Annotated in this window: 52 protein-coding genes (2 of these 52 running past the window's edge); 30 read left to right on the plus strand and 22 right to left on the minus strand. The window is 65.7% G+C overall.

Annotation, left to right across the window (positions count from 1 at the left end; genetic code table 11):
* The 7 genes from BLQ85_RS15170 to BLQ85_RS15200 form a co-directional block, all read left to right on the plus strand.
* Positions 1-139: the final stretch of a hypothetical protein gene (locus BLQ85_RS15170; RefSeq protein ID WP_074578059.1), read on the plus strand. 251 nt of this gene lie to the left of the window's left edge; 139 of the gene's 390 nt are visible here — the last part of the coding sequence; its start codon lies off the left edge, out of view; its stop codon occupies positions 137-139.
* Positions 136-519 carry a hypothetical protein gene (locus tag BLQ85_RS15175; RefSeq protein ID WP_074578060.1) on the plus strand — a complete coding sequence of 128 codons (384 nt, stop codon included), beginning with the start codon at positions 136-138 and terminating at the stop codon, positions 517-519. Before BLQ85_RS15170 ends, BLQ85_RS15175 begins: the two co-directional genes overlap by 4 nt.
* An 8-nt stretch (positions 520-527) precedes the next feature.
* Positions 528-839 (plus strand): hypothetical protein, encoded by a 312-nt coding sequence (locus tag BLQ85_RS15180; RefSeq protein WP_074578061.1) that lies wholly within the window; start codon positions 528-530, stop codon positions 837-839.
* Positions 836-1,345: a lysozyme gene (locus BLQ85_RS15185; protein ID WP_074578062.1), complete on the plus strand. Its 510-nt coding sequence runs from the start codon at positions 836-838 to the stop codon at positions 1,343-1,345. Before BLQ85_RS15180 ends, BLQ85_RS15185 begins: the two co-directional genes overlap by 4 nt.
* On the plus strand, positions 1,342-1,686 hold the full coding sequence (locus tag BLQ85_RS15190) for a hypothetical protein (protein WP_074578063.1): 345 nt from the start codon (positions 1,342-1,344) through the stop codon (positions 1,684-1,686). Before BLQ85_RS15185 ends, BLQ85_RS15190 begins: the two co-directional genes overlap by 4 nt.
* Positions 1,687-3,179: 1,493 nt before the next feature.
* Positions 3,180-3,530 carry a hypothetical protein gene (locus tag BLQ85_RS15195; protein ID WP_139201003.1) on the plus strand — a complete coding sequence of 117 codons (351 nt, stop codon included), beginning with the start codon at positions 3,180-3,182 and terminating at the stop codon, positions 3,528-3,530.
* Positions 3,531-3,736: 206 nt separating this feature from the next.
* Entirely contained in the window at positions 3,737-3,955 is a 219-nt protein-coding gene (locus tag BLQ85_RS15200) for a hypothetical protein (RefSeq protein ID WP_074578065.1), read from the plus strand.
* Between the two features lie 27 nt (positions 3,956-3,982).
* Here the strand turns inward: BLQ85_RS15200 and BLQ85_RS24610 are convergent, their stop codons facing one another.
* Both BLQ85_RS24610 and BLQ85_RS15205 read right to left on the minus strand, forming a co-directional pair.
* Positions 3,983-4,156: a hypothetical protein gene (locus tag BLQ85_RS24610; protein WP_175456127.1), complete on the minus strand. Its 174-nt coding sequence runs from the start codon at positions 4,154-4,156 to the stop codon at positions 3,983-3,985.
* Between the two features lie 16 nt (positions 4,157-4,172).
* Positions 4,173-4,484, minus strand: coding sequence for a helix-turn-helix domain-containing protein (locus tag BLQ85_RS15205; RefSeq protein WP_254806450.1), 312 nt, complete (start codon positions 4,482-4,484; stop codon positions 4,173-4,175).
* 180 nt (positions 4,485-4,664) lie between these two features.
* On the opposite strand from BLQ85_RS15205, the gene BLQ85_RS15210 reads away from it, so the two are divergent.
* The 14 genes from BLQ85_RS15210 (at position 4,665) to BLQ85_RS15275 (ending at position 23,229) form a co-directional block, all read left to right on the plus strand.
* Positions 4,665-5,546: an XRE family transcriptional regulator gene (locus BLQ85_RS15210; RefSeq protein WP_074578067.1), complete on the plus strand. Its 882-nt coding sequence runs from the start codon at positions 4,665-4,667 to the stop codon at positions 5,544-5,546.
* A 379-nt stretch (positions 5,547-5,925) separates the two neighbouring features.
* Positions 5,926-6,420 (plus strand): type VI secretion system contractile sheath small subunit, encoded by a 495-nt coding sequence (gene tssB / locus BLQ85_RS15215; RefSeq protein WP_074578068.1) that lies wholly within the window; start codon positions 5,926-5,928, stop codon positions 6,418-6,420.
* 24 nt (positions 6,421-6,444) lie between these two features.
* A complete protein-coding gene (gene tssC / locus BLQ85_RS15220; protein ID WP_007873559.1) occupies positions 6,445-7,932 on the plus strand; it encodes a type VI secretion system contractile sheath large subunit in 1,488 nt (495 codons plus the stop codon).
* Positions 7,933-8,191: 259 nt separating this feature from the next.
* Positions 8,192-8,677, plus strand: coding sequence for an Hcp family type VI secretion system effector (locus tag BLQ85_RS15225; RefSeq protein WP_074578069.1), 486 nt, complete (start codon positions 8,192-8,194; stop codon positions 8,675-8,677).
* A gap of 48 nt (positions 8,678-8,725) precedes the next feature.
* Positions 8,726-9,139, plus strand: a complete 414-nt coding sequence (gene tssE, locus BLQ85_RS15230) for a type VI secretion system baseplate subunit TssE (RefSeq protein WP_007873556.1) — start codon at positions 8,726-8,728, stop codon at positions 9,137-9,139.
* Between the two features lie 45 nt (positions 9,140-9,184).
* Complete coding sequence (gene tssF, locus BLQ85_RS15235) at positions 9,185-10,912, plus strand: type VI secretion system baseplate subunit TssF (protein WP_074578070.1); 1,728 nt, start codon at positions 9,185-9,187, stop codon at positions 10,910-10,912.
* Entirely contained in the window at positions 10,876-11,886 is a 1,011-nt protein-coding gene (gene tssG / locus BLQ85_RS15240; protein ID WP_074578071.1) for a type VI secretion system baseplate subunit TssG, read from the plus strand. The genes tssF and tssG overlap by 37 nt, the downstream gene beginning before the upstream one ends.
* A gap of 45 nt (positions 11,887-11,931) precedes the next feature.
* Positions 11,932-14,589 (plus strand): type VI secretion system ATPase TssH, encoded by a 2,658-nt coding sequence (gene tssH / locus BLQ85_RS15245; RefSeq protein WP_074578072.1) that lies wholly within the window; start codon positions 11,932-11,934, stop codon positions 14,587-14,589.
* A gap of 34 nt (positions 14,590-14,623) precedes the next feature.
* Positions 14,624-17,530: a type VI secretion system Vgr family protein gene (locus tag BLQ85_RS24920; protein WP_074578073.1), complete on the plus strand. Its 2,907-nt coding sequence runs from the start codon at positions 14,624-14,626 to the stop codon at positions 17,528-17,530.
* A gap of 10 nt (positions 17,531-17,540) precedes the next feature.
* Positions 17,541-20,228 carry a DUF2169 family type VI secretion system accessory protein gene (locus tag BLQ85_RS15255; protein ID WP_074578074.1) on the plus strand — a complete coding sequence of 896 codons (2,688 nt, stop codon included), beginning with the start codon at positions 17,541-17,543 and terminating at the stop codon, positions 20,226-20,228.
* Positions 20,229-20,251: 23 nt separating this feature from the next.
* A complete protein-coding gene (locus tag BLQ85_RS15260) occupies positions 20,252-21,304 on the plus strand; it encodes a pentapeptide repeat-containing protein (RefSeq protein ID WP_074578075.1) in 1,053 nt (350 codons plus the stop codon).
* 23 nt (positions 21,305-21,327) lie between these two features.
* A complete protein-coding gene (locus tag BLQ85_RS15265) occupies positions 21,328-22,008 on the plus strand; it encodes a DUF3540 domain-containing protein (protein WP_074578076.1) in 681 nt (226 codons plus the stop codon).
* Positions 22,009-22,031: 23 nt separating this feature from the next.
* Complete coding sequence (locus BLQ85_RS15270) at positions 22,032-22,427, plus strand: DUF4150 domain-containing protein (protein ID WP_074578077.1); 396 nt, start codon at positions 22,032-22,034, stop codon at positions 22,425-22,427.
* 25 nt (positions 22,428-22,452) lie between these two features.
* Positions 22,453-23,229: a hypothetical protein gene (locus tag BLQ85_RS15275; protein ID WP_074578078.1), complete on the plus strand. Its 777-nt coding sequence runs from the start codon at positions 22,453-22,455 to the stop codon at positions 23,227-23,229.
* Positions 23,230-23,258: 29 nt separating this feature from the next.
* Here the strand turns inward: BLQ85_RS15275 and BLQ85_RS15280 are convergent, their stop codons facing one another.
* Complete coding sequence (locus tag BLQ85_RS15280) at positions 23,259-24,035, minus strand: hypothetical protein (RefSeq protein WP_074578079.1); 777 nt, start codon at positions 24,033-24,035, stop codon at positions 23,259-23,261.
* Between the two features lie 64 nt (positions 24,036-24,099).
* Here BLQ85_RS15280 and tssJ point away from each other — a divergent pair, with 64 nt between their 5' ends.
* The 4 genes from tssJ to BLQ85_RS15300 are packed head-to-tail and all read left to right on the plus strand — an operon-like array spanning position 24,100 to position 30,750.
* Positions 24,100-24,831, plus strand: coding sequence for a type VI secretion system lipoprotein TssJ (gene tssJ / locus BLQ85_RS15285; RefSeq protein ID WP_175456128.1), 732 nt, complete (start codon positions 24,100-24,102; stop codon positions 24,829-24,831).
* A 16-nt stretch (positions 24,832-24,847) separates the two neighbouring features.
* The gene (gene tssK, locus BLQ85_RS15290) at positions 24,848-26,236 is read left to right on the plus strand and encodes a type VI secretion system baseplate subunit TssK (RefSeq protein ID WP_074578081.1); all 1,389 of its coding nucleotides are present in this window, start codon (positions 24,848-24,850) and stop codon (positions 26,234-26,236) included.
* A 3-nt stretch (positions 26,237-26,239) separates the two neighbouring features.
* Positions 26,240-26,917, plus strand: coding sequence for a DotU family type IV/VI secretion system protein (locus BLQ85_RS15295; RefSeq protein WP_074578082.1), 678 nt, complete (start codon positions 26,240-26,242; stop codon positions 26,915-26,917).
* A complete protein-coding gene (locus tag BLQ85_RS15300; RefSeq protein WP_074578083.1) occupies positions 26,914-30,750 on the plus strand; it encodes a type VI secretion protein IcmF/TssM N-terminal domain-containing protein in 3,837 nt (1,278 codons plus the stop codon). Before BLQ85_RS15295 ends, BLQ85_RS15300 begins: the two co-directional genes overlap by 4 nt.
* Before the next feature lie 13 nt (positions 30,751-30,763).
* Here the strand turns inward: BLQ85_RS15300 and tssA are convergent, their stop codons facing one another.
* The 3 genes from tssA to BLQ85_RS15315 form a co-directional block, all read right to left on the minus strand.
* Positions 30,764-32,317 (minus strand): type VI secretion system protein TssA, encoded by a 1,554-nt coding sequence (tssA, locus tag BLQ85_RS15305; protein ID WP_074578084.1) that lies wholly within the window; start codon positions 32,315-32,317, stop codon positions 30,764-30,766.
* A gap of 62 nt (positions 32,318-32,379) precedes the next feature.
* Complete coding sequence (locus tag BLQ85_RS15310) at positions 32,380-33,162, minus strand: response regulator (protein WP_074578085.1); 783 nt, start codon at positions 33,160-33,162, stop codon at positions 32,380-32,382.
* Positions 33,159-35,426 (minus strand): MASE1 domain-containing protein, encoded by a 2,268-nt coding sequence (locus tag BLQ85_RS15315; RefSeq protein ID WP_074578086.1) that lies wholly within the window; start codon positions 35,424-35,426, stop codon positions 33,159-33,161. Before BLQ85_RS15315 ends, BLQ85_RS15310 begins: the two co-directional genes overlap by 4 nt.
* A gap of 184 nt (positions 35,427-35,610) precedes the next feature.
* Between BLQ85_RS15315 and BLQ85_RS15320 the strand changes: the two genes are divergently transcribed.
* Positions 35,611-36,972: a sensor histidine kinase gene (locus BLQ85_RS15320; RefSeq protein ID WP_074578087.1), complete on the plus strand. Its 1,362-nt coding sequence runs from the start codon at positions 35,611-35,613 to the stop codon at positions 36,970-36,972.
* Between the two features lie 364 nt (positions 36,973-37,336).
* On the opposite strand, the gene BLQ85_RS15325 is transcribed toward BLQ85_RS15320, so the two are convergent.
* The 12 genes from BLQ85_RS15325 to BLQ85_RS15380 form a co-directional block, all read right to left on the minus strand.
* Positions 37,337-37,921: a response regulator transcription factor gene (locus BLQ85_RS15325; RefSeq protein ID WP_074578088.1), complete on the minus strand. Its 585-nt coding sequence runs from the start codon at positions 37,919-37,921 to the stop codon at positions 37,337-37,339.
* Between the two features lie 126 nt (positions 37,922-38,047).
* Positions 38,048-39,355 carry a tryptophan--tRNA ligase gene (locus BLQ85_RS15330; RefSeq protein WP_074578089.1) on the minus strand — a complete coding sequence of 436 codons (1,308 nt, stop codon included), beginning with the start codon at positions 39,353-39,355 and terminating at the stop codon, positions 38,048-38,050.
* Positions 39,355-40,023 carry a site-2 protease family protein gene (locus BLQ85_RS15335; RefSeq protein ID WP_074578090.1) on the minus strand — a complete coding sequence of 223 codons (669 nt, stop codon included), beginning with the start codon at positions 40,021-40,023 and terminating at the stop codon, positions 39,355-39,357. Before BLQ85_RS15335 ends, BLQ85_RS15330 begins: the two co-directional genes overlap by 1 nt.
* Positions 40,024-40,070: 47 nt before the next feature.
* Entirely contained in the window at positions 40,071-40,706 is a 636-nt protein-coding gene (locus BLQ85_RS15340) for an L-threonylcarbamoyladenylate synthase (protein ID WP_074578091.1), read from the minus strand.
* 25 nt (positions 40,707-40,731) lie between these two features.
* Positions 40,732-41,634 carry a DMT family transporter gene (locus BLQ85_RS15345; RefSeq protein ID WP_074578092.1) on the minus strand — a complete coding sequence of 301 codons (903 nt, stop codon included), beginning with the start codon at positions 41,632-41,634 and terminating at the stop codon, positions 40,732-40,734.
* Positions 41,634-42,494 (minus strand): 3',5'-nucleoside bisphosphate phosphatase, encoded by an 861-nt coding sequence (locus BLQ85_RS15350; RefSeq protein ID WP_074578093.1) that lies wholly within the window; start codon positions 42,492-42,494, stop codon positions 41,634-41,636. The genes BLQ85_RS15345 and BLQ85_RS15350 overlap by 1 nt, the downstream gene beginning before the upstream one ends.
* Positions 42,495-42,831: 337 nt before the next feature.
* Positions 42,832-43,566, minus strand: a complete 735-nt coding sequence (locus tag BLQ85_RS15355; protein WP_074578094.1) for an aspartate/glutamate racemase family protein — start codon at positions 43,564-43,566, stop codon at positions 42,832-42,834.
* A 16-nt stretch (positions 43,567-43,582) separates the two neighbouring features.
* Positions 43,583-44,308, minus strand: coding sequence for a GntR family transcriptional regulator (locus tag BLQ85_RS15360; protein ID WP_074578095.1), 726 nt, complete (start codon positions 44,306-44,308; stop codon positions 43,583-43,585).
* Positions 44,305-45,189, minus strand: coding sequence for an ABC transporter permease (locus tag BLQ85_RS15365; protein WP_074578096.1), 885 nt, complete (start codon positions 45,187-45,189; stop codon positions 44,305-44,307). The genes BLQ85_RS15360 and BLQ85_RS15365 overlap by 4 nt, the downstream gene beginning before the upstream one ends.
* On the minus strand, positions 45,190-46,104 hold the full coding sequence (locus tag BLQ85_RS15370) for an ABC transporter permease (protein WP_074578097.1): 915 nt from the start codon (positions 46,102-46,104) through the stop codon (positions 45,190-45,192).
* A 142-nt stretch (positions 46,105-46,246) separates the two neighbouring features.
* Positions 46,247-47,551, minus strand: a complete 1,305-nt coding sequence (locus BLQ85_RS15375; RefSeq protein ID WP_074578098.1) for an ABC transporter substrate-binding protein — start codon at positions 47,549-47,551, stop codon at positions 46,247-46,249.
* A 76-nt stretch (positions 47,552-47,627) separates the two neighbouring features.
* Complete coding sequence (locus tag BLQ85_RS15380) at positions 47,628-48,683, minus strand: ABC transporter ATP-binding protein (protein WP_074578099.1); 1,056 nt, start codon at positions 48,681-48,683, stop codon at positions 47,628-47,630.
* 211 nt (positions 48,684-48,894) lie between these two features.
* Between BLQ85_RS15380 and BLQ85_RS15385 the strand changes: the two genes are divergently transcribed.
* Positions 48,895-49,563, plus strand: coding sequence for a glutathione S-transferase (locus BLQ85_RS15385; RefSeq protein WP_074578100.1), 669 nt, complete (start codon positions 48,895-48,897; stop codon positions 49,561-49,563).
* A 51-nt stretch (positions 49,564-49,614) separates the two neighbouring features.
* Here BLQ85_RS15385 and recJ read toward each other — a convergent pair whose 3' ends face one another.
* Together recJ and BLQ85_RS15395 are read right to left on the minus strand one after the other, a co-directional pair.
* Positions 49,615-51,339: a single-stranded-DNA-specific exonuclease RecJ gene (gene recJ, locus BLQ85_RS15390; protein WP_074578101.1), complete on the minus strand. Its 1,725-nt coding sequence runs from the start codon at positions 51,337-51,339 to the stop codon at positions 49,615-49,617.
* Between the two features lie 45 nt (positions 51,340-51,384).
* Positions 51,385-52,416 (minus strand): hypothetical protein, encoded by a 1,032-nt coding sequence (locus BLQ85_RS15395; protein WP_074578102.1) that lies wholly within the window; start codon positions 52,414-52,416, stop codon positions 51,385-51,387.
* Positions 52,417-52,448: 32 nt separating this feature from the next.
* Here BLQ85_RS15395 and BLQ85_RS15400 point away from each other — a divergent pair, with 32 nt between their 5' ends.
* Genes BLQ85_RS15400 through BLQ85_RS15410 form a run of 3 tightly spaced genes read left to right on the plus strand, consistent with a single transcriptional unit; the run spans position 52,449 to position 55,001 of the window.
* Positions 52,449-53,702: a lipoprotein-releasing ABC transporter permease subunit gene (locus tag BLQ85_RS15400; protein WP_074578103.1), complete on the plus strand. Its 1,254-nt coding sequence runs from the start codon at positions 52,449-52,451 to the stop codon at positions 53,700-53,702.
* The gene (lolD, locus tag BLQ85_RS15405; protein ID WP_371327293.1) at positions 53,695-54,477 is read left to right on the plus strand and encodes a lipoprotein-releasing ABC transporter ATP-binding protein LolD; all 783 of its coding nucleotides are present in this window, start codon (positions 53,695-53,697) and stop codon (positions 54,475-54,477) included. The genes BLQ85_RS15400 and lolD overlap by 8 nt, the downstream gene beginning before the upstream one ends.
* A gap of 17 nt (positions 54,478-54,494) precedes the next feature.
* Positions 54,495-55,001, plus strand: coding sequence for a hypothetical protein (locus BLQ85_RS15410; protein ID WP_074578105.1), 507 nt, complete (start codon positions 54,495-54,497; stop codon positions 54,999-55,001).
* A gap of 79 nt (positions 55,002-55,080) precedes the next feature.
* Here BLQ85_RS15410 and BLQ85_RS15415 read toward each other — a convergent pair whose 3' ends face one another.
* Both BLQ85_RS15415 and BLQ85_RS24320 read right to left on the minus strand, forming a co-directional pair.
* Complete coding sequence (locus BLQ85_RS15415; protein WP_074578106.1) at positions 55,081-55,311, minus strand: hypothetical protein; 231 nt, start codon at positions 55,309-55,311, stop codon at positions 55,081-55,083.
* A gap of 106 nt (positions 55,312-55,417) precedes the next feature.
* Positions 55,418-55,629: the 3' portion of a hypothetical protein gene (locus BLQ85_RS24320; protein ID WP_139201004.1), read on the minus strand. It continues 85 nt past the right edge of the window; only the last 212 of its 297 coding nucleotides appear in the window; its start codon lies beyond the right edge, outside the window; it ends in the stop codon at positions 55,418-55,420.

Raw genomic sequence — 55,629 nt, forward strand, 5'->3', positions numbered from 1 at the left:
CCTGATTCGCGTTGCCGCGTCGAAGGGCCAGAGCGTCACGCGGCAACAAGCCCACGATTGGGCAATGCTGAACGACAGCAACTACAAAAAACTGTATGACGCGGAACAAGTCATCAAGCCACTGAGGGCACTTGTATGAACGTTTTTGAAATCACCCTGTGGACCGAGTTCCTCCTATTCGCGCTGCTGATCATCAGTTCGCCGTTGGAGCTATTGCTGCACTTCTGGGGGCTCATGAACTACGCACGGGCGCGTGATCTACCGGGTGCCGGCGTAACGAAAGCCTCAACTCTCTGCGCGATGTATTTCCTGATTCGAGGCTATCTGCTCGACTTCATCGTGAACGTTGTATGGATGACTGTCTACCTCGGGGAATTTCCCAAAGAGCTGACCGTCACAGCGCGACTGAATAGGCACGCAGCGACCGGCAGCGGTAAGCGCTTCGACCGGTGCCAGCGGATCCAAGATCTGTTTTTGAAATTCTTTGACACCAAGTACGCCGATGGCGTTCACCGATAAGGAGCAGTATGGACCACAACGACATCAGCCGCCCATTTTTGAAGGCGTCCACCGCAGGCGCCGGGGCCGTTGCTGCCAGCACCGATGTAGCCGGCCAAGTCGCACGCGCAGCGACGACGACGGCCAGCTATGACGCATGGATGTTTATCAACTCCTTTCCATGGGATCTGATCGCCAAAATCGCCGCTGCAATTTACGGCGTGTTAGTGCTGTCGGAGTGGATCTGGAAAAAGGCCATTCGCCCTTTCTGCGAGTCACGCGGCTGGTGGAAGCGCCGCAGCAGGCGCGAGGCCGAAGAATCGGACAAGGTGCCGCTGTGAAGAACATTCGCATCTTGGTTGCCGGCTTGTCGCTCAGTGCGGCCGGGCTGGTTGCCATCGTCAACGATGAGTCCTATACCGACAAAGCCGTTATTCCGACCAAGGGAGATGTGCCGACTGTGGGGTTTGGCAGCACTTTTCACGAAGACGGCCGACGCGTCAAGATGGGCGACACCACGACGCCGCCGCGCGCGCTGGTCAAAGCGCTGGCCCATATCAGCAAGGAAGAAGCGATCTTCCGTGCCTCGCTCGATGGCGCCAGCCTGAGCCAGGCCGAATTCGACATCTACATGGATTGGGTTTACCAGTACGGCACCGGCGCCTGGGTCAAGTCCAGCATGCGCCGGCAGATCCTGGCCGGCAACTATCCCGCCGCGTGCGATGCCCTGCTGGCCTATAAGTTTTCAGCTAGCTACGACTGCAGCGCTCCAGGCAACAGGGTCTGCGCTGGCGTGTGGACTCGACAGCTCAAGCGGCATGCTCAGTGCATGGGGGCTGTTCAATGAATCCGTGGCTCATTCTGGTTGCGGTCCTGGCGTGTGCAGGCAGCTTCTGGTACGGAACCGAGGTAGGCGCTGACGGCGAAATCGCCAAGCAAAAGAAGCTGGACGACGTGGTCATCTCGGTGAAGGAGGCCGCTCAGCAGGGCGCAGCCCAGGCAATTGCCGCCAACCAGCCGATCAACAAAACTATCGTCCAGAAGGTGCAGCATGAAATTCAGACAAACACTGTGTACCGCGATTGCCGCAATACTGTTGACGGGGTGCTCCGCATCAATGAAGCCCTCACCGGGCGGCCCCAGTACCCTGGTGACGGCAAGTTGCCCGGAGCTGGCGCCGCTAAATGATGACAGCTTCGGGGCGACAGTTCTCAAGCTGGTAGAAGTTGCTAATCAGTACCGTGACTGCCGTGAAGCTGCATTGGCGAGGTAGAAAAAGAGGGGTGGCAAGCCACCCCTCCTTTTACAAGGTAACGACGATCAGGAGAAGATATGCCAACGCGCGGATGCACGCTGCCATATCTACCTTAACCTTCACGTCCACCGTGAGCTTCTTCGTCATGGTTTTATCCACTTAGAAAGCCCGAGGCCTCGGACTGTTAATCCGATGTATTTGTAAAGCGCCCCTTCGCCGGCGCCGCCCTTCACCTACCCAGGATGGATTCAGGCGTCGGCTTCGCTCTCATTCAGGGTGATGGGTCTCCACGCTATTCAGGGGCTCCCCCTGGCAGTATGGTCCCGCCCTTGTGATTACTCACCTTAAGCCGTTTCTTAGTCGGCCCCGGACCTTTAGATTCAGTCCTGGAAGCGGTACTGATGTATTTGCCCGCCTCGTGAGGTGGGATATTGGTATGCAGATCCACGACTTCAAGGCCGGATGGAAAATATGCCAAATCATTGCCGCCGTGGAGTGGGGGAACAGAAGGGGGAATAGGTTGGCGCTCATGTTGATGATCGCTAATATTCATGCGGCCTGTAGCCAGAAATGGGACTGACACCCTCCCGCCAAAACCGGTTTAAGGACGTCCACCGGAGGTCCAAAAACCCCTGAAAGCCCCGCTAGCCGGGGCTTTTTTGTTTTCCGCGGTCCGAGACGGGGGCGTCTCCAAAAGGCCGCTATGGCTTTGGAAGAGGATGGCCTCTTCGGGCGAGCGAGAAGCCTACGAGCCTGCCGACGCGGCCGGAGTTGCCGGTCGAAACCCTTGGGATATCATCGCCGGTCCAGGGCAAAACATGGGGGGCGGAAGATGAAACCTGTCCATATAAAAATACTGACGGTTTGCGTACTCGCGTTCGCAGTGCCTGGCATCTACGCCAAAGGCCCATCCAAGATTCACTGCACTGTTCAGACCTCCTCAGAGGAGGCTGAACGCCAGTTGCTAAAAGTCAGGGAGCTTGCTGCAGACGCAATCGTTGCTGCCGCCTACTCGAGAGGATTTTGTGCGAGGTTGGCAAAAGACTACCAGGACAGAGGCCGCACTGCAGAGGCGGTGCTGCGGAACCACCAGCTTTTGGGGAAACCGGTGGACCCGGCAATGCTCCACAGTCTCTGCTCAACGCATGCGGATATTTATAACAACTTGCGTCATCATCACTGCCTTCCGGGTCAAGTCGGGTATTAGCCATTTCCGTTCGCTCGGCAGATGCCCGCGGCATCGGCCCTGAGCTGGGCCACGGACGCGGGCACCAAGTTCAGCGCGGCAGGCATGTGCCCAAAAAAAAGCCCGGGACAAACCGGGCGTGGAAGCTGGCAAGGCCAGCGAGGGAGGGAGCGGCTCATGACAAGCCGCGAATTGAATATAGCTGCTCATTTCCTGGGGCCTTGTAGGAGAATGCCCAAAATGCATCCCCTGATGGTTTCCAATCCCGATTCCGTCGTGGCCGAGCTGATAGGCCGTATCGCGGCCATCGTGATGCGGACCTATGAGGTGGAGCAGTTGCTGCCGCGGGGCAGCGAACACCGGCTCTCGCTCGCGGGCCACGAACTGGTCAGCGCGATCTCGACGGATGCCGGGCGCATCGATTTTTCCTGCGAGCTGATGCTGGAGGCCCGGGAGCGCGGCAGCTCCTTTCTGGTCAAGGTGCAGGGCCAGGCCGCCTATGAAAGCCCGGTCTGGCGCATCAATGAAATCTACGAGGTGGTGGTGGATCCGCTGGACCGGGGGGCCACCGGGCATGGGGACTTGCAATAAGGACCCGGGGGCGGCGGCCGGCTTATGGCGCTGAATAAGTCCTAAGTACCAGCTTTTCCCGTGATGATGGCTCCGGTTAGGCCAAAGAAGGGTGTTTTCCTACAGAGCTTCCCCTGCCTTGGGGTCTAAAGTGGGCACTGAGCAATCTGGTGCCTCCCCGCCGCAGTGGGGGCGGACGCCATGGACATTCAAGGAGGACAACAAAGATGCTCGCACTGCTCAAGGTGAAGCTTCAGCCATCGGGGGAATACATCCTCAAGGAAGCGGGTCAGGACATGACCTTCAATCAAACCATAGGCCCCTTGGCGGATGCGGGCGAGTTCTACAGGCGTGTCGCCTCGCGCATCGCCGAGCTGGCCAGGGCTGGCATGCAGATCAAGTACATAGACCACGGCGAGTACGACTCGCATCCGGGCGCGCTCTGAGGCCCGGGGAGGGGCGCCCGCGCACCCTCAGGCCAGCTCGAAATGCAGCAGCCGGATGGGGTGAAGCTGCTCTTCGGCGAACTGGGTTTTGCCGATGGCGGCTTTTTCAAGGTCTTCCCGCTCCAGTTCAACCAGCACCAGTTCGTCTTCACGGGTTCGCAGGTAGATGCGCAGCTTGATGTCCTTGCTGGAAAGCAGCATAGGGCTTCCTTTGATGTCAGGGCTTGCGGATGCGGCCGGGGCGGGTGCCGGCCGCTCCCGGCGCCGCCGCTTTGTCGCGGGAGCCGGGCATGGTTACCGCGATCTTGCGGGTTTGCCGGAAGGCCAGTGCCCTTGTCGCGGGGTCGCGGTAGCGGGATGGCCACAAGGCCTGGGGCGTGGTGTCCAGGGCCTTGGCCACCAGTTGTTCGGCCGCCAGCCAGGGGCTGGTGAGCACGCGCTGGATGTGGCTGTAGCCGTTGTCGTGGGCGATCTTGCGAAGGCTGGTGCCGCGCTTGCGCAAGGCGGCAATGACATCGGCGGGGTGCATATCTTCCTGTGAGGTTGTTGTTTTATTTATGCTCATATCCACTATTTTGAGCTTGAAAGGTGTGAAGTCAAGCACGCCTGGGCCCATAGTTATGAGTATTGCTTATATTTTTATGCGTATCTGGTAAATCGAAGGGCTTGAGGTTTGCATGTCTGTGTTCATTGACACAAAATAGTGTTCATGAGCACAAAAGACGCGGCGCCTTCCGACCAGGCGCCTACGGAAAAAGCGCCTGGCGCGCAGAACGCCAACCAGCCCTACCCCTTGGCCTCGGTGTCGCCGGTCAAGGCGGATGAGCCGGTGGCCTGGTACCGTTACCACGCCGCGGCGGCCGCCAGCAAGGAGGAGGTCAAAACCGTCAGGACCGAGGCGCGCAACGTTTTTATGCAGCAGTTCGGCCAGCGCTGCCGCGCCGCGCGCGGCGCCCGCGAGATCAACGACGTGGCGGCCGCGGTGGGCGTTCACCGCAACACCATCTGGAACGTCGAGCGCGGCGACAGCCTGCCCGATGCCTTCGAGCTTGAAGTGCTGGCCCGCGAATACAACACCACGCCGACACAGCTGCTGGGTGGCCAGGCGCAGGACGCGGGCCGGTCCGCGGGTGTGCCCCACGGCGTGCGCGCGGTGCAGGCCGATGAGCTGATTTACGTCCCGCTGTTCGACCTGCGCGAGCAGGCGGAAGGGGCTGCCTTCACCGATGCCGACTCGGTGCTGGCCATGCGGCCTTTCGATGCGCAGTTCATACGTTACGACTTGGGCATCGCGCATGACGACCTGGCGATGTTCGGCGTGGTGGGCGCATCCATGGAGCCGTGGCTGCATGCCAGGGATGCGGTGCTGGCGGACCTGCGTGACCGCGATGCGCTGACCGAGGGTGTGCACCTGATACGCCTGGACGGCGCGCTGCTGATGAAAAGGCTGCAGCGCCTGCCCGGGAAAATCCTGCGGGTCAGCAGCTACAACCCGGCCTACGAGCCCTTCGACATCCAGGGCCACGAGTCGGCCGACCGCGACTTCGCGGTACTGGGCCGGGTGCGCTGGGCCGGCGTCACCTTCAACTGAAGGGTTGCGCCGCATCGCGCGGTGTTGCGGTTTTGCCGCGCTGCGCGCCGGCAAATATTTCCATCGCGGCCTTGCCGCGCCACAGCCTAGGGTTGTTCCTATGCCCCACCGGCAGGCAAGGCGGGACACTGTGGCGCCTCGCATCGCTATGCCGTGGTGCCGATGATTTTTGTCGCACAAACGTGCTACAGGTATATGGCTCGGCCCGGCTCATTTTGCTGCATGTTTTCGCGGCCTCCGTCCCCTGCTTTTTCCTCCGTATTACGGCTGAAACATGGCTGTTTAAATCAAAGGATATCGAGTACTATCGTTTTCGACTTGTTACACGTGTGAAACGTGTGGCCTCCCCTCAACTCTCACCGTATCGAAGGAAACCACCATGGCAACCGATGGGTCAGTAGCACCAAAAGAGCGTGTCAACATTGTTTATCGTCCCGCCACGGGGGACGCCAAGGCCGAGGTTGAGCTGCCGCTCAAGCTGCTGGTCATGGGCGACTACACCCTGCGTGAAGACGAGACGCCGCTGGAGGAAATGAAGCCGATCAACATCGACAAGGACAACTTCAACGAAGTCCTGAAGGCGCAGAAACTTTCGCTGAGCATGTCGGTGCCCAACAAGCTGGACCCCAAGGCCGACAAGGACGCGGTGCTGGCCATGAACGTCGACTTCAGCTCGATCAACGACTTCTCGCCCGACGCCATCGTCGACAAGGTGCCCGAGCTCAAGCAGATGATCGAGTTGCGCGATGCCCTGAAGGCGCTCAAGGGGCCGCTGGGCAACATTCCGGACTTCCGCAAGAAGGTCCAGGAACTGGTGCAGGACGAAGGCGTGCGCGCGCGGCTGATGTCCGAACTCGGCGTCAAAGACCAATAAAAGAACCGCACCGAAGGAACCATCATGGCTGAAACCAACAAGCAAACAGAAGCGGCGCCAGGCGCGGCGGAAGACGCGGGCGGCTCGCTGCTCGACCAGCTGGTCAACTCCGCGCGCATCAAGCAAGGCGACGACGCCTATTCCATCACCCGCCACGGCATCCAGGCCTTTGTCTCGCAGCTGCTGGAGCCCCAGCGCTCGGTCGAGCGCGTCACGCAGGCCACGGTCGACGACATGATCGCCGACCTGGACAAAAAGCTCTGCGCGCAGGTCGACTCCATCCTGCACCACCCCGACTACCAGAAGCTGGAATCGGCCTGGCGCTCGCTGAAATTCCTGGTCGACCGCACCAACTTCCGCGAAAACGTCAAGATCCAGATGCTCAGCGTGAGCAAGAGCAAGCTGCTCGACGACTTCCAGGACGCGGCCGACATCACCAAGTCCGGCCTCTACAAAAACCTCTACACGGCCGAATACGGCCAGTTCGGCGGCCAGCCCTTCGGCGCCATGATCGGCAACTACGAGTTCGGCCCGGGCGGGCAGGACATCAAGCTGCTGCAGTACATGGCCAGCGTCGCGGCCATGGGCCACGCGCCCTTCATCGCCGCCACCGCGCCCGAGTTCTTCGGCGTCGAGTCCTATGAACAGCTGCCCAACCTCAAGGACCTGGCCTCGGTCTTCGAGGGCCCGCAGTTCGTCAAGTGGAACGCCTTCCGCGAGACCGAGGATGCGCGCTACGTGGGCCTGACGCTGCCGCACTTCCTGCTGCGCGTGCCCTACAGCGCCGACACCGTGCCGACCAAGAAGTTCAACTACAAGGAAGACGTCTCCGGCGGCAACAACAGCTTCCTGTGGGGCAACGCGGCCTTCGCCTTTGCCTCGCGCCTGACCGGCAGCTTCGCCGACTACCGCTGGTGCGCCAACGTCATCGGCCCGCAGGGCGGCGGCGCGGTGGAAGACCTGCCGGTCTACACCTACGAGTCCATGGGCGAGCTGCAAAACAAGATCCCCGCCGAGGTGCTGATCTCCGAGCGCCGCGAGTTCGAGCTCGCGGAGCAGGGCTTCATCGCGCTGACCATGCGCAAGAACAGCGACAACGCGGCCTTCTTTTCGGCCAACTCGGCGCAAAAGCCCAAGTTCTTCGGCAACAGCAAGGAAGGCAAGGAAGCCGAGCTCAACTACAAGCTCAGCACCCAGCTGCCCTATATGTTCGTGGTGAGCCGCCTGGCCCACTACATCAAGGTGATCCAGCGCGAGAACATCGGCACCTGGAAAGAGCGTGCCGACCTCGAAAGCGAGTTGAACATGTGGATACGCCAGTACGTGGCCGACATGGACAACCCGGGCGAGGGCGTGCGCAGCCGCAGGCCCCTGCGCCAGGCGGAGATCACCGTGGCTGACGTCGAAGGCGATCCAGGCTGGTACCGCGTCGACCTCAAGGTCCGCCCGCACTTCAAGTACATGGGCGCGTCCTTCAGCCTGTCACTCGTTGGGAAGCTCGAGAAAAAGTGACGGCCGGCGGGCGGTTTCCCGCGGGGAAATCGCCTGTATGTCGGTTGTAACTTTGCCGCCTGGCTTCTGACATGGACCCGAAACAGGGGCCTTCCAGAATACAGGTCATGCACAGAGCAGATGTTTAAGAGATGTGCAGATCACCCGGGTGGCCAAGGGGCGGGGTGGTAAAGAGGTTCAAGCCCCGCTGAGTGTTGCGGGGGCCTTGAGCGGATCTGAAACAGTTTTACGACAGTACCAACTTAAAGGAAAAATCATCATGCCAATGCCATGCTACCTCATCCTCGAAGGCGAAAAACAAGGGAAGATCGAAGGCTCCGTCAAGGTCAAGGGCCACGAAGGCAAGATCCTCGTGCAAGCCGTGGACCACGTCATCGAGATCCCCAAGAGCCCGCAGACCGGCCTGCCCACCGGCAAGCGCGTGCACCAGCCCATGACGGTCACCAAGGAAATCGACAAGGCTTCGCCCAAGCTGTTCCAGGCCCTGACCTCGGGCGAGCAGCTCAAGAGCGTGAGCCTGGAGTTCTACCGCATCTCCCCCAAGGGCACGGAAGAAAAGTACTACACGGTCAAGCTGTCCTCGGCCATCCTGACCAACGCCCGGTCCTGGACGCCCAACTGCCTGAACCCCGACAACAAGCAGATGGGCCACATGGAAGACATCTCGTTCACTTACGAGAAGATCACCTGGACTTTCGAGCCGGACGGCATCGAGGCAGAAGATTCCTGGCTCGCTCCGAAGTAATGACGGGCAAGCGGCACGCCGGCCCGGCTGAGTAGAGAGACCACAACGGTGAAGGAGCGGCGACTGCTGGAAAGAATAGCGGCCTGGGAAGATGGTGGACAACGCACCAACCAGACGCAGGTCGATATTCTTGTCCGGTCGGTCACCAACCACCTTCTTCGCCTGCTCAATACCCGGCAAGGCAGCGTGCAGCTCGATCCCCTCTTCGGCGTGCCCGACTTCACCAATATCGCCGGCGGGCTCACCGCGGGCTCCACCGGCGATATTGAAGAAGAGATCCGCCGCATGGTGCTGAAGTATGAACCCCGCATCAAGTCGCCCCGCGTGGTGATGAGCCGGGAGTCTACCGACGTGCTGTCCATCCGGTTCGCGCTGGAAGGCCGGCTTGAAGTGGATGACCGCGAGATTCCGCTTCAGCTCTCCACCACGGTTGGCGCAAACGGCAAGGTCAACATCAACTGATTTCAACGGCCCTTTAACAGTCCCCCGAGCGAGTGAAAGAACCCCATGTTCAATCGGTACTATGAAGATGAATTGAACAAGCTCAAGGGACTGGCCGTCGAGTTCTCGCAGGCCAACCCCGCGCTGGCGCCCATGCTGGCCGGTTCCTCGGCCGACCCCGACGTGGAGCGCCTGCTCGAAGGCGTGGCTTTCCTCACGGGCCTGACGCGCCAGAAGCTGGACGACGAATTCCCCGAGTTTGTGCAGGAACTGGCCAACCTGCTGTTCCCCCACTACCTGCGCCCGATTCCCGCCAGCACCCTGGTGAGCTTCGAGCCCAAGGGCATGCTGGCCGAAAGCGTGCGCGTCGCCGCCGGCACCAAGATCGATTCCGTGCCGGTGGACGGCACGCCCTGCCGCTTTCGCACCTGCACCGAGCTGCAGGTCCATCCGGTCGCGCTCGAAAGCGCGCACCTGGCCAGCGGTGCCGGCCAGGCGCCGCGGCTGGTCCTGAAGTTCGCGCTGCAGGGCGGGTTGGACGTGGCGCAATGGACCACGCCCTCGCTGCGCCTTTTCCTGGGCGGCGGCTACACCGAGGCCTCCAAGCTGCTGCTGCTGCTGGCCAAGCACGTCAAGGCGGTGAGCCTGACGCGCGGTGACGGCACGGTGGCCGAACTCGGCCCCAAGGCCCTGCGCCAGGCCGGCTTTGACAGCGAGCTGCTGCCTTACCCCAGCCATGCCTTCCAGGGTTACCGCAGCCTGCAGGAATTTTTTGTCCTGCCCGAGAAATTCCTTTTTGTGGACATCGCCGGCCTGGACAAGGCGCTGGCCGGCGGCAGCGGCCCCCTGTTCGAGGTTTCCGTGCTGCTGGACCAGATCCCCGACTGGATGCCGGAGATACGCGGCGACAGCTTCATGCTCAACATCGTGCCCGTGGTCAACCTGTTCGAGCACGCGGCCGACCCGGTCAACCACGAGCACCGCGCCAGCGAATACCGCCTCATGCCCGAGGCCGCCAACCGCCAGCACTACCAGATTTATTCGGTGGACCAGGTCGTCGGCTACCAGCAAGGGGCTTCGCGCGAGCGCAGCTACGTGCCCTTCGGCATGCTGCGCCACGACGGCAGCAACACCCTGAGTTACCGCACCACGCTGCGCCAGGCCACGGTGGGGCGGGGCAGCGAGGTTTTCCTGTCGGTGGCCTACCCGCCCGGCGACCTGCCCCTGCCCGAGACCCTGTCGGTGCGCATCACCTGCACCAACCGCCAGCTGCCGGAAAGCCTCAAGCTCGGCGATCTGAGCCGGCCCACCAGCAGCTCGCCCGACCGCATGAGTTTTCGCAACATCAGGCCCATGACCGCGCCACTGAACCCGCCCTCGGGCGAGGCCCTGCTCTGGCGCCTGATTTCGCACGTCTCGCTGAACTTCCTGTCCATCGCCAGCGCCGAGAACCTGCGCGAGCTGCTGAACCTCTATGTGTTTTCCGAACGCCAGGAGCAGGGCCCGGAAACCGCCAACCGCCGGCGCATCGACGGCATCCAGGAAGTCACCGCCACGCCCGAGACGCGGCTGGTCGGGCGCGGCAGCCTGCTGCGCGGCCAGCAGATACGCATCAAGTGCCGGCTCGATTTTTTCGCCGGCATCGGCGACATGTATTTGTTCGGTTGCGTCCTGGACCGTTTCATCGGGGACTACGCCGGCATCAATTCCTACACCCGCGTCGAGCTTGAAGACGCTTTCACAGGAGCAGTCTTCAAATGGCCGCCGAGATTGGGTCAACAGCCGCTGCTGTAGAGGAGCAACTCCTCGCCCAGGGCGAGAGGTTCTCCTACTTCCAGGCCATACGCCTGCTGCGCCTGTTCGGCAAGGCGCGCGGCATGCCCAACGACAGCCTGCGCATACGCCCGAGGCTGAGCCTGGGCTTTCCCGAAAACGACATCGATCGCATAGAGCCGCGGGACGGCGGCGGCTACCGCATCACGGCCAACTTCTTCGGCCTCTACGGCGTGGCCTCGCCGCTGCCCACTTATTACACCGAAGACCTGTTCGAGGAAGAGCGCGAGGGCCGACACGCCACGCGCGACTTCCTGGACGTCATCCACCATGCGATGTACCCGCTGCTGTTCGACGCCTGGCGCAAGCATCGGCTGCAGGACCGCGTGGTGGAGGACGGCGATGCCGGCGTGCTGGACCAGCTCTATGCCTTCATCGGCCTGCGCGACGGCGACCTGCGCGCGGGCCTGCCCGCCGCCGACGGGCTGCTGCGCTATGCCGGCCTCTTCAACATGCACCCGCGCTCGGCCTCGGGCCTGCACACCCTGCTGGCCGACGCCTTCAGGCCGGCCAGGGTCTGGGTCGAGTGCTGCACGCTGCAGCACGTGCCCATCCCGGCCGACCAGCGCCTGCGCCTGGGCCAGCAGGCCCATGAGCTCGGCGAGACGACTTACCTGGGCAGCCAGATCGACGACTACAGCGGCAGCATCACCATCACGCTCAGCGACCTGCCCGAAGATTCCTTCCACCAGTTGCTGCCCGGCACGCCCGGCCATGAGCGGCTGGAGTTCCTGGTGCGCTTTTACCTGATAGACCCGCTGGAGGTGCGCATTGTGCTCGAGCTGCGGCACGAGGATGCCCGCGCGGCGCGCACGCTCGATGCTGCCGACGCCGCGCCGGAATCGGCCGCCACCAACTGGACACGCCTGGGCCTGGACACCTGGCTCACGCCCGAGCGCGTGCGTCAGCCCACCCGCGTGCAGTTCACCCTTTAATTTTTCGGCATCCCTTCTTCATACACCGCAAGAAAGAGAAACATCATGCTGCTGGTCGAACTAAAACCCCTGGTCGGACGCCTGAATGCCTTCACCAAGCAGGCGCTGGAAGACGGCGTGGGCCTGTGCGTCTCGCGCAGCCACTATGAAATCACCGTCGAACACCTGCTGGTCAAGCTGTTTGACAACGTGCAGGCCGACGTCGCGCTGCTGCTGCGCCAGAACGGCGTGGACGCGGCGCTGGTCAAGCGCGGCATCGACCGTGCCCTGGAGGACATGCGCACCGGCAACGCCGGCAAGCCGGCCTTCTCGCCGCTGCTGCTCGAACTCATGCAGGACGCCTGGCTGATCGCCTCGGTCAACCTCGGCGAGGCCCGCATACGCTCCGGCGCCGTGCTGCTGGCCTTCCTGGCGCGCGCCAGCTACTACGCCACCGGCGACTATGCCGAGCCCCTGCGCGCGCTCAACCGCGAGAGCTTGCTGAGCGGCTTCGGCGCGACCTGCGGCGCCTCGATTGAGGAAACCCCGGGCGCCGCGGAAGGCGGCACGCCCGGCGGCCAGGCGGCGGCCGGCGGCGAAGGCAGCGCGATCGCGCGCTTTTGCGAAAACTTCACTGACAAGGCGCGCAACGGCAAGATAGACCCGGTGTTCGGCCGCGACAAGGAAATCCGCCAGATGGTGGACATCCTGGCGCGGCGCCGCAAGAACAACCCCATCTGCGTGGGTGACCCCGGCGTCGGCAAGACCGCGGTGGTCGAAGGCCTGGCGCTGCGCATCGTCGACGGCGACGTGCCCGATTCGCTCAAGGACGTGACCATCCTGGGCCTGGACATGGGCCTGCTGCAGGCCGGCGCCAGCGTCAAGGGCGAGTTCGAGAACCGCCTCAAGGGCGTGATCACCGAGGTCAAGGGCTCGGCCAAGCCCATCATCCTGTTCATCGACGAAGCCCACACCCTGATAGGCGCGGGCGGCCAGGCCGGCACCTCCGACGCGGCCAACCTGCTCAAGCCGGCGCTGGCGCGCGGCGAGCTGCGCACCATCGCGGCCACCACCTGGGCCGAGTACAAAAAGTATTTCGAGAAAGACCCGGCGCTGGCTCGCCGATTCCAGCCGGTCAAGCTCGACGAGCCGGACCTCGCCACGGCCGTCATCATCCTGCGCGGCCTCAAGGAAAAATACGAGGACGTGCACCGCGTGGTGATGCGCGACGACGCCATCGTCGCGGCGGCCGAACTCTCCAGCCGCTACATCACCGGCCGGCAGCTGCCCGACAAGGCCGTCGACCTGCTGGACACCGCCTGCGCCCGCGTCAAGGTGCTGCAAAGCGCCAAGCCCGATGTGCTGGAAGACAAGGAGCGCCAGATGCAGGCCCTGGCGCGCGAGCAACGCGGCCTGGAGCGCGACCGCGACAACCACCAGCCGGTCGACAGCGAGCGACTGGACGCCATCGCCGGCCTGGTCGCCACGCTGGCCGCCGAGGCCGAGGCGCTGAAAGCCGAATGGGATAAACAAAAGGGCGCGGCCGACGCGCTGCTGGCCGCGCGCGCCGCCAGCCTGGCCGCCAAGGCCGCGAATGCCACGCCGGCCGAACTTGAGGTGCTGTCGCAAAAAGTCGCCGAGGCCGGCAAGGCCTTCGAGGCGGCCCAGGGCGCCAACCCGCTGGTGCGCGTCGACGTGGACCCGGACGTGGTCGCCAAGGTGGTGTCGGACTGGACCGGCATCCCGGTCGGCAAGATGCTGCGCGACCAGGCCGAAAGCGTGATGCGCATGGAGTCCGTGCTGTGCGGCCGCATACGCGGCCAGGACCACGCCATGCACCAGATCGCCGAAGTGCTCAAGACCGCCAAGTCCGGCCTGCGCGACCCGCAGCAGCCGCTGGGCGTGTTCCTGCTGGCCGGCCCCTCGGGCGTGGGCAAGACCGAGACCGCGCTGTCGGTGGCCGACATCCTGTTCGGTGACGAAAAATCCACCGTCATCGTCAACATGAGCGAGTTCCAGGAGAAACACAACGTCAGCCGCCTGATAGGTTCGCCCCCCGGCTATGTGGGCTACGGCGAGGGCGGCGTGCTGACCGAGGCGGTGCGCCAGCGCCCCTACTCGGTGGTGCTGCTCGACGAGGTCGAAAAAGCCCACCTCGATGTGCTCAACCTGTTCTACCAGGTCTTCGACAAGGGCATGCTTTCCGACGGCGAAGGCAAGGACATCGATTTTTCCAACACGGTGATCTTCCTGACCTCCAACCTGGCCACCGATGTCATCACCGAAATGACGGCCGGCGAGGACAAGCCCGATGCCGCCACGCTGCTCTCGGCCATACGGCCCATCCTGTCGGCGCACTTCAAGCCGGCGCTGCTGGCGCGCATGACGGTGATTCCTTACTTCACGCTGGCGCAGGACGCGCTGGCCGGCATCGTGCGGCTCAAGCTGGACAAGATCGTCAAACGCCTGGCGCACAACAACAAGATGCGCTTTACCTACAGCGACGCGGTGGTCGCGCAGATCGCCGCGCGCTGCACCGAGGTCGAAACCGGCGCGCGCAACGTCGACTTCATCCTGCGCAGCACCATCATGCCGCTGATGTCCCAGGAGATCCTGGCGCGCATGAGCACCGGCGTGCAGGCCGGCGAGGTGGCGCTGGGCCTGGATGCCGACGCCGGCTTCACGGTCGTGTTTTCCGACGCGCCCCTTGCCGCCGCGGCCTGACTGACGCAAGGCAGAAAGAAAAAAGAGGGAATTTATGACTTCGCTTGATAAAAACCTGACAGCGGCGAACAAACGCTTCGCCTTCAAGTCCGGCGGATTTGCCGACGACACCTTCGCGGTCGTCAACATGAAGGGCTTCGAGGCGATCTCGCAGAACTTCTCGTTTGAGCTCACGCTGCTGTCCAACGATGCCGGCATCGAATTCGACAAGATGCTGTCGAACCCGGCGACCTTCACGATTTTTTCGCGCGACCAGGACATGGCCACGCCCTACCACGGCGTCATCGCCGAATTCGACCAGCTGCACCAGGTGGGCGACCTGGTGTTCTACCGCGCCGTGCTGGCGCCGCGCCTGCATCGCCTGGGGCAATTCCGCACCTCCGACGTCCACCTGGACGGCCAGCGCATTCCGGACATTCTCGAGACGGTGCTCAAGGACAGCGGGCTGTCTTCCGCCGACTACCAGAAGGGCCTTGCCGGAGAGTACCGCGAGCGCGACTTCGTTTGCCAGTACCAGGAGACCAACCTGGACTTCATCACGCGCTGGATGGAAAAGGAAGGCATCTACTACTGCTTCGACCACAGCGGTGACAAGGAAAAGCTGCTGCTGGTCGATGCCTCGATCAAACAGCCCGCGGACGTGCGCGCGGTGACTTACCGGCCGGTCGAGAACCTCGCCAGCGGCGAAGCCAAGGATTCGGTGCAGGATTTCGCCTGCCGGCAAAAACCCCTGCCCAAGCAGGTGGTCTTGCAGGGCTTTAACTACCTGAACGCGGCGGTCCCGCTCAAGCAGTCCGCGCCGGTGTCGGACGCTGGCATGGGCGACGTGATGCTGTACGGCGAAAACTTCCTCACGCAGGAAGAAGGCCTGCGTTATGCCAAGCTGCGGGCCCAGGAAATCCTCTGCGAGGGAAAAATCTTCACCGCAAGCGCCACCGCCACCGGCATACGCAGCGGTTATTTCATCCGCATGGCCGGGCACTACCGCAGCGATTTCAACGGCAAATACCTGGTCACCGAGATCGAGCACCAGGGCTCGCAGGCCGGTGTGCTGCTGGCCGGCATCAAGACGGCGTACGAGGACGCGGCGGGCGAGACCCGCTACAGCTCGAAGTTCCGCGCCATCCCGGCCGATGTGCAGTTCCGCCCCAAGCGCTCCATGATCCGGCCGCATGTGGCCGGCACGATCAGCGCGATCGTCGACTCCGAGGGCAGCGGCCAATATGCCGAGATGGACGAGCTCGGCCAGTACAAGGTGCAGTTGCCCTTCAGCCGCACCGGCAAGGGCCCGAACAAGGGCTCGGCGCGCATACGCATGGCCACCCCGTACGCGGGCCACGGCCACGGCATTCATTTCCCCCTGCACAAGGGCGCGGAAGTGCTGCTCTCGTTTGTGGACGGTGACCCCGACCAGCCGGTGATCGTCAACGCGGTGCCCAACTCGGAAAACCCGAGCATGGTGAACAACAAGAACCCTGCGCAGAGCCTGGTCACGACCGCCGGCGGCAACCAGATCCTGATGGACGACACCCAGGGCAAGGAGGTGGTCTACATCACCTCGCCCTACCAGAACAGTGCGCTGGTGATCGGCAATCCCGAAGGCCGCCGCAGCACTGTGGGCAAAGACGGGAAGGACGGCAAAGACGGCAAGGACGGTGCTGCCGGCAGCAAAGGCGACAAAGGCGACAAGGGCGACACCGGGGCAACCGGCGCAACGGGCGCAACCGGCCCAGCTGCACCGGACGCACCCAAGGCGACCTACCCCGGCATCTGGGCCTCCACGGGCGGCAGTTCCGAGAGCATCACGTTTGGTACCACCAATGCGATCAAGGTCGGCTACAACAACACCCTCGGCCTTTCGATCGACAATTCGGTGACTGCCTCCGTCGCCAACAAGGTGGCATTGGGCGTCAGCGCGACGCTGAGTTACGGCAACGATATGGCGTGGAAGCTCGGGCGCAGCATCACGCTGGACGATTCGGAGGCCATTTCCATGAAGGACTCGGGCAAGCTGAGCGGCAACAAGGAGGTCATGATTTCCGGTGGCCAGGCCGCCCCGCTTGCTGCCGCCGTCGATGCCGCCAAGGCAACCGTCAAGAAGGCCGTGCTGCTGGCGACCGGCCTGAACGTCGCGGCGGGCGTTGCAGCCGGTGCGCTGATCAATCAGGGCGCCGATCTGGACGACAAGGGAAAAGCGAAATTCAAGGACAACAGCTGGGGCAATTGGTCCGCGCGCGCGCTGGGCATTGTGTCCGGGCCCGGGACGGCCCTTGCCATCAACCGCGTGCTCGCGGGACTGGCGAGCACCCTCGGTGAATTGACCAAACCGTCCCTGGCCTTCGCGAGCAATATCAAGCTCGATGCTTCGGGCGCAGAGATTTACTCGACGAACCTGCCACCGGTCAGCCAGGGCCGAATCAAGCTTGCGCCGGGTAACGTCACCCTGCATGCCGGCTTGCCCATGCCTTTGCCCCCGCCGGCATTACCCGGCGTGCCGCCCGTTCCGTTTGTGGCGCCGCCCGCGGACACCCTGGGTTCCACCATAGAACTCACGCAGACGCGCGTCAAGTTGACGAACAACATCGCCTTGCTGCCGAGCTCCTTGCAACTTGAGACCCAGGCCGCGACGCTTGCCACCTTGAACCCGGCCGGCGATATCAACCTGACGCAGCCCGTCGGCGGCAGCGTGAAACTTGCAGCCGCTGGCTTGACCGCCACTTCCGGCATTTCGGAGCTCAAGCTTGACATCGCCGCCGGCGCGACTTTGACCGGCGGCGCCGGCAAGGTGGAAGTCAAACCCGCGGAGGTCAAACTGGAATGTGCCGCCTCTTCCATCGAGGTCACTCCGCTCAGGGTCGCCATTAACGGGCCCGGTGACGCAGGCATCCGGTTTTACAGCGTCAATGTCATGCTGGATGGCAACCTGATTCAGCTGGGTTGAGCGCATAGCCATGAAAGTATTCAAACCAGACTCGCTGGGCCTGCTGCATCGCGGCATTCGCTTTGCGCGCCAGAACCAGCTTTCGGTGGGCATGATGGCCTTCTTCGCGCTCGACGAAACACCGGGCGCGGCGCTGCTGCCTGAGGCCCAGATGTGGCAAGTGGCGGCCGAGGCGATAGGCAGCGACGCCATCATGGACGAAGGCTTGCCCAAGCCGGCCGGCGAGTTCCTGGTGTTCGGCGCCGCGCACGCGCCTTCGGGCGCGGCCGTGCCCGAGGTGGCTGTCAGTGTGCAGGTCGGCAGCCTGTCCAAAACGCTGCGCGTCAGCGGCGACCGGCATTTCAACGCGCTGGGCATCGCCAGCGCGCCGAAACCGTTCATGCAGATGGCGATCAGCCCGCAAACGGCTTTTGGCGGACCGGACTCTGCTGACAACCCGGCCGGCAAGGGCCTGGTGAAGCTGAAGAACGCCGACGGCAGCGAGGGCTTGCCCTTGCCGAATGTGGAGCACATGGCCAAGCTGGTGCTGCGGCCCGGCGATGAAGCGCCCGCCGCCGGTTTCTGGTCGCTGCCGCCCGACTCGCCGCTGCGCAAGCGGCACCTCGGTACTTTCAACGACGCCTGGCTCAAAACAAGCTGGCCGCATTTGCCCGACGATACCCAGCCCGCTTATTTCAACGTGGCGCCGCCAGACCAGCGCCTGGGCGGGTTCTTTCGCGGCGACGAAAAAATCGTGGTCCACAACATGCACCCGCAACGCGCCGTGCTCAGCTCGGCCCTGCCGCAGCTTCGCGCGCGTTGCTTCATCAACCGGCGCGTGGCCGGCGGCGAAGAGTTTGTGGAGCTGACGGCGCGCGCGGAAACCGTCTGGCTGTTTCCGGGGCAGGGCTGCGGCATCGTGCTGTTCCGCGCGCTGGCGACGGTGGCCGACGAGGACGCCGACGATGTGCTGCACCTGCTGGCCGATTGGGAAGACATGCGCAGCGCGCCGCTGCCGCTGGATCATTACTACCGCGTGTTCCAGGCCAAGCTGCCGCAACCGGCGGTTGCCGCCGCCGAGGTCCCGCCGGCCCCCGCCCCGGCAGTCCCTGCCGCGGCTGCCGCCGCCGTGCCGGCCGCCGCCGCCGCGCTGACGGTGCCGGCAGTGGCCGTGGCCATGCCGCCGGAGCTCGCCGCGGTGCAGGCGCAGGCGGCTGCGCTGGAGACCCAGACGCGCGAACTCATGCGCCAGCACGGCATCACGGATGCCGATATCGCGCCTTACCTGAAGCCGCCGGTTGAGGGGCCCGCGCCTACATTGGCCGAACTGGAAAAGATGTCGCAGGACCTGGAGGCCGACACCCGCGCGCTCATGAAGCAGCACAACATCAGCGAGGCGGAGGTGGCCGCCGCGGTTCGCCAGCCTCCGCCGGAGCCGGCGCCGAGCGCGGGCGAGTTGAAAGACATGGTCAAGCAGATCGAGGCCGACACGCGAGCGTCCATGCGCGAGCACGGCATCACCGAGCAGGACATCCAGAAGGAGTTCGACGCGCGGCCGGAACTGGCCGGGCTGGCTGCGGATTTCCGCAAACCGGGCCCGGATGTCGACCAGGCCTTTGCGGCCCTCGGCGCTGCCATGGCCGCTCCGGCCATGGCGGCGCCGGCGGTCAAACTTCCGGCGCTACCGCTGCCCGCTTTGCCCGCGGTGAAACCGCCGGTGGCGCAGAAACTGACGCGCGAGGAAGTTGTTGCGCACCATGCGGCCGGCAAGGGGTTTGCTTCGCACGACCTTTCGGGGCTGGACCTTTCGGCGCTGGATCTTGCCGGCGCCGATTTTTCGGGCGCCTTGCTGGAAGGCACCAGCTTCGCGGGCAGCAAGCTGGCCGCCGCCGACTTCAGCCAGGCCCTGCTGCAAGGCGGCGACTTCAGCGAGGCGGACCTGCAGGGCGCGAAGTTGGCTGGTGCCGGCGCGGGCCAGGCGGTGTTCAAGCAGGCGCGCCTGGACGGCAGCGACATGGCGCACGCCGACTTCACCGGGGCCGATTTTTCCGCGGCCAGTGTGGCGGGAGCCAAGCTCAGCGACGCGGTCTTCGACGGCGCCAAAATGGCCGGCCTGAAAGCCGCGGGCTGCACGGCTTTGCGCACCAGTTTTGCCGACGGCGACCTGGCCGGCGCGGACTTTGCCCGAGCCACCTTGACGGGTTCCGCTTTCGCCGGGGCCAAGGTGGGCAAGGCGAGTTTTGCCGGTGTGAACGGCGACAACGCCGATTTTCAGCGGGCCGACGCGAGCGGCGCGAACTTCACCGGCGCCAGCCTGCGCGCCTCGCGCGCCGACGGCGGCAGCCAGTTTGCCGGGGCGCAACTGCCGGGTGCCCGGCTTGAGCGCGCGGCCTGGGGCGGCGCCATGCTGGCCGGCGCGGCGCTGGGCGGCTCCGTGCTCGACAACGCCGACTTCAGCGGCGTCAAGGCGGCGGGTGCCAACTTCGGTCGCGCATCGGCCAAAGGCGCGCGCTTTGACAAGGCCGACCTGAGCGGCGCCGACTTCACCGGTGTGAACCTGCACAAGGGTTCGCTGCGCAAGGCCACGATCGAACGCGCGCTGCTGCGCAAGGCCAACCTCTACGGCGTGGACTTTTATGACACCACGCCGACCATCGCCAGCCTGGAGGGCTCCAACATCGACCAGACCCTTCTCCAGGTCAGAAAGCCGGTGGTTTGAATGGCTGCAGCAGGGGAAAGACCATGGATATAAAAGACGCGCTGGCCCAACTGGCCCAAGGCCGCCACCTGGCCGGCGCCGACCTGTCGGGCGCCGATCTGTCGGGTGTGGATTTCACTGGTTGCCACCTGGAGAAGGTGCGCCTGGCAAACGCCGACCTGTCGGGAAGCAAGCTTGCCGGCAGCGTCTGGCAAGGCTGCGACCTCACGGGCGCGAACCTCGCGGGCGCCGACTTGTCGGCCACCCAGATGCAGGACACGGCGCTGGTGGGCGCCAGGCTGGAGGCGGCCAATGCCTCGCAAGCGAGCTGGGCGAAGACCGACATGAGCGGTGCCAAGGCCAAGGGCGCCGATTTCAGCCACGCATCGCTGGATGCCGCCAACCTCAGCGCCGCGCAATTTGCCGGCGCGAAGTTTTTCAAGGCCTCGTGCGACGGCTGCACGCTCGACGGCACCGACTTCACGGGCGCCGACCTCACACGCTGGGTGGCGATGGCCGCCGACCTGCGCAGCGTGCGTTTTGAACGGACACAACTGGTGCAGGCCTATTTGAAGGATTGCAACCTGGAGGGCCAGCGCCTGGCCGGATGCGACCTGACCATGGCCATCCTCAACGGCTGCAAGCTCCAGGCCGCCGATTTCTCGGGACTGGCGCTGGACCGGACCAGCTTCATCGGCGCCCAGTTGCAAAAAGCCCAGCTGGGCGGTGTGCGGGGCACATACACGGCCTTGATGGGGGCCAGCCTGGCGGGCGCCAACCTGGGCGCCGCGGTCTTTGAGATGGCCGATGCGAGCGACGCCGATTTCAGCGGCGCGCGTTGCGACGGCTCGCGCTGGCACATGTCGGTGATGCAGCGGATCAAGGCCGCCGACGCCAGCTTTGCCAACGCGGGCCTGGTGTACTGCGACCTGTCGCATGCCGACCTGTCCAACGCCGACTTCAGCCGCGCGGACATGAGCCACGCCAACCTGCACGCCATGCTCGACAAGGGCACGCGCTGGGACGGCGCCAACCGTAGCGGCGCACGTGAGACCGATGAGAAACTTTTGCGCGCCGAGCGCTGGCAAGCCGCCTGAACTTTTTTGAGAAAGAGAACGCCATGTCGAATGCTTCCATGCCTTCCGTTTCCCCCTTGCCGCAAGCCGGGCCTGGCCTGGTGTCCGCCGTCGTGACCGGCCGGGCCGACAAGTGGTTTTTCCTGGACACGGCCCCCGCCGCCGCCGGTGCCGACCGCGCGCTGCGCGCCGAGAGCTGCCTGGTCGAGCCCGAATGCGGCGACACCGTGCTGGTCTGCCAGGGCGTTGCCGTGGGGCTGACCTGCGTGCCCTACATCCTGGCCGTGCTCTCGCGTGCCGATGCGCAGCACGGCGTGCTGGCGCTGCCGGGTGGCGCGCGCATACGCGCCGATGCGGGCGCCTTGGCCTTTGTCGCCAGCGACATCGGCCTGGAAGGCTCGCGCAGCGTCTCCATGAAGGCGCCGCAGCTTGACATGACGGCGGCGCAAGGGGAATTGAAGTTCAACCGACTGGCGTCTACGGTCGGCGAGTTCAGCGCCAGCCTGGGCAGCGTGCGCACGGTCGCGCAGGCCGTCACTTCCACCGTGGGCCGCCTGGTGCAGAAGGCGACCAACAGTTTCCGCTGGACGGAAAACCTCGACGAGTCCCGCGCCGGCCGCATGCGCCTGCAGGTGGCCGAGCGCTTTCACCTGAAGTCGCGCCATGCCAGCGTGGTCGCCGAAGGCCAGGTCAAGATAGACGCCGAAAAAATCGACCTCGGTTGAGCCCCCAGAAAAGGACAACAAGCATGTTCGCAGTCACCAAACAGAACGGCCAGTGCATGGCCATGCCCGACGTCTGCAAGACGCCCGCGCCGCCCGCGCCGCCGGTTCCCATTCCCTACCCGAACATCGCCATGCCCATGATGGGCAATCCCTGCACCATGAAGGTCTTGATAGGCGGCATGCCGGCGCTGACCAAGGCGTCAAAGATCCCCATGAGCAACGGCGACCAGGCGGGCGTGGCCGGCGGTGTGGTGTCGGGAAAGATGATGGGGCCGGCCGAGTTCATCATGGGCAGCCTGAAGGTCAAGCTGGAGGGCAACCCAGCGGTGAAGCTGGGCGACCCGACGAAACACAACGACGGCAACGGGGTCGGCTCGGTGCTGGCACCCAGCCAGGCGATTGTCATGATCATGGGCTGAGCGTCCCCATGCAAAGGAAAAAGCAATGAAAACCGTCTGGATCACCGCCCTCAAGGAAGACCAGCCCCGCGTGGCCGCCGTGACCGCGGTGCTCAAACGCTACGGCCTGCAGTGCAAGGGCCATTTCTGGGTCGACCAGCCCGACAAGATGGCCTGGCGCGTCGCGCTGGAGGCCTTGCTCGAGGCCAAGGCCGACGTCTGGCTGGTGCTGGTCGACGCGGACGAGATCAAAAAATCTTCGGTGCGCTACGGCCTGTCGCTGATGGCCTCGGCGCTGCGCAGCGCGCGCGGCGGCTTTCCCATGCTCACGCTCTGGAATTCGCCCCCGCCGGAGCAGGCCGCGCTGCCGCCGCTGATGGCGCAGGCCGAACTGCTGCTCGAGTCGGGCGCAAGCTGGCCCGCCAAGATCGTGGCCAAGGCCAACGTGCCGCCCAAGGCGACGCCGGCCGAATTCCGGCTCGACGTGCTGGGCAACGAGCGCCTGGGCCAGTGGTTCGAGATCGGCCCGGTGGCCGGTGCCTGGTCCGGCGTGGTGTTTGGCGTGACCGGCGGCGGCGCCGAGATCCAATTCCAGGCCGTGGGCCCCAAAGCCATGCTGCCGGAAAAAACCACGCTGGAGTTCGCGCAAGAGGGCATGAAGCTGGAAGTCGCCGGGAATGAATACACCGCATGGGCGGTGCGCAACCAGGTCGATGGCAACACCTCCTACTTCGTCAAGGTCAAGGGTTGCCCCGACTCGATTCTTTTTATGCCCTATGCCGAGGAAACGGATGCGGAAGCCACCCTCCTGAGGCTGGTGTGACCCAGTGTGCTTCGGGCGTAAAGCCGCGTTCAGTCGAGCCGCTTGCGTGCCGGGCCGGTGATCTCGCCGCTGGCGCTTACCAGCAGGGCTTCGCCCGGGTCGTAGGGCAGTTCGGCGACGCGTTCCTCATCGTTGAAGCGGTAGCCCACGCGGTAGACCGACTGGCTGTGCGCGGTCTGCAGCCGCGTGCCGCACTGCTTGTCGCGCAGAAAGACCTCCACCGGGATGTCGTCGTCGGGCCCGCTGGGAGGTTCGGGCGGCACGGCCGGCGGAAACACCATGTCCCACAGCGCCTTGCCGGCCAGCGCGCCGCCGATCATGCCGGCGGCGGTGATGGCGGGTTTGTGCTTGCCGAGCTTGTCGCCGATGGCGCCGCCCACGACAGCGCCGGTCACGCCGCCCGGGCCCAGCACAAAGCCGGCGCCGGCGCTGCCGACGATGACCGGCACGGACCAGCGTTTGTAGACGGCGGCCGTGGCGTGGCGCTTGAGCAGGAAACCGCCCGTGAAGCCGCCCATGGCCGCGCCTATCAGGGGCACGGCATTGCGCAGCAGCCAGGGCTTGGCGTTTTCCTGGCGTACCAGGTACTGGCGTTCGGGAATCAGCACCTGCCAGCAACTTTGCTCGACGCTGCTGGTGCTTGCGAGCGTGGCATAGGCGTACAGCACGGGCGCCAGCACGGGCGGGGGCGGGGGCTCGAGATCGGCCACGGGAGCGGGTGCGGTCTCCTGGCCCAGGGCGGGCAAGGCCGGCAGCGCCAGCGCGATGCAGATAAGCCCCGGGTAAATTGCCGCTCCAATTTGCATGGCTTATTATCTTCATTCCCGAATGAATTCACCAAAATTACCTTTAATTACGAGCAGGCAAAACTTGGTTGAACAAAGGTTTCATGGGGTGTGGGCATGGCGGGTGGCCGGCGCCTGCCTGGCGGCGGCCGCGCTGGTGGCACTGGGCGGCTGCGCCGCGGCCAATTCCATGATGGGGGGCAACACGCGCAAGGACGCCGTGGCCGAAATCGCCTGGAGTTTCGCGCGCAACGCCATCCTGGTGGAAGTCGAGGCCGACAACCGGCTCAATGAATACAGTGGCGAGGCGCATACGCTGGTACTCGGTGTTTACCAGATGGAAGACTCCGCGGCCTTCTATAAATTGATCGCGGACGCGGCGCTGGTGGGAAAATCGCTGGAAACCGGCAAGGGCGGCGAGGGGTTTGTGCATTTCGCGCGCTACGTCGTGGTGCCGGGCCAGCGCAGCATCCTGCAACTGGACCGGGCGCAGAAGGCCAAGTTCGTGGGCATCGCGGCCGGTTATTACCAGATGGATGCGGCCCGCAGCGCGCGCCTGTTCGAGGTGCCGCTGACGGTCGAGAGCGAGGGGATGGTCAGCAAAACCTATAAGGCCGCGCCGGCGACCCTGGCGCTGCGCCTGAACTTCGGGCCGGACGAGCTGCTCAATGCCGAGCGCCTGAACCGGGACCCGGCAGGGACCAAAGCCAGTGAAGCGGTTCCGCTCGACGGCGGGGGCCGGGAGATCAAGCTGACGCCGGACACGCTCAAGGATGCGATGAACGTCAACAGCGCGGTGAAGAAACTGGACAAATAAGGACAGCAGGCAGCACATGGAAGAAAAACAAGGCATTTACTGGCACCAGGGCATGTTCCTGCAGTCCCAGCATTTCCAGATGGCTGACCTGCACAACCAGTTCCAGCACAAGCCTATGCAGGAGTCGGGCCTGCCGCATTTCTGGGGTGTGGGCGAACTCGAGCTGGTCGCCGCGGCGGCCGGCAACCGCACGGTGGAAGTGCAGGCCGCGCGCCTGCTGTTCCAGGACCGCACTTATATAGAGTACCCGGGCAATGCGGTCATCAAGGCCAGGCCTTTCGACGTGGACTGGGTCGAGGGCGACAAGCCCTTCACGGTCTACCTGGGCCTGAAAAAACTCAGCGCCACCGAAAACAACGTGACCATCGCGGCCGACTTGGCGCAGGCCGGCGGGGTCGCCACGCGTTACGCCACGCTGGCCAACCCGCCCGAGGTCGCCGACCTGTATTCCGACGGACCGGCGGCCCAGGTGCGCACGCTGCTGCATGTGGTCAAGGTGTTTTTCGAGGGCGAGATCGACAAGCTGCAGGACTACAGCCTGATCCCCATCGCGCGCCTGGTGCGCGATGGCGACGCGATCAAGCTGTCCGAAAGTTTTATCCCGCCTTGCTACGCGATCTCCGGCTCCAACGTGCTGCTGCGCCTGGTCAAGGACATCCGCGACGAGCTGACCGGGCGCGCCCGCCAGCTGCAGGAATACAAAAGCCCGCGCGAGATGCAAAAGGCCGAGTTCGACGCGAGCTACATGGTGTTCCTGCTGGCCCTGCGCTCGCTGAACCGGGCCAGCCCCTACCTGTTCCACCTGACCGAGACGCGCCAGGTCCATCCCTGGCTGGCTTACGGCGCCATGCGCCAGCTGATCGGCGAGCTGAGCTCGTTCTCGGAGCGCTTCAACATGCTGGGCGAGGCCGAGGACGGCACGCCGGGCCTGCCGCCCTACGACCACGCCGACCTCGGCAAGTGTTTCGACCGGGTGCGCACCATGGTCAGCCACCTGCTCAACGAAATCACCGTGGGGCCGGAGTTCCTGGCCATCCTGCAGCCCCAGGGCGACTACCACGTCGGCCAGCTGCCGCGCAATTTCTTCGGCCAGCGCAACCGCTTCTACCTGGTGATACGCACCGAAAAAGACATGGAGTGGGTGGTGGACGCGGTGCAGCGCGACGCGCGCCTGGCTGCCACCGACGAGATGCCGGGCCTGATCGCGCACGCGCTGCCGGGGCTGGAGCTGATCCACATGGCGGCCGCGCCGCAGGGCCTGCCGCGCCGCTCATACTCTTACTACTTCCGCATCGAGCAGATGAGCCAGCAGTGGGAGATGGTGGAGCGCGAGGGCTCCGTCGCGCTGTACTGGATGGATGCGCCGGCCGACCTCAAGGCCGAAATTGTTGTGTTGCGGAGATAACGCGTGCGCCTTGTTGACTGTTTCATTCCCTTCATGGCCTATGTGCGCCACTTCCAGGGCCAGCCCTCGGCAAGCGCGGCGTCGGTCAAGGAGCAGCTCGACAGCCTGCTGGCCGACGCTCGCCGCAAGGCCCAGGAAGCCGGCATCGCCGAAGCCGATACGATGAGCGGCATGTTCGCCGTGGCCGCCTGGGCCGACGAGCTCCTGCTGGCGACCGCCTGGCCGGGCGCCGAGGAATGGAAGCGCCTGCTGCTGCAAAAACGCTATTTCAACGTGTCCAGCGCCGGGGTCGAGTTTTTCACCCGCCTCGAAGCCCTGGGCCCGCAGCAGCTGGCGGTGCGCGAGGTCTATTTCTTTTGCCTGGCCATGGGCTTTGCCGGGCGCTACGGCCATGACCGCAATCCCAAGACCCTGGAAGACATCAAGCAAGCCAGCCTGGCGCAGCTGGTGCAAGGCGACGGCCTGTACGGCGATTCGGGCAAGGTGCTGTTTCCGCAGGCCTATGCCAGCGCCGGGCGCAAAGGCGGCAGGCAGCCGGGCGAAGGCCGCTGGCGCTGGCGCGTCTCCTCGCTCACGCTCAGCGTGCTGCTGGCGCCGCTGGCCGTGCTGGCCGTGCTCTACGGCATCTACCACCTGATCATCTGGCAGACGGCCAGCTCCATCATGGCGCAGATCAAATGAAGGCGCTGCGCACCATCGTCCTCTGGTTGCTGGCACTCGCGGTGCTGGCGCTGCTGAGCTGGGGCCTGGCCCTCTATATGGAATGGCCGCTGTGGGCGGCCGTGGCGGTGTTCTTCGGGGTGCTGGGGCTGTACCTGCTGGTGCGTTTCATCATCCGCCTGGTGCAGGTGTACCGCTCGCGCAGCCGCATGGCCCAGCTGTCCTCGGCCGGCCAGGACAAGGTAGCCAAGCAGGCGTCGCCGCGCGCGGTGCTGATCCGCAAATGGAAGACCGCCGCCGCCACGTTGCGCGCCTCCAGCCTCAAGCGCTTCGGCAACCCGCTCTACGTGCTGCCCTGGTACATGGTGGTGGGCCGCTCCGGCACCGGCAAGACCACGGCGCTGACGCGCACGCGCCTGTCCTCGTCGATCCAGAAGGTCAGCCAGAGTGCCCGCATCGAGCAGACCTCGAACTACGACTGGTGGTATTTCGACCGCGCCGTGGTCATCGACTGCGCCGGGCGCTACGTGGAGGCGGCCGACCTCGAGCAGGACCGCAGCGAATGGGAACTGGGCCTGGACCTGCTGGCCAAGTACCGCGGCAAGGAAGGGCTCAACGGCCTGGTGCTGGCCATCAGCACCGAGCGCCTGTCCCATCCCGACAAGGACGCGCTGCTGGAAGAAGGCCGCGTGGTGCGCGAGCGCATTGAGCAACTGATACGCCTGTTCGGCAAGCGTTTCCCGGTCTACGTGATGGTCACGCAGTGCGACCGCATTTACGGCATGGAAGAGTGGGCCCGCCAGCTCAGCGAAAAATCGCTGGAGCAGGCCATGGGCTACCTGGCCGAGCCGGACGCCGGCGAGCCCGGCGAGAACTCCTTCCTCGACAAGGCTTTCGGCAACATCCATGAGCGACTGCAGGTGCTGCGCACCGTGCTGGTGGCGCGCGGCACCCCGGTCGCGCCCGAGCTGTTGATGTTTCCCAACGAGCTGGCCCAGCTCAAGCCCGGCCTGGAAGTCTTCTTGCGCGCCTGCTTCGGCGACAGCGCGTATCTTGAGACACCTTTCCTGCGCGGCCTGTTCTTCAGCAGCGGCCTGCAGCAGGGCGGCGCCGTCTCCAGCCTGCTGGGCCAGGTGCTGCCGCCGGTGCCGGCCCACCCCAGCGCCAACGCCGGGCTGTTTCTGCATGATTTTTTCGGGCGGGTGCTGCCGCAGGACCGCAGCATTTCGCTGCCGGCCTCGCTGCGCAACCCCTGGCGCACCGCCACGCAGAACCTCGGCATGCTGGCCTGGGTGCTGCTCAGCGTCGCGGCGGCCATCTTCATCACCATCGGTTTCCTGGACAACATGCAGACGCTGTCGCTGCTGCAGGAAAAAGACCGCCTGAGCATACGTTTCACCGGCAACCTCGACGAGGACGCGACCACGCTGGAACGCCTGAGCGACACCATTTCCCTGGTCGAGCGGCGCAACGACAGCTGGAAAAGCCAGTGGATGGTGGAAACCACCAACATGGACGACCTCGAGGAGCGCCTCAAAAGCAGCTACACCGGCAATTTCCGCCGCTACATCCTGCCGACGACCGACGCCAACTACCAGGAAGACTCGGAACGCATCCTGAAGGACGACCCGAACCACGAGTTCGCGCGCATGATGCGCAACCTGGTGCGCTATATCAACCTGCTGCAGGCGCACGAACGCGGCGCCGACCGCCAGGCGCTGCTCGCCATGCCGCAGCGCCAGCACATCTCGCGCTACACCCCCGAGCTTTACACGCGCCTGAACGACCTCTACATCTCCAACATCGCCTGGTCGGCGCCCACCGATCCCTATGTGCCGGTGCGCCTGCGTTTTGAGCAGCAACTGCTCAACCGCCTGGCCTTTCACGACCCCAACCTCAGCTGGCTGGCCGACTTGCCCGACACCAACCCGCTGCACAAGCCCGTCACGGTGCAGGATTTCTGGGTCGGCACCAGCCAGGCCCGCGCGCCCGCGGCCGGGCAGGCGCTGCCCGTGGTGTCCGCGGCCTTCACCAACCCGGGCAAGAAGGAAATCGACAGCTTCCTCGCGGAGATGGAAAAAAGCATAGATAACGGCCCCAAGTTCCTCGCGCAGCGCGGCGCCTTCGAGGCCTGGTACAAGGAAAACCGCATCCAGGCTTGGCAGAAATTCGCCACCGGTTTTTCGGGCACCGAGCGCACCCTGTCGGGTGAGGCCGAGTGGCGCGCCGCCATGGGCCTGATCACCAGCGCGCGCAGCCCTTACTTCCGCGTGATGGACAGGCTCAATGAAGAGTTCGGCGACCAGCCCGCCGCCCAACTGCCGAGTTGGCTGCGGCTGTCGCGCGAGCTGGCCGAGCTGCGCCGGCAGGCCGCGCGCTCCGGCGCCGCGGGCGAGGCCCTCAACGTGGTGGGAGCCATCAACAACGTGGGCGGCAAGGCCATGAAGGAAGTCCTGGGCGGCGCGCCCAAGCTGGGCCAGGACACCATCAAGAACAACCTGGACGCGGCCGCCACGCTGCAGAAGTTCTTCAAGGACCTCAACGCCGTGGCCACCGACGTGGTGGTGGGGCCGGCCAAGGCCTACCAGGCGGCGGTGGATTTTCACGGCTTTTCCACCGACCCGGCCGTCAAGGCCTCGGCCCTGCAGTCCACGGCCGATAGCCTGGTCCAATTGCGCAGGCAGGTGGGCTACAACAGCCCCAGCGACGAAATCGTCTGGCAGCTCATGGGCGGGCCGCTGCGTTTCGTGCTGGCCTACACCGAAGAGCAGGCCTCCTGCAGCCTGCAGAGCGAGTGGGCCTCCAAGGTCGACTGGCCGCTGCAGACCGCGCCCAACATGACGGCCATGGTGGACCAGCTCTACGGCGCCAAGGGCACCGTCTGGGCCTTCGCCGACGGGCCGGCCAAGCCCTTCCTGCAGCGCGATGCCAACCGCTTCGCTATCGTGCAGACCCTGGGCTACAGCGTGCCCTTCACGCGCCAGTTCCTGCCCATGCTTAACGACGCGGCGGGCAAGCGCGTGGAGCAGCTGGTGACGCAGCAGCGCGCCGAACAGCAGGAGCAGACCGACAAGCTCGCGGGGCAAAAAGAACAGCTGCAGGCCCAGCAGGCCCTGGCCCAGATAGACCGCGCACTGGCCGACATCAAGCAGAAGGTCGACGCCATCAAGGCCCAGGCCCAGCAGCTCACCATCACCGCGCAGCCCACCAGCGTCAACCCCGGCGCCAAGGCCAAGCCCTTTGTGACGGTGCTGGCCATCCAGTGCGCTTCCGGCGCGCGCGTGCTCAACAACTACAACTTCCCGGTCAGCGACAGCTTCCCGCTGGGCGACCGCCAGTGCGGCGACGTCACGCTGCAGATCAAGATCGAGGACGTGGTGCTCACCAAGAAGTACCCCGGCAGCAGCGGCGTCGTGCGCTTCCTGCAGGACTTCCGCGACGGCGCGCGCCAGTTCAACGTCGACGAGTTCCCGGCGGCGCGCGCGCGGCTGGACGCGCTGGGCGTGCGCCAGGTCGGCCTGCGCTACAACTTCGAGGGCCAGGACGCCATCCTCAAGGCAGCGCAGCAGCTCGAGCAGCTCGAGCGTCAGGAAAAAGACAAGACGGCCGAGAAGCAGCGCCTGCAGGACGCGCAGTTCGCGCGCGAGGAGCGCGGCATCCAGGCCAAACTCTCCAACGCCACCGCCGTGCCGGCCATCGAGGTCTCGCTGCCCAAGCAGATCGGCGTGTGCTGGGATACGCGCATGACGCCGCACAAGCCGCAGGACACGCAGGCGATGTTCAAGGAACTGGCCGCGGCGCAGTTGCAGGGCACAACGGTGACCACACCGCCGGCGGCCACGCCAGCCCGCTAAAAGAAAGAGCCGTTCAGGTCACCAGCTTGACCGCGGTAGCGGCATCCAAGGCAACGATGCGCGCCAGCAGCGCATCGGCCGCGTCGCGGTCTTCCTCGTTGCGCGTCATCACGCCGTAGGCGACCTGCAGGCCGTCCAGTGCCATGGCCGGGTCCCAGGCGCCTAGCTGGTGGCGGTCTATGGTTTCCACCACGGCTTGGGCGAAGGCCTTGAGGGCCGCGCCCGGGCGGTGTTGCAGCAGCAGCTCGCACAAACGGATTTGCAGCAGCAGTTGGTCGCGCGCCGGGGGCTGCAGCGCGAGCTGCTCCTGCAGGCAGGCCGCTGCGCTCGCGAGGTCGTCGTTGGCCGCCAATGCGCGCGCATTGCCGATGGCGGCCGTGACCGCGTCGCTTGCGCGGCCGCCGGCCGCGGGTCCGCCGCCGGCCGCCACGCCGGGCAGCAGCGTGGCCAGCCAGTCCAGCGTGTCGCTCGCGGCAAAAGGCATGCCGCTGGAAAACGAGAGTTTCTCCAGGCCCGGCAGCCGCGCGAGCAGGCGTGCCGTCTCGTTGCAGACTTCCTGGCGCGCGGCCGCGTAGCCGCTGCCCATGCGCCCCAGCGCCGCGGCGCAAACGCCGTTGAGGTCCAGCCAGAAGGGGAAGGCCGCCAGCTGCGCTTCGGCAAAGGCCACGAGTTCGGCGTCCGACTGGCTGTCTTTGAGCCGGGCCAGCGCGTCGCTGACCTGCGAAATCGGCGGCGCGATGCGGGTCTGGCCGCCGTCGGCCGGCGGCAGGGCCTCCAGCGTGGACCAGGCCGCCGTGCGGTTCAGCCGGTAAGACAAGGGGTTGCTGCTGTCCTTGGCGAGAAACCATTCGGCCAGGCTGCCCAGGCGCGAACAGGCCTCCTCGAGCGCGCGCTCGACGTTGTCGGCCGAGTCCAGCAGCAGCGTGGCCGGTGGTGGGCCGGCGGCCGCGGCGGGCGTAGGCGAGGGCGCGGCGGCGGCCTCCACGGGGGCCGGTTCTTCGGGAGGTTTTTCCTCGATCACGGTCAGGCTGCCGACCAGGGTCAGCAGCGCGCGCATGGAGGGTGCCTCGCTGTCCTTGTCGGCCAGCAGCGCGTCCATGGCCTGCAGGCTGGCCGTCAGGCGCGCCACGAGTGAGGCCTCCTGCGGCGGCAGCGCGCCCCAGTCGGTTTCGGTGGCGCGCTGCTGCACGCGGTCTATCAGCCACTGCAGCGCGTTGCGCCGGCCGCGCATGCGCTTGAGCCCCGGGTGCAGCGTGTCCCAATAGCTTTGCAGCATGTCGGCCAGCACCTTGAGGCCGTCGGCCAGGCCGTAGAGGCCGCGCGTCTCCAGCAGGCCGCCGGCCAGGTAGCAGGCCACCAGCAGGTCCTTGCCTTTGGTCGACAACAGCTCGACGGACCACTGGTTGACCTTGTTCCAGTCCATGGTCACGCTGTGCACCGGGCTGGCCAGCTTGGCGATTTCGGCCTCCAGCAGCTCGAAGGCGGGTTCTTCGCGCACTTCGTTGCCGGCGGGCTGCGGCCCGGCGATGGGCTGTGTGCCGAGTTCGGTGATCAGGTCAGTGCTCATAAAAGTTCACAAGAGGTCGCAAAAGATGCCATGGAGGGGAAAAGGAGAAAGAATCGGCAGGCTCACTCCCACAGCGCTTCCACCTCGGCATTGAGGAAGTAGCCCACGCCGCGCTCGGTGCACAGCAGCTTGGGGTTTTTCGCGTCGGCCTCGAGCTTGCGGCGCAGCCGCAGTATCTGCACGTCGATGGCGCGGTCGTAGATGTCGTCGAAGGCGCGCGTGCGCTCCAGCAGCTGCTCGCGCGAGATGATGCGCCCGGGTGTGCCGAGGAAGACCGCCAGCAGGTTGAATTCGGCATTGGTCAGCGACACCGGCTTGCCCTCGGGCGAGGTCAGGCGCCGCGTGTTGAGGTTCAGGCCCCAGGCCGCGAAGCGGTAGGCGCGCGGGTGCTTGCCGCGCGTGACGGGCACCTGCACGCCGCTGTGGCTGGGTCGCTCGCCGGCCGGCTCGCCCGCCGCGGCCGCGCCGCCGGCGCGCCGCGTCACCGCGCGTATGCGGGCCAGCACTTCGCGCAGCGAAAACGGCTTGGTGATGTAGTCGTCGGCGCCCAGCTCCAGGCCCATGACGCGGTCGGCCTCTTCAAGCCTGCCCGTCAGGCAGATGATGGCGATGTTGGCCTCGGCGCGCCATCTGCGCGCCAGGTCTATGCCGTCGCCGTCGGGCAGGTTCAGGTCCAGCAGCACCAGGCTGTAGTCCTGCCGGGCGACGGCCTGCACGGCTTCCGTCGCCGTGCCCACGCCGGTCACCGAAAGGCCGTGGCCGGTCAGGTAATCAATCAGGAGCTTGCGCAGGGCGTCGTCATCGTCGACGACCAGGATGGCCAGGGGTTGTTTGGGCTGCGTCATGGCTGGAACTTGCCTTCTTTGCCTTCTTTGCCTTCTTCTTCGTCAACATCGCCGCCACGCCGGGCGGGCGGGGCATCGGAGCGTCCGGTCGCCATTTTGACGGCCTGGCGCAGGGCCGCGCCGTCAAAGGACCCGCTTATGGTAACCACGCCGGCTTCCTGCGTGATGAGGGCTTCGCCGCCCGTGTCCTGCGTGCTGCCGCAGCGCAGCAGCGGCAGGCCGCTGGACTGGCGCAGCGCGGCCAGCAGGCTGTCACTTGGGGCTGGCGAATCCAGCCATACCAGCAGCTCGGCATGTTCATCCAGGCCTTGCAGGCCGTGGAGCCCGCCGGCGAGGGCGGCCGGGTCGTAGCCGGCCGGCTCAAAGCCCAGCGCGGCCAGCGCGTCTTCGGTGCGCTCGCGCGCCTGGGCATCCTGCGCGACCACCAGCACCGTCTCGCCCTGGCCCAGCGGCGGTGGCGGGGCGACCAGGGGCAGTTGCAAGACTTCCTGTCCGGCCAGCAGCGGCAGCATCAGGCAAAAGCGCGTGCGTTCGCCGCGGCCGGTCCAGACCGCCACGCCGCCGGCGTGGTCGGCGGCCACGCCCGCGACGATGGCCAGGCCCAGCCCGGTGCCGTGGCCTTTGCCATGGCCCTTGCCGCCCTGTGAGGAGCGTGACGAAAAAAACGGGTCAAACAGCTGGTGCACATGCGCCGGCGCGACGCCGCTGCCGTCGTCCAGCACGTCCAGCCAGGCGCAGTCCCGCTCCAGCGTGTCGCCGACGCCGGTGTCGGCCTCGCGCGCATAGCCGGCCGGCAGCTGGCCTGCCGATGCCGTCAGGCGCAGCTCGACCCGGCTCGCCGCGGCCTGCGAGGCGTTGCGCAGCAGGTTCAGGATGGCGCGGGTCAGCTGGCCGCGGTGCACCCGTACCGGCACGGGCGCCAGCGGCACGCGGACCGTCAGCCGCACGCCGGGCGGCAGCAAGGGCGTGGCCAGCGCCACCGCTTCGGAGACCAGGTCGCGCAGGTCGCTGGCCTGGCGCGTGCGCGCGCCGCGCCGCCCGGCCAGCAGGATCTGCTCCGTCAAGTCCTTGCCGCGCGCCACGGCCGCCGCCACCTCGCCCAGCGGGACGCGCACCGGCAGGCCGGCTTGTTCGCGCTCCACCGCGAGCTCGGCATAACCGCCGACCGCGCCCAGGATGTTGTTGAAATCGTGCGCGATGCCGCCCGTCAGAAAGCCCATGGTTTCAAAGCGCCGGGCGCGCTCCAGGCGCAGGTTGAGTTTTTGCCGCTCGTTGACCGCGATACCCACGAAGAAGGACAGCACCGCCATGCCGGCCAGGTCCACCTGCAGCTCCCAGGTGCCTTCCTCGCCGCCGTGGGCCGGGCTGTAGGGACCATAGCCCGCCACGGCCAGGCCTATGCCCACGGTGGCCGCCGCCAGCACGCCCAGCGAGGCCGAGCGCAGGCCGCCGGCGATGGCCGCCCAGACCAGCACCAGCGACAGCAGGGCGCGCAGCACTTCCTGCGGAAAGCCCGGCAGCAGGGCCGCGGTGGCCATCAGGGCGGCGGCCAGCACGGCGGCCGCGACGGCCACCGGCTTGTCGCGGGGCGAAGCGTCGGCGCTGGCCTGGCGCGAGCACCAGGCCAGCAGGGCCGGCAGCAGCACCAGCACGGCCAGGCCGTTGCCGACCAGCAGGACGCGCCATTCCTCCAGCCACTCGGTGTGTTTGGTCACCGCGCCTATGGTGGCGCCCAGGGCTGCCACCACGCTGGTGGCCAGCAGCGGCAGCAGGAACATGAAGCGCGCGAGCTTGCGCGTGCTGTCGATGTCGCCTTTTTGGCAAACCAGGCGCCGCCCGAGGAAGGCAAACAGCGCCACCTCGAACACATTGAGCAGTGCGAAGGCCGCGTCGGCGCCCACGGACAGCGGGTCGGCGTCGCCGACCAGCATCATGGACAGGAATACCGCGAGCAGTAACACCGGCCAGCGCCGGTAGGGCAGGTTCCACAGCAGGGCCGCGGCCAGCGCCGGCGCGGGCCAGATGATGGCCGCCAGCGTGTCGGGGCGCGAGGTGTAGGCGGCCGGCGTGGACAGGATGGCGTAGACAAAGGCCAGCAGCACGGCCAGCAGCGCCAGCCGCAAGGGATTGGCCGGGTCGTCCAGCGCCGGCATGGCGGGCCTGCCGCCCGGGCCTGCCGAGCCTTTCGTCGGGCTCACGGGGGCGAGCTCGGCGTGCGCGTTGCGTTGCATCTGCGGGTCCTGCATTTTTTGGTGCCTGTGCATGGATGCCGCCGCGGGTGTCCGGCGTCCAGGCACGGGTATCGCCCTCCGGGGAAGCGTCCAGTGTACGCAATTGGGCTCACTGGGGCACCGATTTCGTCAACCCTGCGCAACATCGGCGCGGCGCATGCGGCCGGGGGCGCTTGCGGGCCGCCATGAGCCGCTGACTGGCCCTAAACTCGGCTGCATGGACTCCCTCCCAACGACACGGCCGGCCCAGAGCGTCGCCGACCTCTCGCGCGAGGAGTGGGTGGAGATGCGGCTGATCCACACCTTTATGCGTTATGCCCGGCCGGCATTGCATTCCGCGCTGGTGCTGATCGTGGTCATGCTGGCCATTCTTTACCACCGCGTCGACACGCTGGCCCTGGGCCTGTGGGCGGCGGCCGCGGCGGCCGTGACCGTGGTGCGCTACGGCGTCATCAGCATCTACCAGCGCAGCCTGACGGGCGTCAGCGGCCCGTCCCTGCGTGCCTTCATGGCCAAATACGGCTGGACCTGGTCGGCCAGCGCCCTGGTCTGGGGGGCCTCCATGTTCGTCTACTTCCTGCGCGCGCCGGTATACGACCAGTTCCTCTGCATGGTCGTGCTGGTGGGCATGGCCGGTTTCGCCGTGGGCACGTTTTCGTCCTGGCTGCCTTGCTTCAAGAATTATGTGAACGGCCTGGGGGTTTCGGTCATGGCCGCGCTGCTTTACCAGCTGGTCATGGAACGCGGGCTGCCCTCCAGTTTCAACACCTACGGCATGCTGGCGCTGGTGCTCATTTACTGGGCCGTGATCCGCATCTCGGGCCAGCGTTTTCACGAGGTGCAGCGCATCAACCTCGAGTTGCAGTACGACAACTCCATGCTGATCAAGTCCCTGACCGAGCAGAGCCGGGCGGCGCTGGAGGCGGTGGAAATCAAGAACCGCTTCATCGCCAGCGCCGCCCACGACCTGCGCCAGCCGGTGCATGCCCTGGACCTGTACGCCGGCTGGCTGGCTGCCGAGCCCGAGTTCGTCGAACAGATCACGCCCAAGATCGTGCGCTCCACCAAGGCCGTCAACGATTTGTTCAACTCCCTGTTCGACCTGGCCGGGCTGGAAACCGACCCGCTCAGGGTCAATCTGCAGGACGTGGAACTGGCCGGGCTGCTGCAGGACCTGGAGGCGCAGTACGCGCCCTTTGCCCGTGAACGCGGCCTGCGGCTCAGGGTACGCGCGGCGCCCGGCAAGGTCAGGTCCGACCCGGTGCTGCTGCAGCGCCTGGTCGGCAACCTGCTGTCCAACGCGCTGCGCAACACTCACAGCGGCGGCGTGCTGATGGCCGTGCGCCACAGGGGCGGCGTGCCCCGCATTGAGATCTGGGACACCGGCGTGGGCATCGCCAGGGAACACCAGCAGGCGATCTTCCAGGAGTTCTACCGGATCCCGCTGCAGGGCACCGAGGAGGGCTTCGGCCTGGGGCTGGCCATCGTGTCTCGCCTCAGCGCGGCGCTGGGGCATCCGGTGGGGTTGGCTTCCCGGGCGGGCCGGGGGAGTGTTTTTTGGGTTGAGCTTAGGGGTTAGGGCTGGGTCTTGCTCCAGCGGGGCGCTCCCCTCTGAATCCTGCTGGCCGGGGGTTGCCCGGCGGCAACTCACTTTTCTTTTGCTTCGCCAAAAGAAAAGTAAGCAAAAGAAAAGGCGACCCTGGTTCCTGCGTCCCTTCGCTTCGCTACGGGCAACCTGCGGTGCTCGGTCCAGACGGGGTCTGCCTAAACTCGCTGCGTTTCACTCCGCTCAGACAACGCCAGCCCTTATCCGTCTGGCCCTGCGCTCCTCGGCGCATCCACAAGGGGGTGGGGAGAGGAATACCGAACAGCCAACAACCGGATACCAATATCCAATACCGGCTGCATGAAGAAAAAAGGACACGCTTGCGTGTCCTTTTTGTTTAGAGCAGGCCCTGGGTTCTGGCCAGGTGGCTCGCCTGGGAGCGGCTCTTGACGTTGAGGCGGCGGAACAGGCGCCACAGGTGCACTTTCACCGTGTGCTCGCTGATCTGCAGCTCTTCGGCGATGTCGCGGTTGCTCATGCCCTTGTCCAGCATCACCAGCAGCTGCTTTTGCCGCTTGGAGAGTTTTTCGGTCGGGGTGCTGGGTTCCGGGTCCAGGTCTTCGCTGAGGAAGACGCGCAGCACGTTGGAGATCTCGGTGGCGCCGGCGGATTTCTGGATGTAGGCATCCGCGCCCGCCTCGATGGAGAGGTCCTCGTAGTCCTGGGCCGGGGCGGCCGACAGCACCACCAGGGGCACGCTGGGGAATTGCTGCTTGAGTTCGCGCACGCCGGAGACACCATTGGTGTCGGGCAGGCGCAAGTCCAGGCAGATGAGTTCGGGAACGCCCTGCTCCTGCACGGCGGGCATGACGGCGGCGAGCCGGTCCAGCTCGGTCACGGTAGCCTTGCTGCTCAGGCGGCGGATCAACATGACAACCGCTTCCCGCATGAGCGGATGGTCATCTATTACAAAAATACTCATTAAGTCAAATGTGAAGAATTGTTCCTATTAGCCAGTGAGCATAACTGCTGTATGTCAACTTTGGGGCATAAATAAACAGGCAGTTGCGGTATTTTTTCAGAACGCTGATCCAAAAAAACAACAAGCTTAATTATCGAAAAACCTTAAAACCGCCGTCAACTCGTCCTCCGTGACACCCGGCAAGGCCTGGGCCTGCCCCGGCAGCGCCTCCAGGCCGTCTTTTTGCAGTGCGGCAATGGCCAGCGCGGCCTCGCGGGGCGACTCGAAACCCCGGCTTTGCAGCATCAGCCGGGCGTCGGCGTCCTGCAGCTTGAAATAAAAGAGGCCGTCCTTTTCGCGGTACTGCTTGAAAGCCGGCGCGGCGCTTTTGGCCGCCTTGGCTTTGCCGGCGGCCGCCGGGAGGCTGTCCAGCTTGCGCAGGCCCACGGCGCGCCGCAGCTCGGCCATGAAGGGCGTAGCCTCGGCGCGGGCCTTGCGCGCGCCGGCCTGCAGGATGGCCTCTATCCGGCCCGGGTCGGCGATCAGCGCGTGGTAGCGCTCGCGCATGGGGGCGATTTCGCGGTCTATGCGCTCGAACAGCATCTGCTTGGCGTCGCCCCAGGCGATGCCCCCGGCGTAAGCTTTGCGTAACGCTTCGGTTTCGTCGGCGCTGGCAAAAGCCTGGTAGATCTGGAACAGGGCCGAGCCCTCGACCTCCTTGGGCTCGCCCGGCGCGCGCGAGTCGGTGACGATGCCGGCGATCAGCTTGCGCATCTGCTCACGCGGCGTGAACAGCGGGATGGTGTTGTCGTAGCTCTTGCTCATCTTGCGCCCGTCCAGGCCGGGCAGCAGGGCGACCGAGTCCTCGATCACCGCCTCGGGCAGCACCAGGTGCTCGCCGTAGAGGTGGTTGTAGCGCTGGGCCATGTCGCGCGCCATTTCCAGGTGCTGGGCCTGGTCGCGCCCCACCGGCACCTTGTGGGTCTTGAACAGCAGGATGTCCGCGCCCATGAGCACCGGGTACATGAAGAGCCCCGCGGTCACGTCGGCGTCCGGGTCGTTGCCGGCCGCTTCGTTCTTGTCGACCGCGGCCTTGTAGGCATGGGCGCGGTTGAGCACGCCCTTGCCGGTCACGCAGGTCAGCAGCCAGGTCAGCTCGGGGATCTCCGGGATGTCGGACTGGCGGTAAAAGGTCACGCGCTCCGGGTCCAGCCCGGCGGCCAGCCAGCTCGCCGCGATCTCCAGCGTGGACTGCTGGATGCGGGTCGGCTCGTCGCACTTGATCAGCGCATGGTAGTCGGCCAGGAAATAAAAGCTGCGCACGTCGTCGCGAAAGCTGGCCTGCACCGAGGGCCGGATGGAACCGACAAAATTGCCCAGGTGGGGCGTGCCGGTGGTGGTGATACCGGTCAGGAAGCGTGTGGGGGCGGCGTCGGCGTGTTTGTTGTTGCTCATCATTTCACCAGCATGGCCAGCGGCGTCAAAACGGTTTGGATTACGAAATAGGTCGCGTCCATCAGGGGACGCATCCAGAGGTTGCTGATGATGCCGGAAATCACCAGCGCCATCACGATGAAAAATCCCCAGGGTTCCACGCGCGAGACCAGCAAGGCCTGTTTGTAGGGCAGCAGGCCGACCAGCACGCGGCCGCCGTCCAGCGGTGGCAGCGGAAACAGGTTGAAGACGAACATCACCACGTTGACCAGGATGCCGGCCTGGCACATCTTGATGAAGAACGGCTCGCTCACCCCGGCGCCCGCGAGGAAGTAAAACAGCACGCCCCAGAGCAGGGCCTGCGCCAGGTTGGCACCCGGACCGGCCAGCGCCACCCAGATCATGTCGCGCTTGGGATTGCGCAGGTTGCCGAATTGCACCGGCACCGGCTTGGCATACCCGAACAGGAAAGTGCCCGAGGTCGCGAAGTACAGCAGCAAGGGCATCAGGATGGTGCCCACGGGGTCTATGTGCTTGACGGGGTTCAGCGTCACGCGGCCCATCATGTAAGCCGTGTTGTCGCCAAGGTGACGCGCGACATAACCATGCGCGGCCTCATGCACCGTGATGGCGAACAGCACCGGCAGCGCGTAGATGGCGACGGTTTGAATTAAATTGGCGATATCCATGCCGGAATTGTCTCAGACGTGTCAAGAGGCCCGGCAAGGGGGCGCGGTCAAAGCCCTAGCGCCGCCAGCCCGCCGCGGCCCTGGCGCACGACCACCGGCTCGCCGCCTTCGCCCATGGGCGTGAGGTCTATCACCGTGGTGGCTTCCTGGTGGCAGGCGCCGGCGTCTATCACGGCGGCCAGCTCATGCTCGAGCAGGCCGCGTATCTCGTGCGCGTCGTTAAGCGGCTCGCCGCCGCCGCGCGGGATCAGGGTGGTGGCCAGCAGCGGCGTGCCGTGCAGCTCCAGCAGCGCCTGCAGCACCTTGTGCTCGGGCACGCGCAGGCCTATGGTCTTGCGCGAAGGGTGGCTCACGCGGCGCGGCACTTCCTTGCTGGCTTCGAGGATGAAGGTGTAAGGCCCCGGCGTTGCGGCTTTCAGCAGGCGGAACTGCTTGTTGTCCACCCGCGCGTAGTTGGCCAGCTCGCTGAGGTCGCGGCACAGCAGGGTCAGGTGGTGCTTGTCGTCCACCCCGCGTATGCGGCGCAGGCTGTCGGCCGCGGCCTTGTCGTCGAGGTGGCAGACCAGCGCATAACTCGAATCGGTGGGCACGGCCGCGATGCCGCCGCGCTCCAGCAGGGCCACCGCCTGCTTGAGCAGCCGGGTATGCGGGTTCTCGGGGTGGACTTCAAAAAACTGGGCCATGGTGTGCTGCTTTCGCCTTTCGGGTTCAGGATTCGACGGGCTCTATCAGCACGCGGCTCTGGCGCACCGCCAGCCAGGCGCCCGTCGCGCCGCAGACGGCGATCATCACCATGCCCAGCATGGACCAGCGGTCCGGCACATGCGAGAACGCGATCCAGCCGCCCAGCATCGCAAAGCCGATCTGCGCATACAGAAAAGGCGTGAGCGTGGACACCGGCGCGCGGCCGTAAGCCAGGATCATCATGAAATGGCCGACCGTGCCCATCAGGCCCATCAGGGCCAGGCCGGCCCACAGCGTCCAGGAGTCCAGCGCGGCCCAGACAAAGGGCAGGGCCAGCGAGGCGGCCAGCGTGCCCACCCAGCCGGTGTAGAAATGCATGGTGAAAGGGTCTTCGGTGCGCGCCAGCCGGCTGGTCAAAATCTGGAACCAGGCATTGCAGATCACCAGGCCCAGCGGCAGCAGCATGGCCCAGTTGAAGTCGTCGCCGTCGGGCCGGATGATGATCAGCGTGCCGGCAAAGCCGCCCACCACCAGCGCCCAGCGCAGCCAGGACACGCGCTCGCCCAGGGTCAGCGAGGCCAGCAGGGTGATGACCAGCGGCGTGATCATCACGATGGCGGTGAACTCGCCCACCGGCATGTGCCTGAGGCTGTAGAACGCAAAAAGGCTGGTGAGCAGCAGCAGCAGGCCGCGCAGCAGCTGGAATTTCGGGTGCGCGGTGCGCAGCACCGACAGCCCGCGCGAGGGCAGCACCGCCAGCGTGGTGGCCACGGCCTGGAAGGCATAACGGAACCACAGCGCCATCAGCAGCGGCACGCTGCTGGAAATAATCTTGGTGGTGGTGTCCAGCACCGCGAAGCAGGCGACGGCGCCTACCAGGAGTGCGATGCCGGCCGGGGCGTGGGTGGTTCTTGCGGGGCCTGACATCACTGGATGCGGTCCGCCAGCAGTTCCCACACCGGCGTCAGCTCGCCCGGCAGGAAGGGCAGGGTACCCAGGTCGGTGTGGCTTTCGTCAGGGCTGTGGAAGTCGCTGCCGCGCGAGGCGGCCAGGCCGAACTCTTTCGCCGTTTCGGCGTACTTGATGTATTCCTGGGGCGTGTGGCTGCCGGTGACGACCTCCACGCCGCGCCCGCCGTGGGACTTGAACTCGGTGAACAAGGCGTATTCCTCGTTGGGGGTGAACTTGTAGCGGCCCGGGTGGGCGATCACCGCGATGCCCTGGGCCTGGGTGATCCAGGTCACGGCGTCGCGCAGCGTGGCCCAGCGGTGCGGCACGTAGCCGGGCTTGCCTTCGGTCAGGTATTTGCGAAAGACTTCGTTGGTTTCGCGGCACACGCCGCTTTCGACCAGGAAGCGCGCGAAGTGCGTGCGCGAGATCAGCTCGGGGTTGCCGACGAACTTCAGCGCGCCCTCGTAAGCGCCCTTGATGCCGACCTTGGCCAGCGAGTCCGACATTTCCATGGCGCGTTGCTCGCGCCCGCCGCGCGTGTTGCGCAGGCCTTGCATGATCTCGGGGTTGCCGGCGTCAAAACCCAGGCCCACGATGTGCACCGTTTGCCCGGCGAAGGTGACGGAGACCTCGGTGCCCGTCAGGTAGTGCATGCCCTGGGCCTTGGCGGCCGCCGCGGCGCGCTGCTGGCCGCCGATTTCGTCGTGGTCGGTCAGGGCCCAGAGCTCCACCCCGTTGGCCTTGGCCCGTTCCGCCAGCGCCTCCGGCGTCAGCGTGCCGTCCGACACCACAGAGTGGCAATGCAGGTCGGCATTCAGGATGTTTTGGGGGGTCACAAGGCCATTTTAGGCTTTAGAACCTGTTCACGGCCTAAACGGGGCCGCGCAACCCCCTTCCCGGGAGGGGATGCAAGGCGCGGTGCGACGCCCATAGTTCACCTATGGGCTAGCGCCGCAACGCCGCAGACTGCCCGGGAAGGGGGTTGCCCTCCGGGTTGGGGTGAAATCGGGCGATTGAGCCACCCAGGCCCTTGCATGGGCATTAGCCCATGCGGCGGTCCCGGTCGGCCCACTCATCCCGATTGCACCCCAACGCGGCCCCGTTTAGGCCGTGAACAGGTTCTGCACTGCAGTGCGCGCTCACATATCCCTGGTGGCGCCTCTGTCCGCCGGGCTACAAGCCCAGGGCCGTCAGCTCCGGCGAAAGGTTTTCCCAGGGTACCTCAAAGCCCGGCTTGCCGCGCTGCGGCGGCGGCGCGTGGCTGCGCAAGGCCCAGTGCGCGCCGGCCAGCACGCTGTCGATGAGGGGCACGCCCAGCCCGGGCTGCAGGGCCGCGGCCATGCCGGCCAGGCCCGCGCCGCCCAGGATCACCGCCTGCGCGCCCAGCTGGCGTACCGCGTCGCGGCAGGCCTGGGCCAGCAGGGTGCGTGCGGCGGCCGGGTCGGCGGCCAGCTGCGCGCCGGTCGGCGCGACGGTGTGGATGCCGGCCAGCGAAGGCGCGTGGCCCAGCGCCTGGGCCAGGCGCTGCAGCATGGGCCCCCAGCGCTCGCCTCCGGTGACGATGGCAAAGCGGCCGTGGCGCGCCGCCTCGATAAAGGCCGCCTCGGCCAGGCCGGTGACCGGCACCGGGCTGCTCTCGCGCAGCGCCAGCAGGCCGGGGTCGCCAAAGCAGCCTATCAGCACCGCGTCGGGCGCTGCGCCGGGCAGCGCGAGCGCGGCCGCCCAGGCGTCCAGCGCGGCATGCGCGGCCACCGCGTAGCTGGCCTCGTCCGAAATATAGGGCGCGCCGAAACGCGCGGTGACGGTGCTGACCTGCACATGCAGCCCTGCGGCCGCCTGCACATGGGTTTGCAGCAGCGCGCTGACCGAGGCCGAGGTATTCGGGTTAATGACCAAAAGCCTGCGCATGGCACCCCGTCCCGGCTCAGGAAAACAGCGCCGACAGGTCGGGCGCCTCGCCCACGGGCGGCGTGAACTGCAGCTGCGACTCCAGGCGCGTCAGGTGCTCGCGCATGTGGCGCGCCGCTTCCCGCGCGTCGCGCAGGCGTATCGCGTCCAGCAGCACGCGGTGCTCACGGCAGCGGCAGGCGGCGGCGCCGTCGCGGCGGTCCTCGCGCATGTCCACCAGGGCCGTGCCGTAGGTCATCAGGATCAGCGAGGTGCGCGAGGTCAGCTCGCGCAGGATGCGGCCCAGCGTCTGGTGGCCGGCGCGCTCGGCGATCTGCAGGTGGAAGTCGCCCGACAGCCGGATCGCGCGGTGCATGTCGCCGGCCAGCCGCGCGGCTTCCTCGTCGTCGATGCAGCGCTTGAGCTGGCCCATGTCGGCCTCGTCGGCCTTGGCGATGAACAGCTCCACCAGCGTGGGTTCTATCAGCCGGCGCACCTCGAAAACCTCGCGCGCCTCCTGTTCGGTGGGCTGGGCCACGGTGGCGCCGCGATTCGGCACCAGGGTGACCACCTGCTCGTTGGCCAGGCGCAGCAGCACCGGGCGTATGCGCGTGCGCGACACGCCGAAGGCGCCGGCCAGCTTGTCTTCCCCGAGCTTGGTGCCTGGCGGCAGGCGGTGGTCCAGGATGGCCGAGACCACGCGCTCATACATCTCGGTGTCGGTCGGGGGCGCGGCGGGCGCCGCCGTGTTCGTCGGTGTCATCGCTGTCCTTTTTTCTGCCGCTTGCCCAGCCACCAGGCCAGGCCTATGGCCAGGGCCACCACCCCCAGCGACACCACGGTGGTGACGGTGCCCAGCGCGTAGATGGCCGGCGTGGTGACGGTGGTGGTCAGGCCCTGCAGTTCCAGCGGCAGTGTATTCACGTCGCCTATGGCCTGCGAGGTGCGGGCGATTTCGTCCCAGCTCAGGGTGAAGCCGAACATGCCTATGCCCACCACCGAGGGCGCGATCAGCGGCAGCACCACGTGGCGAAAGCCCTGCCACGGCGTGGCGCCCAGGTCGCGCGCGGCTTCCTCGTAAGCCGGGTTGAAGCGGTTGAACACCGCGAACATGATGAGCAGGCCGAAGGGCAGCGTCCAGGTCAGGTGCGCGCCCAGCGCCGAGGTAAAAAGGCCCAGCGCCGTGCCGTAGCCCTCTAGCGCGCTGTCCATGCCCAGCAGCTCCAGCAGCTTCTTGATGCCGCCGTCCAGCAGGCGGAACTCCAGGCCTATGCCCAGCGACACGATGATGGAGGGCATGATCAGGCTGGCCACCACCACAAAGAACAGGGTGTTGCCGCCCGCGAGCTTTTTGCGGAAAGCCAGGCCCGCGAGCACCGAGAACAGCACCGTGAAGGCCGTCACCGCCAGGCCCAGGCCCAGCGAGCGCTTGAGCGCCGCGCCTATGTCCACCACGCCCAGCCCCTCGGCCAGCTTGTGGAACCAGTGCAGCGAGACGCCGCGCAGCGGAAAGGTGAGCCCGCCTTCCGGGCCCTGGAAGCTCAGCAGCACGATGATGAACATCGGCCCGTAGAGAAACAGCACGAACAGCGCGAAAAACGCGGCGAGGAGCCAGAAACCGGGGCTGTGCCTGTCATTGCGCATTCAGAGCTCCTTGCGGATATCGACCAGCCGCGTCAAGGCCCAGATGATCATCAGCACCACGGCCAGCAGGATCACCGCATTGGCCGCCGCCAGCGGGAACTGCAGGTAGGAGGTCTGCACCTGGATGACCTTGCCGATGGAGGCGATCTGCTGGCCGCCCATCACGCCTATGGTCACGAAGTCGCCCATCACGATGGTGAGCACAAAGATGGAGCCGATGATGATGCCGGTGCGCGACAGCGGCACGATGACGTTCCACAACGTCTGCCAGGCCGAGGCGCCGCTGTCGTTGGCCGCCTCGATCAGGCTGCGGTCTATGCGCATCATGGAGTTGAAGATGGGCACGATCATGAACATGGTGTACAGGTGCACAAAGGCCAGCACCACCGAAAAGTCCGAGAACAGCAGCCACTCGACCGGCTGGCTCACCACGCCCATGCCCAGCAGGCTCTGGTTGACCAGGCCGTTGCGGCCCAGCAGCGGCACCCAGGAGATCATGCGGATCACGTTTGACGTCCAGAACGGGATGGTGCACAGCACAAAAAGCAGCGTCTGCGCGCCCTGCGAACGCACGTGAAAGGCCAAAAAGTAGGACACGGTGAAACCGGTCACCAGCGTGATCAGCCAGACCAGCAGGCTGAACTTGAAGGTCGACAGATAGGTCTTGAAGGTCACGCACAGGTCCGCGCCGCTGCCGCATCCCTCAAAAATGGCGAAGTAATTCTTCAGCGTAAAGCCGGGCAGCAGCTCGTACTCATTGAAGTCCCAGAAGCTCACCGTCAGCACCAGCGCCAGGGGGATCAGGAAGAACAGCACAAACACCGACGCCAGCGGCAGCGCCTGCCACCAGGCGGCAAGGCTGCGCCCCGGCGCCTTGGCCGGAGCGGAGTGTGCAGTGATTGCCGGTGTACTCATGACGACCCGAAGTAAAAAAAGAACCACCAGAGCAAGCGAAGCCCCTTCCAGCGACAGCGCGGAACTGGCTTCGCCAGGCCGCAGCTGTCGTCCCCTGTAGGGGAGAGGCCGCTACACGAAGTGAGCGGCAACAGGGGGGTGCTTATGCAGCTACAAACTCATTCCATTTTTGAACCATGTAATTGTTTTCGTCCATGACCGCATTCCAGCAGGCAATCCCGCCCATGCGCGCCTCGTAGCTGCCGCCGTCGCGCACCGCGCCGGCCTTGGCTAGCACGTCGCCGGTGGGGCTCTTGATGTCCTGCGAGGCGGGCTTGCCTTCCATCCAGTAGGCCCACTCGTAGGCTTCCATCTTGGCCTTGGCGGTTTCCAGCACGGCGCTGTAATAGCCCTGGCGGTTCAGGTAGGCGCCGGCCCAGCCGTCGAGGAACCAGTTGATGAACTCATAGGCGCCGTCCAGCTTCTTGCCCGAGAGCGTGGCCGGCAGGCCGAAGCCGGCGGCCCAGGCGCGGTAGCCTTCCTTGAGCGGCTGGAAGTTGCAGGCGATGCCCTTGGTGCGCACGGCCGTCACGGCGGGGCTCCACATGGACTGGATCACCACCTCGCCCGAGGCCATCAGGTTGACCGACTCGTTGAAGTCCTTCCACAGCGCGCGGAACTGGCCGGCCTTCTTGGCCTCGATCAGCGTGGCGATCGTCAGGTCGATCTCCTTCTTCGTCATGTTGCCCTTGTCCGGGTATTTGTAGATGCCCTTGGCTTCCACCACCATGGCCGCGTCCATGATGCCGATGGACGGGATGTTCAGGATCGCGGCCTTGCCCTTGAACTCCGGGTTCAGCAGCTCGGCCCAGGAATTGATGGGGCGCTTGATCAGGTCGGGGCGTATGCCCAGCGTGTCGGCGTTGTACACCGTGGGGATCAGCGACATGAACTGCGTCGGGCTCTTGGCGAAGACCTTGCTCTTTTCGCCCTCCAGGTAAATCACCTTTTTGGGCGCGGTGCCCTGGTCGCCCACGGCCTTGCCGGCCACGGTGCCGGTGGTGAACAGCGTGGTGATCTTGTCGGCGTTCTTGATCTTTTTCGTGTCTATGCCCTTCAAATTGCCGGTGGGCACGATCTTCTTGAGCGAGAAGTACTCGGTGTCTATCAGGTCAAAGCTGTTGGGCGCGGTCACCGCGCGTTTGGTCACGTCGTCGGTGGTGACGGCCACGTACTGGATGGTGATGCCGGTGTCGGCCTTGAATTTTTCGGCGATCGCCTTGTCCTGGTTCACCGCGGTGCCCAGGTAGCGCAACACGATTTTTTCCTGGGCGTGCACGGCCGGGAACATGCCCGTGGCCAGGATGCCGGCCGTGCCCTTGAGCAGTGCGCGGCGCGGCAGGCCGCCCGCGGGGGTGCCGTCGGCGATGTCTTGCGGGTTCTTTTGATCAGGAAGGGCGTCGGACATGGTGAAACTCCTGTGCTGGGGTGGAAATCTTCTTGCGAAGGGGCGGTTGGAAACGGAGGTACAAAAACAAGCGGTGTCAGGCCGGGGCCGCGGCGCGCAGCGTGTGCGCCGCCTCGGGCGCCCACGACAGCTGCACCGCGTCGCCGGGCGCATAGGGCCGGGCCGCAAACGCCGCCTCGGGCAGCATCACCGACAGCTCGGCCGTGCTGCTGGCGGTGTGCGACACGCCCGGGTTCTGCAGGCCCAGCAGCACATAAGTGCCCTGGTATTCGACATCGGTGACCACGGCACGCCGGTTGTGCGGCGCATCGGGCGCGGCCTCGCCGGCCGGGGTGATGCGCATGTGGTCGGTGCGCACGCCTATGCGGCCCGCCGGCGTGTCCAGCACGTTGTGCCCGCCCATGAAGCGCGCCACGAATTCGCTGGCCGGGCGGTTGTAAATCTCATGGGGCGAGCCCTGCTGCTCGATGCGGCCGTGGTTCATCACCACCATGGTGTCGGCCAGCGCCATCGCCTCTTCCTGCGAATGGGTGACGTGGATAAAGGTCAGGCCCAGCTCCTTCTGCCAGCGGCGCAGCTCGGCGCGCATCTGGATGCGCAAAAACGGGTCCAGCGCCGACAGCGGCTCATCGAGCAGCAGCACGCGCGGCTGGGTGATCAGCGCTCGCGCCAGCGCCACGCGCTGCTGCTGCCCGCCCGAGAGCTCGGCCGGCTTGCGTTCGGCCAGGTGGCCCATGGCCACCCGCTCCAGCAGTTCCTGGGCCTGGCGCCGCCGTGCCGCCTTGTCCACCCCTTTCATCTTGAGGCTGAAGGCCACGTTGTCCAGCGCCGACAGGTGCGGGAACAGCGCGAAGCTCTGGAACATCATGGCCGTGCCCCGGCCGGCGGCCGGCAGGTCGGTGATGTTGCGGTTTTCCAGCAGGATGTCGCCGCTGGTGACCGACTCATGGCCCGCCATCATGCGCAGCGTCGTGCTTTTGCCGCAGCCCGAGGGCCCCAGCAGGCAGCAGTAGCTGCCGCCGGCAATGCGCAGGTGTATGCCGTCCACCGCCGGCCTGTCTTGCTGCGCATAACGTTTGGTTAGCGCGACGGCTTCAATGGCGGCGGGCGCGGGGCTGGCAAGGGCGTTCATGCCGCCCTTGTGTGCAAGGCCTGTGCCAGCTTTGTACGCGATTTCTCAGAAGATTGTGTACAAAATGCCTGTTTCTGGTGCCCGGTTGCCCCTGCGGGGTGCAAAAGCGGCCGGCCGCGGTGCGCGCCCTGGCGACTGGGGCGGCTTCAGGGCGGTGCGGCATGGCCTACCATGCGTTCATCTCATCGCTGATGTCCAACGGAGCCACCCCTTGATCACCCTGCACCACCTGAACAACTCCCGCTCGCAACGCATCCTCTGGCTCATGGAGGAGCTGGGCCTGCCCTATGAGATCCTGCGCTACCAGCGCGACCCCAAAACCATGCTGGCCCCGCCCTCGCTGCGCGCCGTGCACCCGCTGGGCAAGTCGCCGGTGATCACCGACGGTGAACTCACGCTGGCCGAATCGGGCGCCATCATCGACTACCTGGTGGGCCGCTACGGCGCCGGGCGGCTCGCGCCCCCCGCCGGCACGCCCGAGCACCTGCGCTACACCTACTGGCTGCACTACGCCGAAGGCTCGGCCATGCCGCCGCTCTTGCTCAAGCTGGTCTTCGACAAGATCGAGAACTCGCCCATGCCGTTTTTTGTGAAGCCGATTGCACGCGGCATCGCCGGCAAGGTCAAAAAGACCTTTATCGAGCCGCAGCTCAGGCAGCACCTGGATTTTCTTGAAATGTCGCTGCCCCAGGGCGGCTGGTTTGCCGGCAAGGAGTTCAGCGGTGCCGACATCCAGATGAGCTTCCCGCTGGAAGCCGCCGCCGCGCGCGGCGGGCTCAACGAAAGCAGGCCGGGTTTGATGGACTTCCTCGCGCGCATACACGCCAGGCCCGCCTACCAGCGCGCGATAGAGCGCGGCGGGGAGTTTGAGCTGCAGTGAGGTCCTCCTGCGCCTTTCCCCGGAGGGGGAGGGGCGCTCCACCGGCAACACTCAGATTTCCGCGCCCTCGACCAGAAAGCGCACGCGCTTGACGCCCTGCCATTCATCGGCATCCAGCCGGAAGGCCAGCTTGACCCGCGCCGGCAGCGCTTCGGTATGGCCGAACCAGATGCCGTCCACCGGCTGGCCCTGGTGCTTGAGCTTGAGTGCCAGGTGTTTTTCGCCGACCAGGCGCTGCGACACCACTTCCACCACCTCGCTAAAGGTGGGCGCGGCAAAACCCTGGCCCCAGACCTCCTTGTGCAAGGTGTCGACCAGGTCGGCGCGCCGGTATTCGGGCGCCAGCGGGCCGTCGGTGTCCATGCGGCGCGTCAGCGTGGCCGCGTCCAGCCATTCATGTGCCACCTGCTGCAGCGCCTGCTCGAAGAGCTCGAAATTTTCCTCGGCGATGGTGCAGCCCGCCGCCATCGCATGGCCGCCAAAACGCAGCAGCACGCCCGGGTGGCGCTTGGTCACCAGGTCCAGCGCGTCGCGCAGATGGAAACCCGGAATCGAGCGGCCCGAGCCCTTGAGCTCATGCTCCTTGCCCGGCGCCTGGCTGGCGGCAAACACAAAGGTCGGCCTGTGCAGCTTGTCCTTCACGCGCGAAGCCACGATGCCGACCACGCCCTCGTGGAATTCCGGGTCGAAGATCGCAATCGCCGGCGGCGGCTCCTCGTCTTCATCGATCATCGCGTCGGCCGCCAGCTGCGCCTGTTCGCGCATGCCGGCTTCGATGTCGCGGCGCTCGCGGTTGATGCCGTCCAGCGTCTTGGCGAGCTCTTCGCCGCGCGCCGCATCGTCGGTCAGCAGGCATTCAATGCCCAAGGTCATGTCGCTGAGCCGGCCCGCCGCATTGATGCGCGGGCCCAGCGCAAAGGCAAAGTCAAAGGTGGTGGCCGCGCCCGCCTGGCGCCCCGCCGCGCTGAACAAACCGGCCAGCCCGGCCGGCAGATGGCCCGCGCGTATGCGCTTCAAGCCTTGCGCCACCAGGCGGCGGTTATTGGCGTCCAGCTTCACCACGTCGGCCACCGTGCCCAGTGCCACCAGCGGCAGCAGCGTATCAAGCTTCGGTTGATTGGCCGCATCAAACACACCACGTTCGCGCAACTCGGCGCGCAGCGCCAGCAGCACATAAAACATCACGCCCACGCCGGCAATCGACTTGCTTTCAAACGTGCAGCCGGGCTGGTTGGGGTTCACGATCACATCGGCCTCGGGCAGCACCACCAGGCCGTCTTTCAGCGCCGGCAAGTGGTGGTCGGTCACCAGCACCTGCATGCCCAGCGCGCGGGCGCGCGCCACGCCCTCCATGCTGGCGATGCCGTTGTCCACCGTCACCAGCAGGTCGGCGCCGCTGGCTTTCACGCGCTCGGCAATCGGCGGCGTCAGCCCGTAGCCGTCGGTCACGCGGTCGGGCACCAAATAGCCCACATCGCGCGCGCCCAGCAGCCTGAGGCCGCGCAGCGCCACGGCGCAGGCGGTGGCGCCGTCGCAGTCGTAATCGGCCACCACACAGATCTTTTGGCCGGCGGCCATCACATCGGCCAGCAGCTTCGCGGCCTCCAGTGCGCCGCGCAGCGACGAAGGCGGCAGCAAGCGGCCCAGGCCGTCGTCGAGTTCGTCGGCCGAATGCACGCCCCGCGCCGCATAAAGCTGCGCCAGCAGCGGGTGTATGCCGGCCTGCTGCAGCGCCCAGACGCTGCGCGGCGGGATTTCTCGTACCTGGATTTTCATGAAGGGGTTTTCAAACTCTCTATATATATGAGTGGGTGCCAGGGCTTACAGCCGCTCCAGCACCGTCAACAAAGGGGTGGGCGCCAGGCTGGCCGCGATTTTGGCAAATAAGCCTTGGTGCGCTGTCTCAAAGGTCGTTGCGCCGCGTTCGCCGCACAGCGTCAGCCGCACGGCCTCGCCCGCGCGCTGGCGCGCCAGCAGGGCGGCAATCTCGTTCGCATCCAATGCAGCCCAGGCCTGGGCATAAGCTGCCCAGTCGTCGGCAAACACCGCCTGCGCCAGGCTGCGCGGCATGGCCGGCATTGAAGGCGCTTCGCCAGCCGTGTAGCCCGCGGCCAGCGCACCCGTGCCGCTGGGCCAGAAAGAATTCACCGGCAGCTGGCGCCGCGCCGCGCGCTCGTCATTGAGCGCATGGGTGTAGAGCAGCATCTGCATCTCGTTTTGCAAAAGCTTGATTTTGCGCGCCGTGCTGTTGGTGTCGCTTTTGTCCTGCTTGGGCAGCCAGGGGTCCACATTGCGGCCCAGCACCCGGTCCAGCGAGGCGGTCGGCAGGCTGCGAAACAGCTCGCCCTCGGCCAGCCAGCGCGCCGGCCCCAGGGCCGGCACATAGTGCAGCGTGATGCCGTCACCCTCAAAATAAGGCTGCATGGCCGCCAGCAGGGCGCGCGATTCGCCCTCTTGCAGGCCCAGCGCGGCCGGGTCCGTCAGCGTCGCATGCTCGCGGCCCATGGCCCAGTGGCAGGGCGTGATCCAGGCCCAGGCCTTGCCCGCAGAGGCGGTGGAAGCGGGCAGGTGCAGCGCCGCATCACGCGCCGCCCAGGGAATCAGGCCGTCAGGCGTGCCCGAATCCGCGATGCCCAGCGCCCGGGCCAAAGCCCGTTCATGCGGCGGCGACAGCGTGTGGGCGTCGGCCTCATCAGTGTGCGCTGACTTCATGCCCCTGAGTAGCTGGGCCAGGCTGCGTGTGCTGTCGGCCGGCAGCGCCTTCATCGCCGGCAGCCAGGCCTCCGCGCCGCAGGCCGCGAAAGGCAGCAGCAGTTGCGGCCCTGTGAAAGGGGTGGGGGAATTGGCTGACATGGGGCTATTGTCCGGGATGCAACAATACCCGGATGCAAATTCCGTATGAACTGATATTGGGCTGGCGCTACACCCGCGCCGGCCGCGCCACCCGGCGCAACGGTTTTATCTCTTTTATCTCGGGTGTCTCCATGCTGGGCATCGCGCTCGGCGTCGCCGCCCTCATCATCGTGCTCAGTGTGATGAACGGCTTCCAGAAGGAAGTGCGCGACCGCATGCTGGGCGTGATCTCGCACATCGAGGTCTTTGCCCCGGGCGGCGTCGCGCTTCCCGACCCGGCCAAAACCCTCGCCGAAATCAAGGCCAACCCGCAGGTCACGGGCGCCGCCACCTTTGTCGCGGCCCAGGCCTTGCTGGCGCGCGGTGAAGACATGAAAGGCACCCTCGTGCGCGGCATAGACCCGGCGCTCGAAGGCCAGGTCACCGACCTCGCCGCCGCCTCGGCGCCCACGCTGCAGAAACTGGTGCCCGGCAATTTCGGCGTGGTGCTGGGCGGCGAGCTGGCCCGCGCCATGGGCGTGCGCGAGGGCGACACCGTCACCCTGATCGCGCCCAGCGGCCAGGTCACCCCGGCCGGCGTGGTGCCGCGCTTGAAGCAGATGACCGTGGTCGGCACCTTTGACTCCGGCCACTATGAATACGACTCGGCCCTGGTCATGATGCACCAGGACGACGCCGCGAAAATCTTCCGCCTCGAAGGCCCGACCGGCATACGCATACGCCTGAAGGACTTGCACCAGGCGCGCGAGGTGGCTTACGAACTCTCCAGAACCCTCAGTGGCGACCTGCTGATACGCGACTGGACGCGCCAGAACAAGACCTGGTTCGCCGCCGTGCAGCTCGAAAAACGCATGATGTTCATCATCCTCACCCTCATCGTCGCGGTGGCCGCCTTCAACCTGGTCAGCACCCTGGTCATGACGGTCACCGACAAGCGCGCCGACATCGCGATTTTGCGCACCCTGGGCTCCAGCCCCAAAAGCGTCATGAAAATCTTCATGGTGCAGGGCGCGCTGGTCGGCGTGATCGGCACGCTCTCGGGCCTGCTGCTGGGCCTGGGCATCGCCTTCAACATCGATGTCATCGTGCCCGCCATCGAGCGTGCGCTCAATGCCAGCTTTTTACCCAAAGACATCTACCTGATCAGCCGCATGCCCAGCGAACCGCAATACGCCGACATCATGCCCATCGTCGTCATCTCCCTGCTGCTGTCCTTTCTGGCCACCATCTACCCGAGCTGGCGCGCCAGCCGGGTCAACCCCGCGGAGGCCCTGCGTTATGAGTGATATGGCCCCCACGCTCCCCACTTCGTTGGGTTCGCTGCCCCCCGAGGGGGCCGCTGCGCCTGCGGCCCGGCAAAGCCGGTTCCGCGGCCCCGGCTTGAATGAAGAGGTCGTCCTCAAAGCCACAGCTCTCACCAAACGCTTCCACGAAGGCCGCATAGACCTCACGGTGCTGCACGGCGTGGACCTGCAAGTCCACGCCGGCGAGACCCTGGCCATCGTCGGCGCTTCGGGCTCCGGCAAAAGCACGCTGCTGCATCTGATGGGCGGCCTGGACGCGCCCACCAGCGGCCAGGTGGAACTCAAGGGAAAAGCGCTGTCGGCCTTGTCGCCCCAGCAGCAAGGCGACTTGCGCAACCAGCATTTAGGTTTTGTTTACCAGTTCCACCACCTGCTGCCCGAATTCAGCGCCCTCGACAACGTCGCCATGCCGCTGTGGATACGCCGCCAGGCGCCCGCCGAATCGTCGCGCATCGCCACCGAGATGCTGGCCGCCGTCGGCCTCAAGGACCGAATCCACCACAGGCCCGCGGAACTCTCAGGCGGCGAACGCCAGCGCGTGGCGATTGCGCGCGCGCTGGTGACGCGGCCCGCCTGTGTGCTGGCCGATGAGCCGACGGGCAACCTGGACCGCAGCACGGCCGATGGCGTGTTTGACCTGATGCTGCAACTGGCCCGCGACCATGGGACGGCGTTCGTGATGGTCACGCATGACGCCACGCTCGCGCAGCGCTGCGGCCGCCAGCTCAAGCTTGTCAGTGGTGTATTGCAACCGTAAACAAGAGGGAGAAGGACATGCTCAAACTGAACTGGAAAATCCTGCTGCTCGCGCCGGCGCTGGCGGTCTTGCTGGCCTCATGCGCGGGCTCGCAAGTCACGAGCAAGGCTGTTGCCGCCACCGAATTCAAGGTTACGGCCGCCCAGGTTCGCTGGGACAAGTTTGACGGCATCACCATGCGCTACCCAGGCAGTGCGCAGATCAATCCCTCGCGCGAGAAAGTGACGCCGCTCCTCGACGCCTTCCTCAAGGGCGCGCCGCGCCAGATCGAGGCTGAACTCGCGAAGAACGGCGTGCCCAAAGGCCCTGCATTCACGGTCGAGCTGACGCCCGGGCTGTTGACCGTCGCGGCGGGCGGTGGCAGGTCTTTTGAGGTTTCAGTGATCGTGCGTGACGCGACAGGCGCCTCGCGCGGCTATATCAGCATCCTGTCTTACGGCCCGGCCGGCATGGAGCCCGATGCTTATGTCGAGTCCTTCAGCCGCATGCTGGTCGCCGAGCTGAAAAAAGCTGGCTGGGTATAAACGGCAGAGCTGGCGCTGGCCTCGCGCTGCGGGCGGTGGTTCAGGCTGGTGTCGGGGCGGGCTTGAGCCCCGGCCAGGCTTAGTCTTTTTTGCCGCCGCGCGGTCCGAGCCGCGACCGTGTGCGGCTGTCCTCGTCGAGTGAATCCCGCCAGTGCTTCAGCTCGTCACTCGCAAGCGGCCGGCCGGGTTCTTCCGTGCCGTGCGGGGCCAGCTTCTCCTGCAAGTCCCTGACTCGCAAAAACTGCCTGAGCGACGCCCGAATCTGGTCGAGCGCAGTACCGCCTTTTTCACGCCTGTCTTTGGGAGCCATGCGCCAGCATATTCGCCGCTATGTCAAAAGACATCCATGGATGTCATCTTTGGATGTAGGACGAGGCTGACACAGCAGGGCCGCGAGGGACCTGTACCACTCAATATCATCTCCGCCACCGCAGGACGGTTTTGCAATAGCCACAAGACTTCGGATTGAAATTTCCAGGCGGAGTGCGGTTGCAGACGGGGCATCGGTACTTTGTTTCACCAATGGCTAAAAGCGTGAAGGCAATACCGAATATCGCAAGCTGCAGCCATGCAGAGGCGGCCATCACAACGGAAACAATTGCCGCAAGCAAGGCAACCATGCCGGGCA

The sequence above is a fragment of the Polaromonas sp. JS666 genome (assembly GCF_900103405.1).
Taxonomy (GTDB): domain Bacteria; phylum Pseudomonadota; class Gammaproteobacteria; order Burkholderiales; family Burkholderiaceae_C; genus Polaromonas.

What these genes read in the sequence shown, in the direction of transcription:
- BLQ85_RS15175 (WP_074578060.1), top strand. Translation starts at nt 136, where the DNA reads ATGAACGTTTTTGAAATCACCCTGTGGACCGAGTTCCTCCTATTCGCG.
- BLQ85_RS15380 (WP_074578099.1), bottom strand. Translation starts at nt 48,683, where the DNA reads ATGAACGCCCTTGCCAGCCCCGCGCCCGCCGCCATTGAAGCCGTCGCG.
- tssF (WP_074578070.1), top strand. Translation starts at nt 9,185, where the DNA reads ATGTTCAATCGGTACTATGAAGATGAATTGAACAAGCTCAAGGGACTG.
- BLQ85_RS15395 (WP_074578102.1), bottom strand. Translation starts at nt 52,416, where the DNA reads ATGTCAGCCAATTCCCCCACCCCTTTCACAGGGCCGCAACTGCTGCTG.
- BLQ85_RS15205 (WP_254806450.1), bottom strand. Translation starts at nt 4,484, where the DNA reads ATGCACCCCGCCGATGTCATTGCCGCCTTGCGCAAGCGCGGCACCAGC.
- BLQ85_RS15280 (WP_074578079.1), bottom strand. Translation starts at nt 24,035, where the DNA reads ATGCAAATTGGAGCGGCAATTTACCCGGGGCTTATCTGCATCGCGCTG.
- BLQ85_RS15400 (WP_074578103.1), top strand. Translation starts at nt 52,449, where the DNA reads ATGCAAATTCCGTATGAACTGATATTGGGCTGGCGCTACACCCGCGCC.
- BLQ85_RS15265 (WP_074578076.1), top strand. Translation starts at nt 21,328, where the DNA reads ATGTCGAATGCTTCCATGCCTTCCGTTTCCCCCTTGCCGCAAGCCGGG.
- BLQ85_RS15255 (WP_074578074.1), top strand. Translation starts at nt 17,541, where the DNA reads ATGAAAGTATTCAAACCAGACTCGCTGGGCCTGCTGCATCGCGGCATT.
- BLQ85_RS15360 (WP_074578095.1), bottom strand. Translation starts at nt 44,308, where the DNA reads ATGACACCGACGAACACGGCGGCGCCCGCCGCGCCCCCGACCGACACC.
- BLQ85_RS15225 (WP_074578069.1), top strand. Translation starts at nt 8,192, where the DNA reads ATGCCAATGCCATGCTACCTCATCCTCGAAGGCGAAAAACAAGGGAAG.
- BLQ85_RS15195 (WP_139201003.1), top strand. Translation starts at nt 3,180, where the DNA reads ATGCATCCCCTGATGGTTTCCAATCCCGATTCCGTCGTGGCCGAGCTG.
- tssH (WP_074578072.1), top strand. Translation starts at nt 11,932, where the DNA reads ATGCTGCTGGTCGAACTAAAACCCCTGGTCGGACGCCTGAATGCCTTC.
- BLQ85_RS15270 (WP_074578077.1), top strand. Translation starts at nt 22,032, where the DNA reads ATGTTCGCAGTCACCAAACAGAACGGCCAGTGCATGGCCATGCCCGAC.
- BLQ85_RS24610 (WP_175456127.1), bottom strand. Translation starts at nt 4,156, where the DNA reads ATGCTGCTTTCCAGCAAGGACATCAAGCTGCGCATCTACCTGCGAACC.
- BLQ85_RS15180 (WP_074578061.1), top strand. Translation starts at nt 528, where the DNA reads ATGGACCACAACGACATCAGCCGCCCATTTTTGAAGGCGTCCACCGCA.
- BLQ85_RS15355 (WP_074578094.1), bottom strand. Translation starts at nt 43,566, where the DNA reads ATGCGCAGGCTTTTGGTCATTAACCCGAATACCTCGGCCTCGGTCAGC.
- BLQ85_RS15375 (WP_074578098.1), bottom strand. Translation starts at nt 47,551, where the DNA reads ATGTCCGACGCCCTTCCTGATCAAAAGAACCCGCAAGACATCGCCGAC.
- lolD (WP_371327293.1), top strand. Translation starts at nt 53,695, where the DNA reads ATGAGTGATATGGCCCCCACGCTCCCCACTTCGTTGGGTTCGCTGCCC.
- BLQ85_RS15365 (WP_074578096.1), bottom strand. Translation starts at nt 45,189, where the DNA reads ATGCGCAATGACAGGCACAGCCCCGGTTTCTGGCTCCTCGCCGCGTTT.
- tssB (WP_074578068.1), top strand. Translation starts at nt 5,926, where the DNA reads ATGGCAACCGATGGGTCAGTAGCACCAAAAGAGCGTGTCAACATTGTT.
- BLQ85_RS15210 (WP_074578067.1), top strand. Translation starts at nt 4,665, where the DNA reads ATGAGCACAAAAGACGCGGCGCCTTCCGACCAGGCGCCTACGGAAAAA.
- BLQ85_RS15320 (WP_074578087.1), top strand. Translation starts at nt 35,611, where the DNA reads ATGGACTCCCTCCCAACGACACGGCCGGCCCAGAGCGTCGCCGACCTC.
- BLQ85_RS15310 (WP_074578085.1), bottom strand. Translation starts at nt 33,162, where the DNA reads ATGACGCAGCCCAAACAACCCCTGGCCATCCTGGTCGTCGACGATGAC.
- recJ (WP_074578101.1), bottom strand. Translation starts at nt 51,339, where the DNA reads ATGAAAATCCAGGTACGAGAAATCCCGCCGCGCAGCGTCTGGGCGCTG.
- BLQ85_RS15190 (WP_074578063.1), top strand. Translation starts at nt 1,342, where the DNA reads ATGAATCCGTGGCTCATTCTGGTTGCGGTCCTGGCGTGTGCAGGCAGC.
- BLQ85_RS15410 (WP_074578105.1), top strand. Translation starts at nt 54,495, where the DNA reads ATGCTCAAACTGAACTGGAAAATCCTGCTGCTCGCGCCGGCGCTGGCG.
- BLQ85_RS15275 (WP_074578078.1), top strand. Translation starts at nt 22,453, where the DNA reads ATGAAAACCGTCTGGATCACCGCCCTCAAGGAAGACCAGCCCCGCGTG.
- tssA (WP_074578084.1), bottom strand. Translation starts at nt 32,317, where the DNA reads ATGAGCACTGACCTGATCACCGAACTCGGCACACAGCCCATCGCCGGG.
- BLQ85_RS15340 (WP_074578091.1), bottom strand. Translation starts at nt 40,706, where the DNA reads ATGGCCCAGTTTTTTGAAGTCCACCCCGAGAACCCGCATACCCGGCTG.
- BLQ85_RS15315 (WP_074578086.1), bottom strand. Translation starts at nt 35,426, where the DNA reads ATGCACAGGCACCAAAAAATGCAGGACCCGCAGATGCAACGCAACGCG.
- BLQ85_RS15370 (WP_074578097.1), bottom strand. Translation starts at nt 46,104, where the DNA reads ATGAGTACACCGGCAATCACTGCACACTCCGCTCCGGCCAAGGCGCCG.
- tssG (WP_074578071.1), top strand. Translation starts at nt 10,876, where the DNA reads ATGGCCGCCGAGATTGGGTCAACAGCCGCTGCTGTAGAGGAGCAACTC.
- BLQ85_RS15260 (WP_074578075.1), top strand. Translation starts at nt 20,252, where the DNA reads ATGGATATAAAAGACGCGCTGGCCCAACTGGCCCAAGGCCGCCACCTG.
- BLQ85_RS15325 (WP_074578088.1), bottom strand. Translation starts at nt 37,921, where the DNA reads ATGAGTATTTTTGTAATAGATGACCATCCGCTCATGCGGGAAGCGGTT.
- BLQ85_RS24920 (WP_074578073.1), top strand. Translation starts at nt 14,624, where the DNA reads ATGACTTCGCTTGATAAAAACCTGACAGCGGCGAACAAACGCTTCGCC.
- BLQ85_RS15335 (WP_074578090.1), bottom strand. Translation starts at nt 40,023, where the DNA reads ATGGATATCGCCAATTTAATTCAAACCGTCGCCATCTACGCGCTGCCG.
- tssK (WP_074578081.1), top strand. Translation starts at nt 24,848, where the DNA reads ATGGAAGAAAAACAAGGCATTTACTGGCACCAGGGCATGTTCCTGCAG.
- tssC (WP_007873559.1), top strand. Translation starts at nt 6,445, where the DNA reads ATGGCTGAAACCAACAAGCAAACAGAAGCGGCGCCAGGCGCGGCGGAA.
- BLQ85_RS15415 (WP_074578106.1), bottom strand. Translation starts at nt 55,311, where the DNA reads ATGGCTCCCAAAGACAGGCGTGAAAAAGGCGGTACTGCGCTCGACCAG.
- BLQ85_RS15330 (WP_074578089.1), bottom strand. Translation starts at nt 39,355, where the DNA reads ATGAGCAACAACAAACACGCCGACGCCGCCCCCACACGCTTCCTGACC.
- BLQ85_RS15300 (WP_074578083.1), top strand. Translation starts at nt 26,914, where the DNA reads ATGAAGGCGCTGCGCACCATCGTCCTCTGGTTGCTGGCACTCGCGGTG.
- BLQ85_RS15345 (WP_074578092.1), bottom strand. Translation starts at nt 41,634, where the DNA reads ATGTCAGGCCCCGCAAGAACCACCCACGCCCCGGCCGGCATCGCACTC.
- BLQ85_RS15200 (WP_074578065.1), top strand. Translation starts at nt 3,737, where the DNA reads ATGCTCGCACTGCTCAAGGTGAAGCTTCAGCCATCGGGGGAATACATC.